At 55.4% G+C, this 56,767-nt stretch carries 45 protein-coding genes; 22 read left to right on the forward strand and 23 right to left on the reverse strand.

The window, feature by feature from the left end; all coding sequences use genetic code 11:
- The 3 genes from EPN93_05190 to EPN93_05200 form a co-directional block, all read right to left on the reverse strand.
- Positions 1 to 439, reverse strand: a 439-nt coding sequence (locus EPN93_05190) for a hypothetical protein (GenBank protein ID TAL37865.1), incomplete at its 3' end; no start/stop codon positions are given.
- Positions 440 to 462: 23 nt separating this feature from the next.
- Complete coding sequence (locus EPN93_05195; GenBank protein TAL37866.1) at positions 463 to 2,226, reverse strand: GAF domain-containing protein; 1,764 nt, start codon at positions 2,224 to 2,226, stop codon at positions 463 to 465.
- An 83-nt stretch (positions 2,227 to 2,309) separates the two neighbouring features.
- Positions 2,310 to 5,267: a hypothetical protein gene (locus tag EPN93_05200; protein TAL37867.1), complete on the reverse strand. Its 2,958-nt coding sequence runs from the start codon at positions 5,265 to 5,267 to the stop codon at positions 2,310 to 2,312.
- Positions 5,268 to 5,401: 134 nt separating this feature from the next.
- Here EPN93_05200 and EPN93_05205 point away from each other — a divergent pair, with 134 nt between their 5' ends.
- The 6 genes from EPN93_05205 (at position 5,402) to EPN93_05230 (ending at position 12,324) form a co-directional block, all read left to right on the forward strand.
- The gene (locus tag EPN93_05205) at positions 5,402 to 6,985 is read left to right on the forward strand and encodes an FAD-binding protein (GenBank protein TAL37868.1); all 1,584 of its coding nucleotides are present in this window, start codon (positions 5,402 to 5,404) and stop codon (positions 6,983 to 6,985) included.
- Between the two features lie 54 nt (positions 6,986 to 7,039).
- Positions 7,040 to 8,920, forward strand: a complete 1,881-nt coding sequence (locus EPN93_05210) for a hypothetical protein (GenBank protein TAL37869.1) — start codon at positions 7,040 to 7,042, stop codon at positions 8,918 to 8,920.
- A 90-nt stretch (positions 8,921 to 9,010) separates the two neighbouring features.
- Positions 9,011 to 9,982, forward strand: a complete 972-nt coding sequence (locus EPN93_05215) for a hypothetical protein (protein TAL37870.1) — start codon at positions 9,011 to 9,013, stop codon at positions 9,980 to 9,982.
- Positions 9,979 to 11,004 (forward strand): flagellar motor switch protein FliM, encoded by a 1,026-nt coding sequence (gene fliM, locus EPN93_05220; GenBank protein TAL37871.1) that lies wholly within the window; start codon positions 9,979 to 9,981, stop codon positions 11,002 to 11,004. The genes EPN93_05215 and fliM overlap by 4 nt, the downstream gene beginning before the upstream one ends.
- Before the next feature lie 343 nt (positions 11,005 to 11,347).
- The gene (locus tag EPN93_05225) at positions 11,348 to 11,563 is read left to right on the forward strand and encodes a hypothetical protein (GenBank protein TAL37872.1); all 216 of its coding nucleotides are present in this window, start codon (positions 11,348 to 11,350) and stop codon (positions 11,561 to 11,563) included.
- Positions 11,564 to 11,580: 17 nt separating this feature from the next.
- Positions 11,581 to 12,324 carry a hypothetical protein gene (locus EPN93_05230; protein TAL37873.1) on the forward strand — a complete coding sequence of 248 codons (744 nt, stop codon included), beginning with the start codon at positions 11,581 to 11,583 and terminating at the stop codon, positions 12,322 to 12,324.
- Between the two features lie 201 nt (positions 12,325 to 12,525).
- On the opposite strand, the gene EPN93_05235 is transcribed toward EPN93_05230, so the two are convergent.
- Positions 12,526 to 15,312, reverse strand: coding sequence for a response regulator (locus EPN93_05235; protein TAL37874.1), 2,787 nt, complete (start codon positions 15,310 to 15,312; stop codon positions 12,526 to 12,528).
- Positions 15,313 to 15,512: 200 nt separating this feature from the next.
- Between EPN93_05235 and EPN93_05240 the strand changes: the two genes are divergently transcribed.
- Entirely contained in the window at positions 15,513 to 16,400 is an 888-nt protein-coding gene (locus tag EPN93_05240; protein TAL37875.1) for a DUF1566 domain-containing protein, read from the forward strand.
- A 461-nt stretch (positions 16,401 to 16,861) separates the two neighbouring features.
- Entirely contained in the window at positions 16,862 to 17,335 is a 474-nt protein-coding gene (locus EPN93_05245) for an SRPBCC domain-containing protein (GenBank protein TAL37876.1), read from the forward strand.
- 145 nt (positions 17,336 to 17,480) lie between these two features.
- Here the strand turns inward: EPN93_05245 and EPN93_05250 are convergent, their stop codons facing one another.
- Both EPN93_05250 and EPN93_05255 read right to left on the reverse strand, forming a co-directional pair.
- Positions 17,481 to 18,494, reverse strand: a complete 1,014-nt coding sequence (locus tag EPN93_05250; protein TAL37877.1) for a M23 family metallopeptidase — start codon at positions 18,492 to 18,494, stop codon at positions 17,481 to 17,483.
- A gap of 342 nt (positions 18,495 to 18,836) precedes the next feature.
- Positions 18,837 to 21,167 carry a hypothetical protein gene (locus EPN93_05255; protein TAL37878.1) on the reverse strand — a complete coding sequence of 777 codons (2,331 nt, stop codon included), beginning with the start codon at positions 21,165 to 21,167 and terminating at the stop codon, positions 18,837 to 18,839.
- A gap of 469 nt (positions 21,168 to 21,636) precedes the next feature.
- Here EPN93_05255 and EPN93_05260 point away from each other — a divergent pair, with 469 nt between their 5' ends.
- Both EPN93_05260 and EPN93_05265 read left to right on the forward strand, forming a co-directional pair.
- Positions 21,637 to 22,482, forward strand: a complete 846-nt coding sequence (locus EPN93_05260; protein ID TAL37879.1) for a flagellin — start codon at positions 21,637 to 21,639, stop codon at positions 22,480 to 22,482.
- A 210-nt stretch (positions 22,483 to 22,692) separates the two neighbouring features.
- The gene (locus EPN93_05265; GenBank protein TAL37880.1) at positions 22,693 to 23,544 is read left to right on the forward strand and encodes a flagellin; all 852 of its coding nucleotides are present in this window, start codon (positions 22,693 to 22,695) and stop codon (positions 23,542 to 23,544) included.
- Positions 23,545 to 23,637: 93 nt separating this feature from the next.
- Here the strand turns inward: EPN93_05265 and EPN93_05270 are convergent, their stop codons facing one another.
- The 7 genes from EPN93_05270 to EPN93_05300 form a co-directional block, all read right to left on the reverse strand.
- Positions 23,638 to 24,270, reverse strand: coding sequence for a hypothetical protein (locus tag EPN93_05270; protein TAL37881.1), 633 nt, complete (start codon positions 24,268 to 24,270; stop codon positions 23,638 to 23,640).
- 158 nt (positions 24,271 to 24,428) lie between these two features.
- Complete coding sequence (locus tag EPN93_05275) at positions 24,429 to 24,728, reverse strand: hypothetical protein (protein ID TAL37882.1); 300 nt, start codon at positions 24,726 to 24,728, stop codon at positions 24,429 to 24,431.
- A 32-nt stretch (positions 24,729 to 24,760) separates the two neighbouring features.
- A complete protein-coding gene (locus tag EPN93_05280; protein ID TAL37883.1) occupies positions 24,761 to 26,443 on the reverse strand; it encodes a DEAD/DEAH box helicase in 1,683 nt (560 codons plus the stop codon).
- Between the two features lie 2 nt (positions 26,444 to 26,445).
- Positions 26,446 to 26,886, reverse strand: coding sequence for a hypothetical protein (locus EPN93_05285; GenBank protein ID TAL37884.1), 441 nt, complete (start codon positions 26,884 to 26,886; stop codon positions 26,446 to 26,448).
- A gap of 128 nt (positions 26,887 to 27,014) precedes the next feature.
- Positions 27,015 to 28,604, reverse strand: coding sequence for a hypothetical protein (locus EPN93_05290; protein ID TAL37885.1), 1,590 nt, complete (start codon positions 28,602 to 28,604; stop codon positions 27,015 to 27,017).
- Positions 28,583 to 29,914 (reverse strand): hypothetical protein, encoded by a 1,332-nt coding sequence (locus EPN93_05295; GenBank protein TAL37886.1) that lies wholly within the window; start codon positions 29,912 to 29,914, stop codon positions 28,583 to 28,585. The genes EPN93_05290 and EPN93_05295 overlap by 22 nt, the downstream gene beginning before the upstream one ends.
- Positions 29,911 to 30,909 (reverse strand): hypothetical protein, encoded by a 999-nt coding sequence (locus EPN93_05300; protein ID TAL37887.1) that lies wholly within the window; start codon positions 30,907 to 30,909, stop codon positions 29,911 to 29,913. The genes EPN93_05295 and EPN93_05300 overlap by 4 nt, the downstream gene beginning before the upstream one ends.
- Before the next feature lie 200 nt (positions 30,910 to 31,109).
- On the opposite strand from EPN93_05300, the gene EPN93_05305 reads away from it, so the two are divergent.
- The gene (locus EPN93_05305; protein TAL37888.1) at positions 31,110 to 31,745 is read left to right on the forward strand and encodes a CPBP family intramembrane metalloprotease; all 636 of its coding nucleotides are present in this window, start codon (positions 31,110 to 31,112) and stop codon (positions 31,743 to 31,745) included.
- Between the two features lie 27 nt (positions 31,746 to 31,772).
- Here the strand turns inward: EPN93_05305 and EPN93_05310 are convergent, their stop codons facing one another.
- Positions 31,773 to 32,675, reverse strand: a complete 903-nt coding sequence (locus EPN93_05310; protein ID TAL37889.1) for a nitroreductase — start codon at positions 32,673 to 32,675, stop codon at positions 31,773 to 31,775.
- A gap of 165 nt (positions 32,676 to 32,840) precedes the next feature.
- Between EPN93_05310 and EPN93_05315 the strand changes: the two genes are divergently transcribed.
- The 4 genes from EPN93_05315 (at position 32,841) to EPN93_05330 (ending at position 37,265) form a co-directional block, all read left to right on the forward strand.
- Positions 32,841 to 33,962: a hypothetical protein gene (locus EPN93_05315; protein TAL37890.1), complete on the forward strand. Its 1,122-nt coding sequence runs from the start codon at positions 32,841 to 32,843 to the stop codon at positions 33,960 to 33,962.
- A gap of 91 nt (positions 33,963 to 34,053) precedes the next feature.
- On the forward strand, positions 34,054 to 35,229 hold the full coding sequence (locus EPN93_05320) for an acetyl-CoA C-acetyltransferase (protein ID TAL37891.1): 1,176 nt from the start codon (positions 34,054 to 34,056) through the stop codon (positions 35,227 to 35,229).
- A 141-nt stretch (positions 35,230 to 35,370) separates the two neighbouring features.
- Positions 35,371 to 36,438 (forward strand): selenide, water dikinase SelD, encoded by a 1,068-nt coding sequence (gene selD, locus EPN93_05325; protein ID TAL37892.1) that lies wholly within the window; start codon positions 35,371 to 35,373, stop codon positions 36,436 to 36,438.
- Between the two features lie 65 nt (positions 36,439 to 36,503).
- Positions 36,504 to 37,265, forward strand: a complete 762-nt coding sequence (locus EPN93_05330; GenBank protein TAL37893.1) for a dihydroorotate dehydrogenase electron transfer subunit — start codon at positions 36,504 to 36,506, stop codon at positions 37,263 to 37,265.
- A gap of 36 nt (positions 37,266 to 37,301) precedes the next feature.
- On the opposite strand, the gene EPN93_05335 is transcribed toward EPN93_05330, so the two are convergent.
- Entirely contained in the window at positions 37,302 to 39,845 is a 2,544-nt protein-coding gene (locus EPN93_05335) for a PBP1A family penicillin-binding protein (GenBank protein TAL37894.1), read from the reverse strand.
- 335 nt (positions 39,846 to 40,180) lie between these two features.
- Between EPN93_05335 and EPN93_05340 the strand changes: the two genes are divergently transcribed.
- A complete protein-coding gene (locus EPN93_05340) occupies positions 40,181 to 41,029 on the forward strand; it encodes a flagellin (GenBank protein TAL37895.1) in 849 nt (282 codons plus the stop codon).
- A gap of 104 nt (positions 41,030 to 41,133) precedes the next feature.
- Here the strand turns inward: EPN93_05340 and EPN93_05345 are convergent, their stop codons facing one another.
- Positions 41,134 to 42,078, reverse strand: coding sequence for a hypothetical protein (locus EPN93_05345; GenBank protein ID TAL37896.1), 945 nt, complete (start codon positions 42,076 to 42,078; stop codon positions 41,134 to 41,136).
- Between the two features lie 482 nt (positions 42,079 to 42,560).
- Here EPN93_05345 and EPN93_05350 point away from each other — a divergent pair, with 482 nt between their 5' ends.
- Positions 42,561 to 44,009: a hypothetical protein gene (locus tag EPN93_05350; GenBank protein ID TAL37897.1), complete on the forward strand. Its 1,449-nt coding sequence runs from the start codon at positions 42,561 to 42,563 to the stop codon at positions 44,007 to 44,009.
- Entirely contained in the window at positions 43,910 to 45,535 is a 1,626-nt protein-coding gene (locus EPN93_05355; protein ID TAL37898.1) for a hypothetical protein, read from the forward strand. Before EPN93_05350 ends, EPN93_05355 begins: the two co-directional genes overlap by 100 nt.
- Positions 45,536 to 45,542: 7 nt before the next feature.
- Here the strand turns inward: EPN93_05355 and EPN93_05360 are convergent, their stop codons facing one another.
- Both EPN93_05360 and EPN93_05365 read right to left on the reverse strand, forming a co-directional pair.
- Positions 45,543 to 46,337 (reverse strand): alpha/beta hydrolase, encoded by a 795-nt coding sequence (locus tag EPN93_05360; GenBank protein TAL37899.1) that lies wholly within the window; start codon positions 46,335 to 46,337, stop codon positions 45,543 to 45,545.
- A gap of 301 nt (positions 46,338 to 46,638) precedes the next feature.
- Entirely contained in the window at positions 46,639 to 47,607 is a 969-nt protein-coding gene (locus tag EPN93_05365; GenBank protein ID TAL37900.1) for an alpha/beta hydrolase, read from the reverse strand.
- Positions 47,608 to 47,734: 127 nt separating this feature from the next.
- Here EPN93_05365 and EPN93_05370 point away from each other — a divergent pair, with 127 nt between their 5' ends.
- Positions 47,735 to 48,739: a potassium channel protein gene (locus EPN93_05370; GenBank protein TAL37901.1), complete on the forward strand. Its 1,005-nt coding sequence runs from the start codon at positions 47,735 to 47,737 to the stop codon at positions 48,737 to 48,739.
- Between the two features lie 3 nt (positions 48,740 to 48,742).
- Here EPN93_05370 and EPN93_05375 read toward each other — a convergent pair whose 3' ends face one another.
- The 5 genes from EPN93_05375 to EPN93_05395 all read right to left on the reverse strand — a co-directional run bounded on the left by EPN93_05375 (position 48,743) and on the right by EPN93_05395 (position 54,566).
- Complete coding sequence (locus EPN93_05375) at positions 48,743 to 50,617, reverse strand: response regulator (GenBank protein ID TAL37902.1); 1,875 nt, start codon at positions 50,615 to 50,617, stop codon at positions 48,743 to 48,745.
- A 69-nt stretch (positions 50,618 to 50,686) separates the two neighbouring features.
- On the reverse strand, positions 50,687 to 52,090 hold the full coding sequence (locus EPN93_05380) for a hypothetical protein (GenBank protein ID TAL37903.1): 1,404 nt from the start codon (positions 52,088 to 52,090) through the stop codon (positions 50,687 to 50,689).
- A 31-nt stretch (positions 52,091 to 52,121) separates the two neighbouring features.
- Positions 52,122 to 52,691: a hypothetical protein gene (locus tag EPN93_05385; protein TAL37904.1), complete on the reverse strand. Its 570-nt coding sequence runs from the start codon at positions 52,689 to 52,691 to the stop codon at positions 52,122 to 52,124.
- Positions 52,692 to 52,846: 155 nt separating this feature from the next.
- On the reverse strand, positions 52,847 to 53,875 hold the full coding sequence (gene mnmH / locus EPN93_05390; GenBank protein ID TAL37905.1) for a tRNA 2-selenouridine(34) synthase MnmH: 1,029 nt from the start codon (positions 53,873 to 53,875) through the stop codon (positions 52,847 to 52,849).
- A 22-nt stretch (positions 53,876 to 53,897) separates the two neighbouring features.
- Positions 53,898 to 54,566 (reverse strand): hypothetical protein, encoded by a 669-nt coding sequence (locus tag EPN93_05395; GenBank protein TAL37906.1) that lies wholly within the window; start codon positions 54,564 to 54,566, stop codon positions 53,898 to 53,900.
- Between the two features lie 195 nt (positions 54,567 to 54,761).
- Between EPN93_05395 and EPN93_05400 the strand changes: the two genes are divergently transcribed.
- The 3 genes from EPN93_05400 to EPN93_05410 form a co-directional block, all read left to right on the forward strand.
- Positions 54,762 to 55,721 (forward strand): hypothetical protein, encoded by a 960-nt coding sequence (locus EPN93_05400; protein ID TAL37907.1) that lies wholly within the window; start codon positions 54,762 to 54,764, stop codon positions 55,719 to 55,721.
- A gap of 2 nt (positions 55,722 to 55,723) precedes the next feature.
- Complete coding sequence (locus tag EPN93_05405; protein TAL37908.1) at positions 55,724 to 56,374, forward strand: anti-sigma factor antagonist; 651 nt, start codon at positions 55,724 to 55,726, stop codon at positions 56,372 to 56,374.
- A gap of 191 nt (positions 56,375 to 56,565) precedes the next feature.
- Positions 56,566 to 56,767, forward strand: a 202-nt coding sequence (locus EPN93_05410) for a hypothetical protein (GenBank protein TAL37909.1), incomplete at its 3' end; no start/stop codon positions are given.

The raw sequence follows: 56,767 nt of genomic DNA on the forward strand, positions 1-56,767 counted from the left end.
CATAGATCGGGATATTGAGCACGAAAAACCCGATGAGTATCCCGGTAAGCGTCATGAGCACCGTCGACACGATATGGATGGTCCGGTCGAGCACCACGGAGGCGAGGCCTATCCTGAAGGGAATGATGTCCTTGACATAGATGGCGCGCAGGGCCTCCCCGGCAAACGTGGCGATGGCGTTCACGGAGGACGTGGAATCCCCTGCGATACGCGCGAGCAGCAGTTTAGGGTAATGCGAGCGATCGAGCGGATGGTTGATGAGTATCCGCCAGGCGTAGGTCATGAAGATATTATTGAAAAGGAAGATCGCGACGATGATCCAGAAATTCCATCCCATTTCGATGATGTCGCTCAGGGTTTTTTCCACGCCGAAGCTGTAAAAAAGCAGGAGGAGTATCGCAATGCCCACGACGACGAATATTGTTCGGTAATGCTTCATTTTCAGACCAGCCGCTCCGGAAATTAAAACTTGAAAAAGAGAATGGTAAAATCATCCATGAAATCGCTGTGTAGTGACTTCTCGCTCAGCTTTTCTTCCAGCAGGCCGATAAGCTCCACGGGGGATTTTTCAAAATTGCCGAGGGCGATTTCGATGAGCCTTTCCTCGCCCTCGTCGATGTCACGGTCGCCCAGGTATTCGAGGACGCCGTCGGTGAACAAAATGAGCATATCGCCCGGCTCGAAGAGTATGATGCGCTCCTCGAACGCCGACTCCGCGGCAATGCCGAGGGCCTTGCCGCGCGCGTTCAGTTTCACGATTTCCCTGGTTTTATTCCGGATAAGGAGCGGCGGATTGTGGCCCGCGCATCCGTAGTTTATGATGCTGTTATGGGTATCCACCAGCATGTAGAAGAGCGTCACGAACATGCCGTGCTCCGAGTCCTCGCGCACGTACTTGTTGGAATGCGCAAGGAGCGTCGCGGGCTGGTTGTTGATGCGCATCTCGGCCCTCACGATGTTGCGCGCCGACCCCATGAACAGCGCGGCAGGAATACCCTTTCCCGAGACGTCGCCGATAAGCACCGCGTACTTGTTTTCGTCTATGCGGGAAAAATCGTAGAAGTCGCCGCCAACCTCCTTCGCGGGCTTGTTGAACGCGGCCATCCGGTGCGTCCTGAAAGATTTCGGAATGGCGGGAAGGATCTTTCTCTGAATCTCCGCGGCGATGTCGATCTCCTGCTCGAGCCGGCGCTGCGCCTCGATGTTATTCAGATACTCGATGTTCCTGTACGCGTCGGCGACGTGATTGGCGATGGTCGTGATCACCCTGAGGTTTATCGAATCGAAAATCGAACTGTCTTTCCTGTCCGTGATGCTCAGGACCCCGATAGTCTGGTTGTTGTGCCTCACCGGCGCCGCGATGAAGGATTTCGTCCGGTAGGTCCGGGTGGGATCCACCGGAAGAAAGGGGAAATCCTTTGCCCTGTCCACGACGATGAGCGGGTCCCCGGTTTTGTACACGTACCCTGCGACGGAGTCGTCAATATCGATTTGTGTGCCCGGGGTGATTGTTTCGGGCAGGCCGTAGCTTGCGATGAGGACGAGCTTTTTCCGCTCCTGGTCGTAGAGCATGAGGGAGCTTCGCTCCGAGGACAAAGCCTTCGAAATCGACGACATGATGTTGTTGAGCACATTATGGTCGAATTTGAGGACCGAGAGCGTTTGCGAAATCTCGTAAAGGGCGGTAAGCTCGTCGATACGGCTGGTGAGCTCGTCCACGAGGCTCCTGTAATTAAGCGCTATGGCGGCCTGGTCGGCGATATAGGTAAGCAGCCGCTGGTCGGTTTCGTCGAAGCCTTGACGGCCGATCGCGTTCACCGCCTCGAGCACGCCGACGAGCTTCCCCATGACCATCATCGGGACGCACACCAGGTTCTTGGTGTGAAACTCCGATTTGCTGTCGATCTCTTTGAAAAACCTCGGGTCATTCTGCGCGTCCGTCACTATGAGCGGCTTGCCGGTATCAGCGACGATGCCCACGATGCCCTTTCCCCGGGGCACCTTCTGATCCTTGATGACCTCGCGCTTATCGCCGTGCACCACGAGGAAGACGAGATCGCCCGTAGCCCCGTCGGCCAGGAGGAGTGAGGAGCCCTCGGCGTTGACTATCTCCTTTCCCGTTTCAAGAATCACATTCAGCAGGGTTGAAAGCTCCATGCTGGAATTGATTTTCTGGTTGATAAAACTGATCTTCGCGAGGCTGAGTGTCTTGCGATCATTTTCCATATGCAATTCCCTGATCCATAGCCATAGGGATCCCTCTAATATCGTGCGCAGGCCATGGTGCCGTTAACTACTTTTTATGGATATCACTTCTTGATGACGATCGTGAAATCCCTGACGGTTTCCGGCTTGGCCGTGACCGGGGTCTGCTTGCCGTTGGTGAGCTCCTTTACCCGCTCCGAGAGGTACAGGTCGAGCTGGTTTATGGTAATCTTGTTTTTCCCCACGTAATCGGCCTTGCCCGAGAGACCCTCAAGCAGCGCCTTGGTAAAGGCTCCGTTTCCCCACTTTTCGCTCTCCAGGGAATACTGTTTCCCCGACGAGGAGCAGAATACGATCGCGCCGTTCTCCGCCGATGAAAGCTCGTTCAGGGCCTGGGTAAGATCGATGTCGCCCCCCCGGCGTGCCACGGTCATGTTTCCCGAGTGGCACGTGTCCATGAAATATATCACCTTTCCCGCGATCGCCGCGACGGTGCGGGAAATTTCCTCGGTGGGAAGCCCGGTCCGTTTCAGTTTTTCGACGATCACGTCCGCGGGGAGGAAATAGAGGTGGCCGTTGTTGTCGTTCATCCCGTGACCGGCGATAAAGATCATCGCGACGTCCTTCGAGGTGGTCTCGGTCTGTATCCATTCGAGGCCTTCGAGTATGCTGTCGCGCGTGGCCTTTTCGTCGGTGATGAGGTTTGTCACGACGTCACGGTAAAGGGCGCCCTTCTGTTTCGCCATGAGCTCGGTGAAATCCTTTGCGTCCTTGGAGGGGTAGCGCAGGCGCAGATTCTCATCGTTGTAATTAGACACGCCGATCGCGAGGATGTAGAGCTTGGGCTTGATGAGGAATTCATCGTCGCCGGAGGTGGTGACCCGTCCGTAGATGATGCGCACCGTAGCGGGCTCGCTGTATCCCATCGAGTTTTTTGCGAGAATGGAGATTTCGCACTCCCCCTCGGGGATGGTGATCTTCAGGGTATGGGGCTCTCCCGCCTTGGAGCGCGGGCGGATCATGATCCCGCGCACGTCCTCGCCCGAGGGGCGCCCGTTCACCAGGGTTCGAATTTCGGTCACCGGATCGTTTTCCGGGGTTTTAATGAGCACCTGGATCTGGACCAGCGCGCTCGTCATCGTGGCGCCGTTTTCCGGCGAGAGTATCGTCACGGTGGGCGGAAGCGACTGTAGAATGTTTTTACGTCCCGTGTCCGTAATCCCCCGGGACTCTCCGGATTTTTGCAGCGCAAGATCGACGTCCAGCAGGTCGAGGATATAGGTGCCTATGTCCGGCCTGTAGGTGGTGCTTGCGAAGCGCCCGGCAGGATAAAAGCTTGCCGTGCGGTCGGTCCCCTCGTTCACGTGCCAGCCGATGAGGTCCTGGCCGCCCGGCGAACTGTCGTAATGTCCGGAGGGGGTCCAGAGCACCCATCGCTTTCCGTCATTCGTGACGAAGAGGGCCAGGAGCTCCCTGCCGTCCGAAAGCCGGTGCCAGCGGACCGTTCCGTCGCTGTAGGTCGCGGCGAACACCTCCCTGCCGTCGGCGATGTTAACCGACCACACGGTCCCGGGTGCCGTAATCTTCCATTTCTGGGTCCCGTTCGCGTCAAGCCCGTAGATGCTGTAGTCGGCGCTGAACACGATCGTGCCGCCGTCGCTGGATATATCCGCGCTGATGCAGCGCTCGTACTTTTCCAGGAACGAGAGTTGAGTGCCGTTTAGCCGCGGCGCGGTGGAATTCAGCCAGTCGGTGATGGTGATTCCCCCCCGCGATGTTACCGACGCGGGGAAATTGGCCTGCTTTTCGAGGAGCTGGCGCTCGCGCAGCGAAAAGGTATATGCAGCGCCGGAGTAGGGAGCGAATCCTATGGTAAACCCGTCATCGGAAATCTTCAGCTTGCTCTTGTCGTTGTCGGCGAAGCTGAAAACCTCGCTCGACTTGTAATAGAGCTGTTTTCCGTCCCGGTCGAACCGGCCGAAATCCGGGTAATACCCGGAAAACACGAAGCTGTCGTCGGTGAGCGTCTTGATGTCCCAGCAGGTATTCAGGCATAGCGGGAAGTCCTTGAATTTGCCCTTCCCCTCTTTTTCCCAGCGGCGCATGTGGCTCCACCACTTTCCGTTGACGTAGATCATGTAATAGCCGCCCGCGTAGAGCTGCTTTCCGTCTTTGGACCAGCATACCGTGTTAAGGAAATTCTTCCCGTTGTCGACGCCGGCAATATCGGGCTCATAAAGCAGTTCCAGGCTCGAGGCGTCAAAGACCTGCACGCGCGGGGAATCCTGGTAGCCCAGCGCGATCTTTTTCCCGTCGGGGCTGAACGCGAGCCCGTAGGGCTTCTTCCCGCCCTGCACCAGGACATCCTTCTGGAGCTGGAACGAGGAATCGTACAGGCGCAGGTGACCGTCGAAAGAACTGGTCACGAGGTTGCCCTTTTTATCGAATGCGGCGCAGTGGCTCTGGTCGGAATAGCCAGTAAGCGACGCGGTCACCGTCCAGTTCGCGGTGCTGATTATCTTCGCGCCGTTCCTGCCCATGGTCGCGGCGAGGAATTTTCCGTCCGGGGAGAATTCCAGATCGTAGACCACGCTGTCCAGTCCCGTGACCCGCGCGACCATCTCGCCGCTCGAGGTGTTGAAGATATATACTGAGCACTGCGCGTGCCAATCCCAGCCCGTCCATCCAGAGGCCGCGACGAACCGGCCGTCTTTTGAGATCGCGCTGCTGTACACGCGGCCCTCGTTGCCCTTGTCGATGGGGGGGCGAAGGGTCTTCAGGTATTCACCTGTCTTCGCGTTCCATACCATGACGCTCTTGTCGTCGGACGCCGTGACAAGGTAATAACCCTGCGTGTCCATATCGATGCGCCATATGCTCGACGTGTGCATTTTGGTATTGAGCTTCAAGATGGGCTCGGAGGACGGTTCACCCGCGACCGCCGTTCCCGCATACACCATCGAAAAAATCATCATAAAAACCAGAAGCAGGCGTTTCATAGATACCCCCTTGACAAGTTCTGGAAATCGGGTCGCACACACCAGTGTGCTACTAAATAGCATAGTCGAGAGCCGCGAGGCAAATCCCCGGAAGGAAAAAAGGGTTGCCGTGCGCCCTTCAATGGGCGCTGAGTAGATAACTCTACGGCGCGCGCGGCCGTTTGTCCATTCTTTTCTTCCCAGGGGGTTCACCAATCATGATACTCGTATTCGACAATATCCTCCTTCCGCCGGGAGATCCCGAGAGCGCGCTCGGTGAAGCCCTGCGCCGGAAATTCCAGATATCGTATGCCGTCTCGCCCAGGATCACGCGCAAATCGCTGGATGCCAGGGACAAGTCGCGCATCGCCTATCGATACCGCGTGGAATGCGAGGTTCCCGACGACGATGCCCAAAGGCTCCTCGGGCACGAGGGGGTAGCGCATGCGACGCAGGAACCCCTGCCGGCCGTCCCAAGGCTCCACAGGCCGTTGCGCGTAATAATCGTGGGATCGGGACCTGCGGGACTATTCTGCGGGCTCCGTCTCCTTGCCGCGGGGGCGCAGGTTACCATCCTCGAGCGGGGAAAACCGGTCGAGGAACGGATGCACGATATTAATGCGCTCAGGTCCCACGGAACGCTCGATCCGGAAAGCAACGTGCTTTTCGGCGAGGGAGGCGCGGGGACCTGTTCGGACGGCAAGCTCACCACGCGCACCCGCCGGCCCGAGGCCGCGTGGATATTCGAAACGCTTGTCGCCCACGGGGCCCCGGAATCGATCCTGTACGAACAGAAGCCCCACCTGGGGACGGACCGTCTGGTTAAAATACTAAAGAGCATCCGCGCCGGGATTACCGGGCTTGGTGGCGCGCTCGTCTTCCGCGAACGCGTGATCGACATCGTGACGGAGGGAGCCGTCGCGAAAGGCGTCGTCGGGACGCACGGGGGCGAGATCAAAGCCGATAGCGTGGTTCTTGCGACGGGGCATTCGGCCCGTGACACGCTGTACATGCTCCAGGGGAAAGGCGTCCGCATGGAGAAAAAAGGATTCGCCGTGGGGCTTCGCGCGGAGCACCCGGCAGAGCTTATAAATTTCATCCAGTACGGAAAGGCCGCGCGCGCGGGGACGCTCCCGCCGGCCGACTACCAACTTGCGTATAACGACAGGGAAACCGGGATCGGCGTGTACACGTTCTGCATGTGCCCCGGCGGCGAAATCATCAACTCCTCCTCGGAGGACGGATTGCTCTGCACGAACGGGATGAGCGGTTCCGCGCGAAGCGGAGGGTATTCCAACGCGGCCGTGGTCGTAGCGGTGTCGGCGGAGGCATTGGGGGCCGATGCGCTCTCAGGCGTCGAGTTCCAGCGGGAGATCGAACGGAACGCCTTTGAAGCCGGGCGGGGCGGTTACCGCGCCCCCGCGCAGCGCCTCACGTCGTTTCTCGAATCCAGGCTCGACGAATCCCTTCCCCGTTCTTCGTACAATCCCGGTGTCACGCCCGCGAACCTGCGCACGCTTTTCCCCGGGTGGATTTCGCGCGAAATAGAGGCGGGGCTGAAAAGCTTCAATGCGCGCATGAAGGGCTACATCACCCGGGAGGCGCTTCTTATCGGCGCGGAAACCCGGACCTCGTCCCCGGTGCGCATCGTGCGGGGAGACGATTTCCAGTCCCTGTCTCACCGGGGACTTTACCCCGCGGGCGAGGGCGCCGGCTACGCGGGGGGGATCGTGAGCTCCGCGGTCGACGGCGTTCGAACGGCCGACGCCATTTGCAGAAATTGCGGGGAAGATTTGAATTGAACTTTAAGGCGCCGGATGCATACTACGCTATCAATCTTACCGGGGTGAGATCATATGGAGCCGATACGCTGCACGCTTAAATCTGCGCTCAAAAGCGAGGGCAGGGACGTCTTTCCCCGCCCGGAATTCATCCGGAGCCCCTCGTTCATCCTGAACGGGGAATGGCTGCTCTGCCCGGACAGAAGCGGGATGGGCATGCTCAAGCAGTGGTTCGACAGGGAGTTTGCAGTGAGGCTTTTCGGCGGAACCGCCGTCGAGGGCGTTACCCCGGTAAAGGTAAGGGTTCCCTTTTCCCTGGAATCGGAGATAAACCAGGAGGCGCTCGCACCGCGCGGGCTCACGCCCGCGGGCATCATGAAAACCGGGCGCTTCTGGTATTTCAGGCATTTCAAGCGTCCCCAGGGACTGGGCACCGGCCTCCTGAAATTCGGCGCCGTGGACTACCGGGCGAGCGTCTGGTTGAACGGCGAGCTCCTGGGTTCTCACGAGGGCGGGTACACGCCCTTCTCGTTCCCGGTCGAACGATTTCAGGAAGACAATATACTCGCGGTGATGGTCGAGGATTCGCTTTCGATGAGCCAGGTCCGCGGCAAGCAGACATTCCTGAAAAAACCGTTCATGGTATGGTACCCGGGCTGTACCGGGATATGGCAGGACGTGTGGATCGAACCCGTCGGCGCGGTGCACATCGAATCGTTCTGGTGCAGGCGCGACGGGAACAGGAACGTGATTTTTTTCGCGGGCATCAGGGGAACCGGCTCGGCGGTCCATGGAAGCGTGCGCGCGATATGCCGGGTCTATCAGGCCCAGGTGTATGGTAAGGACCGCACCCCGGATAAAAAGGCGCGGTATGAGCAGCTGGAAATATCGGCGCTCGATCCAATGGGTGCCGGGCACGTCGAGTTCGAGATCCCGGAGAAGGTGTTCGAAAAATGGAGCGTGGAATACCCCGCGCTGCACCCGGTTGAGATCATCCTGACCACGGGGACCAGCGAATATGACAGGATATATCTCCTGTTCGGGGCCAGGTCCATCGAGGCCGCGGGCGGTGAAATTTTCCTGAATAAGAAGAAACTCTACCAGACGCTTTTACTGAACCAGGGATACTACCCGCGGGGACATTACACGCCGGTCAACCGTGCGGAATTCCGCGCCGACGTACAGCTCATGAAGTCGGCGGGCTTCAACGGGTGCAGGCTTCACCAGAAGCTCGAACATCCCGCGTTCCTTTACTGGGCCGATATGCTGGGTTTCCTGGTATGGGAGGAAATGCCGTCCTATTACTGGCCGTCCCGGAAAAACCTGCGCTCCCTCGAGATGCAGCTCAGGGAGGCGATGCAGCGGGACGCGCTGCACCCGAGCGTGATCACCCTCGTTCTCTACAACGAGAGCTGGGGAATTTACAATATATTCGGCTCCCGCGCGGCGCGCGACGAGATCGTGGAATTGTATTCCCGCTGCAGGGAACAGTACCCCGGCTATCTCATCATCGACAACAGCGGCTTTCACCACATGAAGACCGACGTTATGGATATTCATCACTATATCCCACGCATGGATGAAACGGGGCGCTTTTATGAGCTTCTTGCCAAAGGGGTGCGCGTGGCGTCGCTCTGGCCCAATTTCCTGAAAATGCTCATGGGCAAGGAGAACATCCAGACCCCCTGCCTGAAGGGATGCGCGGATGCGGAATCGCCGCTTGTAATCAGCGAGTTTGGGGGATACGGGTTCGGCATGTACGCACACGAGGAGCTTCCGCTAGAGGAATTCCTCAAGAAACACCTGCAGCTCATCGCCGCGCATCACGAGATCAAGGGCCTGTGCTACACGCAGTTCACCGATACCTTCCAGGAAAAAAACGGGCTGTTCACGATCGAGCGCAAGCCCAAGCTTCCGAATCTCCGGGAGGTTATCTCGCGGGGGATGCGCAGATAAGGCTCCCGGCAGGGCCATATTTTTCATCAGGGTAGGGGGTCTTTCTGCCGATATAATATCAGAGAATTGTATACAGGGCACGCAGTGCGCATGAAGATAAAAAAGCTCATCATGTTCGTCATCATTATGGCTGGAATCCCCGCCTGGGAATCGATAGTACATGCGGTCAGGGTGGAGGACCCGGTCGAACGATCACCGTTCCGGGTGACGATCGGCATGGACAGGTTCGTCTTTACCGAGGACGAGCCCGTCACGGTGAACATCGTCATCCGAAATAACTCGGACAAGAAGGAAAGCTTCCGCGTGTACGACACGAGCGGCCACACGAACGCGTACACCACCTTCCAGCCCGTAGTGATGGATTCGGGGGGAAGGGAAGCGGAAACCACGGTTCCCCATCGCCTGATGAACCGGAATTTCGACGAGGTGGTGCGCGACCTCGATCCGCGCGAATTGACCCTTATGCCCAACGAGACGATGGTGCACACCATCAACCTGAAGACGCTGTACTCGCTCGACATGGACATCGAATATCGGGTAAAGGGATACTTTTACCCCGACGCCCGCGACCAGGCAGTCCTGATGAGCGAGAACACCCTCACGTTCAAAATTGTGCGCTCCCCGGGCCGGGAGCGAAAGAGCGTGATCGCGGGCATTAAGCGCGAGCTCGCGCCCTCCGAGGTCGTGGTGCTGCTTCTGAGCGCCGAGCGGGAGAACAATTGGAACAATTTCTTCAAATACCTGAGGGCCGAAAAGTTTATCAACGCCTATCCCCAGTTCGTACAGATGTATACGAACGCGGACGAAATGGAAAAGTTGAAAATCATCGAGGATTTTAATAAATTTCTCATGCGGCCGCGGACCGATTACATCAAGGAATTCCGCGTGCTCAGGGAATCCATCGAGGACGATAAAAGCGCCGCGTACGTGGATGTGCAGGTCAAGAGGTATGCCCCCAGGAAGCCTATTTCATACACGTACCGATATACGCTTGAAAAATTCAGGGATTTCTGGCTTTGTACGGATATAGAGGCGACGGTGAACAAGGGTGAGTCCAGATGACCGAAATACTTTCGCAGGACGAAATTGATGCGCTATTGACCGCGATTTCCACCGGAGAGGTGGACACGACGGACTACAGCGCCGCAAAGGAGCAGCGGAAGGTCAAGATTTACGACTTCCGGCGTCCCGACAAGTTTTCCAAGGACCAGATTCGTACGCTCCAGATGATGCACGAGACCTTCGCGCGCCTCACTACCACCGCGCTCTCGGCGCAGCTGCGCGCCCTCGTGTCCGTGCACGTGGCCTCGGTGGACCAGCTCACCTACGAGGAATTCATCCGGTCGATTCCCAACCCGACGACCCTGGCCGTCATCAACATGGACCCCCTCAAGGGATCCGCCGTGCTCGAGATCGACCCGTCCATCACCTTTACCATCATCGACAAACTTTTCGGCGGACTGGGCGAATCGGCGAAGATAAGCCGCGAGCTCACCGATATCGAGCTTTCGGTCATGGAGGGGATCATCGTCCGCATCCTGGGGAACCTTCGCGAGGCGTGGTCGAACGTGATAGACCTGCGTCCCCGGCTGGGAAACATCGAAACGAACCCGCAGTTCGCCCAGATTGTACCCCCGAACGACATGGTCGTGCTCATCACGCTCGAAACCAAGGTGGGCGAGGTCGAGGGAATGACGAACCTTTGTATTCCGTATATCACCATCGAGCCCGTCATTTCCAAGCTTTCAGCACAGTACTGGTATTCGAGCATACGCAAGGGCGCTACCGACGAAAATATGACGATCATCCAGGGACGTCTGGAATCCGTTGAGCTTCCCATTTCCGCCGAAATAGGGGAGGTCGAGGTCACCATGCAGGAGGTAATGAACCTTACGGTGGGCGACGTCGTCAAGCTTCCCGACACCAAGATCAGCTCGGACATGGTGCTCAGGATAAGCGGGCGGAAAAAATTCAAGTGCCGGCCGGGGGTGGTGGGCACACGCCTCGCGGTGCAGATCGGCGAACACATCGAAGAGGTGCCGGACGAGCTTCTCATCAGCAAGCGCAGCGAAGAGGACATGTAGAAGAATTCCACGCAATGAATAATAAAAACCCCGCCATGGTGCGGGGTTTTTATTATGGATGACCCTTCTAATCTTCTCGATTATTGTTGACTATTCATCACCATTATGCAGAATCTGTGGAACGGTCGATGGCCGTTTTGCCCAGGCTTTTAAAAAAAGCTCGATTCAGGACGTTCGCAAATTCTAAGCCCTCTGCCCGGAGGCTTTTTGACGGGGAAGGGCAGCTTCTTTGAGGAGCACACTTCCGAGGAACACGGTTATGTCGGGACACTATCACCGTGGCGAGGACGCAAATTCCTATGTATAAATAGCAAAGAATATATTTGGCATTGAAACGACAGGAATGCATTTTTCAGAAAGATATGTTGAAGCTGGGAAAATCGTTTTTCCAGGGACCATGATAGGGCGCAGCGGTGCTACTGGAGTTTATTCAACTGGACCTCATTACCATGAACAGATAATTAATCCTTTCACTAATGAGGCTTATAATCCTAGAACAAAGAGCTGGATTAAAATTCCGAGGTGCGTTGATCCCGAGAATGGATCTGTGGTCTACTGATGGAGGAGGAAATTAGAATGAAATTAAGCAAAATGGGAATCGTTGCATGTGTATTGATTCTTATTGGAAGTTGCAATAATAAACAAACAAAAGTTACTTTTAAAGGTGGTATTGTTATTAACGATAACGTTGCATTATATAGAGATACCAGCGGCAGTATGCCAGTAGAAATGTTGAAGTATATGGATAAAATTGAAGTAATGGATGAGGAGATTGTTAATAATTTAATCCAAGTAAAAGTAATAAACGGAAATATTGGTTGGGTAAAAGTAGATGAGGTTTCATATCTAACAAAAGAGTGGATACGGTACACAAAACTAGAAGAAATCGTGTTTTATATACCAAATAATATTAATTATCAGTCAATGGGTGGAGAAAAGCGCAAAATAAATAAAATCAATACTCTTGAGAAGGAGTACAAATTCATCAGCAGAGAAAACACGATTGGAATATTATTCTTAAATGAAGATTATGCGAATCGCTTGAAAATTGAAGAAGAAGGGAAATCCCCATCCATGAAAGCTCTCGGGGCGGAGAGGGACTACGACGAATTTATTTCATACAATCATAATAACATAGAATCATACTATAAAGCTGGTAAAATTCCTGAAGGGAATCCTTATTACTCGCTAATTATAAAAAGAAATAATGGAAAAACAATTATATTTCACATACATGTTAATTTCGATATGAACGATTCACAGGTTAAAACGAGAATCGATATAGCAAAAAAGATACTTTTCTCTATTTCAATGAAATAAAATTTAAGCCCTCTGCCCGGAAGCTTTTTGACGGGGAAGGGCAGCTTCTTTGAGGAGCACACTTCCGAGAAGCTGGTTTATGGCCGGGAGCTTTAACCAGGAAGAGGCCGGAAATTCCTAGATCATAATTCCTATATAGAAAAATGCGGCGTCACTCTGCGACCGGTGTGTCTGGCGAGGGGAGACGCCCCACTTGTATAATCACTCCTTACCTTCCAGGTATTTTTTTAGATTAGGCATCAATGCCCTGCTCACAATAAGACGCGTATCGTCAGCATCATTTAGGAATGCCTCGTAGCGGCCGCTGTCGATATGTGTTACCCTGGCCAGGTATGCAGTGTTTATTATGCACTGTCTGTGTATCCTTACGAATGTGCGCGGGAGCCTGCGCTCCATATATTTCAGCATCATATTGACCTCCTCATCGCTGCCGGTTTTGTGGATTACAGTCTTTTTCCCCGATGAGGAAAGGTATACAATGTCCCTGTATGGTATGATGCAGCTTGTCCCCCTCTCTCTTAACATGAGGCCGGGCTCTTCGGGAAGAAGCGCATTCTTCAGTTTCAGTATGTTCTCTATGCGGAGTGAGAGCTCCTCCATGTTGAATGGTTTTATTATGTAATCGTTTGCTCCTGCTTCAAAGCCCCTGTTGATATCATCGAGCTGTGATTTCGCGGTTATCAGTATGACCGGGAGCTCTCCTCGTGACCGGTTCATCCGTATGCTCTTTAGAACGTCATATCCGGAAATGACGGGCATCATCACATCAAGGAGAACCAGGTCGAATTTTATATCACCCTGCAGTTTTTCAAGGGCAGCCCTGCCCTCAGTCTCTGTATATATGCAGTAGTTCAGGCCGGAAAGAAAATCGTTAAGTATCTTCACAGAGACAGGGTCATCATCGACGACAAGAATGGTCGGTCCTGTTTTTTGCCCGATGTCAGCATGTTCAAAACCGGAATCAGATGAAACTGCGGCCCGGAGTCCTGTAATTGTGCCGTGTAGCATGTGTTCATGTCCCGGGCGTGTATTATCCTGTAACGCGTTAGTAGTAGCCACAGGAAGTGTAAAGGTAAAGGTCGAACCTTTCCCCGGTTCGGATTTCACGCTGATGGTGCCTCCGTGTAGTTCCACAAGTTTTTTTGTAATTGCAAGACCAAGGCCCGTGCCGCCCCTGGAACGGGATATTGAATCTCCCAACTGTTCGAACGCATTGAAAATGCGTTCAAAATCTTCAGGCCCGATGCCGTTACCGGTATCGCTTACGGATATCTCTGCCATGCCTTCACTGTTGACCAGGGAAGAAGCTTCGATAACACCGAATGACGTGAACTTGAGCGCGTTCCCCACAAGGTTGGTCAATATTTGGCGTATTCGTACCTCGTCTGCAGATACGGCCGCGAAGTCTATCGGGATGCTGTTGCGCAATTCAATGGCCTTACCCTCGGTCACGGGCTGGAGAAGCGAGAACACGGAGGATACAGTTCCGCGCAGTTCAACCGGTACTGTACTGATAGCCAGACTGCCGGACCTTATGCTGGAAAAGTCCAGTATGTCGTTTACCAGTGACATAAGCCTTCTTCCGCTACCGGAGATGAGCGAAATGTTCTCCCTGGTCTTCGTACCGAGCTTTTCAGTTCTGTTTTTAAGCATGAGCTCCGAGAGTCCCACAATTCCATGAAGCGGCGTTTTAAGTTCATGGGATGTATTGGCAAGGAACTCATCCTTCAGCCTTTCGGATTTTTCAAGGCTTTCTATAGCCAGGGCCTGGGCCGCAATCCTATCCTTCTCCATCCTCCTTATCCGGAGGCTTATGGCGTACGATATGATAAAAGCGGACGTGATCGAGAAAACCGGCCGGGCATATTCGGTAAACATGTTAAACGGCACAAGGTCGATCCTCACAAGGGTATTTGAAAAATTGCTCACCATATTGAGCAGATAAATGATAACAAAGTAAACCGCGATATCGTATCCCTGGACAAGCCTTATTACCGCGACCGCTACCATTATCAGGTTGGCGGTTATTGTCAGCAGGAAGAAAATGTTCCAGGCCAGTTTGGGAGGAAGCAGGATAGCCGCAAAAGCCAGAAGCATAATGATGCAGATAAACGCATAGAATAACCTTGCTGCAGCGGGCAGATCCTCCCGGAGGTTCAGCAGGCTGATTGAAAAGACCGTAGCCAATGTGACAGCTATTGACGATAAAAGCATGATAATGACAGTGCGTACCTGTTCCCCCGCGGGAAGAACAAAGAAATACTGAAGCCCTTCGTTCAGAACGTAATAGAGTATCTGGGAGATTATGAACAGCGTGAAATATAGATAGTCCCTGTCCCTTACTGCTGTGTAAAGAAACAGGTGGTAGAAGAGTATTAAAAACATTATGCCGGTAAAAGCGCCTCTGAGTATGAAGTCCAGCTCCATTTCGCTGAATACTTTTTTTTCAGATAAAATGGAAAGCGGTATGATGATTACCCCGTCGGATTCAATACGCATATAAACCGGGACAGTTTCACCGGGATGCGCGGCCAGCCTGAATAAATATGATTTATAGGGGACCTCTCTTGAACTTGCAGGATAAAACGCGCCTGTTTCAGTTTTCCTGTAGCCTCCTTTCGTTTCCGGTATATATGCGGTTACGGACGATATGTTAGGCCATCCATATTTTATAAACCAGGTACTCCCCCGATTGTCTGTCTCGGGGAAAGTGACCCTGAACCTTACCCAGTAGATGGACCTTGAGAACCGGAAATTGAGCATGGACCTTTCCGAAGGTATGAACATTGAAGAGTAGCCAGGTGAACTCACAGTGGAATAATCCAGCCTGCCGCTTTTGTCTTCAAGGATTTCCAGGTTGAGGCCTATGGGGTAAACTTCGTTTATACCGTCAATAACTACGGGAAGCGCCCTGTTGTTGGAATAAAGTGGTGCGGCTGCAAGCAGGATCGCAGCATAAATATATAAATATAACGGGTTCTTTTTCATATTAGAGCTTTCATTTCTTAAGAATATTATATATCAGATCTTGCAAGCATGAAAATTTCTTATAAAAAGACGTTTCACTTGCTGTTCATTCCTTCTCAGTGTATGTCCATTCCGCCCGGGCTTGAATTCTGAAGGTTCCCTGTTTTATAGTAATAAAATATCATATGAAGAAATTATGGGAATGAATCTAAAGAGGAGCAATGCAGAAAATGAAAAAATTATTTTATTTTATCATGCTGAGTTTATTACTGACCGCCATGTCCGGCGGCTGCGCCGGGGGAGACAGCGGCGGCGAAACGGACGATGATACATCAGTTATATTTTCCGGTGTAACACAGGTAGGCGGAACATCCGGCACTGCTGACACAACAAGCTTGACTTTGACATTTAGTGTTGACCCTGCAACATTGACAGAGGACGACATTACCGTTACCGGTGCAGCAAAGGGGACTTTAACGGGTACAGGAATAACAAGAACACTTGCGATTTCCGGCATAACCGTAGCCGATGGAGCGACAGTTTCTGTTGAAGTTATAAGCCCCGCAGGTTTTGTAATGTCAGGATCACCCCGGACGGCGGTTGTGTGCAGATTACTGACTATCGGAATGGATTATCTTGGAGGGAAGATCGCGTATTTCTTCGTGTCAGGCGACACTGGGTATGTTCCAGGTGAAACTCACGGCCTCATCGCTGCTGCATCTGATCAGGCAAGTAATCTCGAATGGGCTTTAGCTCAAGACAAGATCGGGACAACTAACACGGATATAGGTACAGGCCTTACCAATACAGAAGCAATTGTAGATCAGAATGATCCGTCACATTCAGGACTTACTACCTATGCAGCAGGGTTATGTGCAGCATATAACGGAGGAGGTTATACAGACTGGTATCTGCCGTCAAGATACGAGCTTGAGAAAATATTCGCCAGTAAAGATCTTGTGGGCGGTTATGCTGTGAACAGCTATTGGAGTTCGACGGAGTGCCTCGCCGGGGACGGCGCGTATGGCCGGCAATTTTGGGGAGGTGGCATAGCGTTTATCTTATTTAAGTACGACAGGATCCATGTCCGGGCTGTCCGGAATTTTTAACCATTTAACCTATACAGAGCATTCAATCTAAACTCTCTGGTGTTTATCGCAGCTTCCTTTATAGAAAACATCCCTACTGCTGTCGCAGCAGGGATGGTGCTTGTTCTAAATCGTGCATGGTTACGCTTTTGGCACACCCCTTGCGAAAAATAGCAAGAGTTGTGTCAATCAGCAAGCTGAAACTGCACAACTGGAATTCCTTAAATTTTAAGCCCTCTGCCCGGAGGCTTTTTGACGGGGAAGGGCAGCTTCTTTGAGGAGCACACTTCGAGAAACTGGCAAATGTCCGGGAGCTTTAATCAGGAATAGGCCGGAAAGAAATCATAATTACAAAATCCGATAAAAATTCAGCAGGGTCTATACATAATAGTTGTCTTTGAATTGTTATATTAGTATTTTTTAAAATTCTGTAAGTTAAAAAGCGGGGGACGGATGCAAGTATTCAGGCAATCCACCCGCACATGCGGAGGATCAATATGATAAATCTGCATTTTACGGTCACGATTAACGCGCCAAGGGAAAAAGTATGGGACACCGTTATCGGGCCCGAAACATACAAGGCGTGGACCAGCGCGTTCGCGGAAGGCTCATATTACGATGGTTCGTGGGAAACAGGATCAAAGATCAGGTTCCTTGGTCCAGGCGGCGAAGGAGGAATGAGCTCCGAGATCGCCGAAAACCGGAAACATGAATTCCTCTCGATCAGGCATCTCGGAATAATTAAAGACGGCATTGAGGATTTCACGAGCCCCGAGGCGAAGGCATGGACCCCGGCAGACGAGAATTACACCTTTACAGCCGGCGACTGTGTCACCCACATGGACGTCGACGTCAGTGTGCCTCCGGAATACGAAAAAATGTTTGGGGAGATGTGGCCCAAAGCGCTCAGGAGCCTAAAGGACATCTGCGAGGGAAGGGCGCACGCGGCTGCGTGAATCGGCCGAACAGTCCCCTCGATTAAGAGCTCAGGCAACGAAAGTCGTTCTTGGGAGGTGTGAACAGTCGGTGTGAGTTCAAGTTGCCGGGCGTCCGGCGCTGAAAGAGGGAAAGCTTGAGCCGTCGTATCATGATCATATTTAATTACTGGGCGATCTTGTTGAGGTATGGCGCGGGATCCACGAACTCGGTCCCTATTTTAATCTGGTAGAGGCACAGCGGCCTGGTCGCCTTGCCCGTGCGTCCCACGTAGGCGACGATTTCGCCCTTTCCCACCATCTGTTCGACGTTCACCGATACACGCTGGCAATGCGAATACACCGTTTCGAAGCCGTACTTGTGCGATACGGACACGGAAAGCCCCAGAACCGGATCCCACCAGATGTTTTCTATTTTTCCCGGCGCCGTTGCGCGTATCTCCGCGCCGGGGAAGCCGGCGATCTCCACCCCCTGGGAAAACTCCTTCCTGAACGTATAGGGGGACACGCGGTCTCCGAATTTCGATATAATGTAACCGTCGACCGGCCACAGCGACGGGGTGTGTTCGATGATCTTTTTGCGCGCCTCCAGGAAGGTCTTGACCTTCTTTAAAACTTCCCTGGTCGTTTTAAGCTCCTTGTCCATCTCCTCGATGTTGAGGACCTCGATGGGGGGCGATTCCTCGTCGGAGGTTACGTTTTCGCCGTCGGGATTGGGAACCCCGCCCTTGGCCCACAGGGAATCGACATTGCTCCCGGGGGTGAGGGAATACAGGTGTGTGATTTCCGGTTTCAGCTTCTGAAAAATATCGTAGAGTACATTGATCTCGCCTTTGAAGCGGCCGATCTGTTCCTTGGAGTTTGTGCCGTACATCTTGAGCTTCGATATCTCCTTCACCGTGGAGGTATGATTCACTATAATGATGGATGTTATAACGATGGTGATTATGAGCGCCGTCGTGAAGGAGAATATGGCGAAAATCGAGATATGAAAATTGACGATTTTTTTCTCGGAATGAGGGATGAACATCACGGTGATCCGCTCCCGGCCTTTTTTGACCATGAGCGCCCACTGCAATTTCATGCGTTCTGAAAGATCGCCGAAATGATCCGAAAAGAAATCCCGGAGGTTCTTCTGCAGATCGTTCAGATTGGATTCTTTAAAAGGATTTAAGCCCATGAACTCCAGCTACCGCCTTGAAACGTGCTCCCGGATGGACCTGCTTCGTGCAGCCAACCGATCGCTATCGGGTAATAATTACCTTCCACGGTCCCCGCGCTCGCATAGATGCTCCCGGCGGGAGTTCTATCTATAAAAACTGACAAATACTCATCCTCGTATACTATATTTATCGGACAAAAAGTGTCAAGATTAATTGTTGTTTTTGAATAATCAAAGTCGGATATTGGGGCTGCGAGCGCCTTTTTGTGGTCATTATTTATGATTCTTGATATATAAATTAATACATATGTCAACCCACTTTCCTAGAAGGATCGTACCTTATCGGAACGAAAACCCCATTTAACTTGTGTATCGGCTCATGATATTTTGAAGCTGGACTGCCTGACGGTGCAGCGAAGCGACCGATTCGGTTATGGCTTGTGAGGAACCCGCAAGTTCCTGGATCGAATCGCTGATATGTGAAACGGTATTAAGGATTTCGGCGCTTGTGGATTTCTGCTCTCCTGTCGCGAGCGCGATCTGTTCCGAAACGCTGTAAATGTCGCTCACCTCTGCGCGCACCAGGTCGCTTCCGCTGATTTGATCGCGCGTGAGTCCCGCGATCTGATCGATTAATCCGGCCGCCCCCTCTATATTTTTTATCATTCCGGTAATCACTACAGCGGTGTTCTTGACGAGCCCCGCGCCCGTCTCTATATCGCCGCGCACAGCTTTAATAAGACCTTCGATCTCCTTGGTGCTTGCCGCTGTCGCTTCCGCGAGCTTGGAAATTTCCTGCGCGACTATCGCGAATCCCCGCCCCTGTTCTCCCGCGCGTGCCGCTTCTATCGAAGCGTTGAGCGAAAGGAGATTAATCTGGTCCGATATATCGTTGATGATGGCGACGATATCGACTATCCTTTTCGAGCTTTCGGAAATCTGGTTGATACTCTGGATGGAAGTCTTGAGCATGCTTTCGGTGTTGTGTGCCTCCTGGACGGTCTCGCGTCCCTTCCGGGTCGCGTTCAATGAATTGTCATTCACCACGTGAATCGTGTTCGAGAGCGATTCCATGGCAGTGTTCGTCAGGTTGACCTTTTCGGCCTGTTTCCTGGTTGAGCCTGCGACATTATCGATGCTGGCGGTGAGTTCCTCATACACGGAACTCGTTTCCTCTATCGCGGCCGCCTGGTTCCTGGATTCCAGGTCCACTTTGGCACTCACCTCAGACAGGACGATAGTGCTGTTGTTGAGCTCATCGCTGATAGACCTGATGGATTCCATGAGGGTGCGGAAGTTGACAATCATGTTGTTGACCGCCTCGATGAGCTCGTCCATCTCGTTACGAATGGATTTTTTATACACCTCACACGTGCTGCATAACTCCAGTTTGCCTGATTGCTCAATAGTTCTCCCGTCGTCACACAGCGTTCCCTCGATTCGCCAACATGCCTTGTTGCGAGAGTCGTGCGCGGGACAGTCTTCGCGGGTGCAGTTTTTCTCCTCGACGCATTTTACGTAGTGGGGCTGCGGAATGAAGGTGCTGAGGTTCCCGTTGCTTATCATAACGGCGGTGTCGATGATTTTTCTGAAGGGTCCGGTAAGCCGCTTAGCGAGGATTCTGCTGCTGAATACAAGGACCACCGCGAAACCGATCAGCAGCGCCAGCGAAAGGTAAAGTAGTCGATTGATAGGAGCCAGAATATCGCGGTAGGTTACCGCGGCCACAATATGCCAGTCCCATTTATCGAAGGTAGTGAAGCTCGCGATTTTCTTCTCTTCTGAAGAACCTTCTTCGAAGGAATAAATTATCGTTCCTTCCTTCCGGTCGATGATATCCCGGATGAAAAGCTGCCCGGTTTGAGAGTCCTTGATATCGTACATGCTCTTCCCGCGGAGGCTCGGATGCGCGATCGCTTGCCCCGTGGAATTAATCACATAGATGTACCCGCTCGCGCCTATCCTGTTTTTTGCAATCATATCGAAGACGGCGGTTTTAGGTGCGGGTATTCCGATATACCACGCCCCGATAACGGCTCCGTTGGCGGCGCGTATAGGCTCATAGCAGGTAATCTTCCATTTATTGACAACGATTGCCCTTCCCCTGTAGGTTTTACCTTCCATGATCGTCTTGAAAACGATGGAACTGGACGGGATGTAGGTCAGGATCGCGCGTCCACCCGTTTCGGATTTTACATTAGTGGAAACGCGTATCAGCTTGTCTTCGTGGAGCTGGAATATGGTCGCAGTGGCTTCGGGATTACCGATTCGGTCTACGATCTGGTCTACGATAGCGGTGTTTTTCAAAAAGACCGTAGCGCCGGATTTCATCTCGGGCAGGTCAACCTGACTTTCCTCCAGACTGTCCTGGTTCGTGATCTTTGCCGTGGTTTTCTGGGGGCTCAGCAGGATGTTCCGATACTCAGCAAGCACCGCCCTGGCAGCGCCGGACGATCGATCGATATCCTGTTGAAGACGCGCATCCACTTCCTCGCTTTGAATTTCGCATACCCGTACAATGTTTTGAACGGCATTTTTCATATCCTCTTCCGCAAGGGAAAGGATAGCCTGTCTCGATGTGACGTAGAAAAGGATGATGGATAATAAAAGCGGGATTATCGCAGATAGAAGTATGAAAAAATTTATGCGCTCGCGAAGTCCTTTTATCCGGAATTTAAAAAGGGTAGCCATGGTCAAATCTCCTTCGCAGAAATTTAATGGTGATTCAGGTCATGCGACGCTTCCCTTCCGCAGTTTTTATATGGCACATCTGTCTCCACGCCATGGAGATTATGACACAATTGCCAGATTGTGTAAATTACATCAATAACAAATCTGCAATTTAAATCGACCAGGGTGATTATTTACAAGGATGTAAAAAAGAGCTTATCGGGCAAAGGGATAAAAGTTTTTGCTCATGGAAAATTGCCAAATGCCGATTTGAGCAATGAGGGGAATTATGCAAAAAATGTCGAAATGGGTCTAAACTGGTTAAAATAGAGCCATATTATTATATATACGGATATATTCCAGAATATCAGCCTAAAATCGCCTTCAATTCCGTCTCATCTCTCACCGACTAATAATCTGTAAGGGAAAAATCCCAAGCACGGTGGCACGGAGGTCGCCGGAGTCGCAGTCTTGATTCATGGAGGAATCAATGATCATCAACCACAACCTTTCTGCAGTCAATGCACATCGTGTGCTCAAGTTCAAGCACTGGGAAGTGGACAGGAACATGGAGATGCTCTCCTCCGGCATGAGGATAAACCGGGCCGGGGACGACGCCTCCGGACTTGCAGTTTCCGAGAAGATGCGCTCGCAAATCATGGGATTACGCCAGGCCGAACGGAACACGGAAGACGGCATGTCGATGATCCAAACCGCCGAAGGTTATCTCCAGCAGGTTTCCGACATCATTCAACGCATGAGGGTTCTCGCCGTCCAGTCATCAAACGGTATTTATACCATGGAAGACAGGCAGCTTATCCAGGTGGAGGTTTCCCAGCTGGTCGATGAGGTGGACCGGATAGCCTCGCAGGCGGAGTTCAACAAGATGAAGCTCCTGCAGGGAGATTTCGGGCGGGGAAGCCATACGGGGTCAATGTGGTTTCACGTGGGTCCCAACATGCACCAGCGGGTTCGGGTCTATATCCAGACGATGACGGCCTTCGCGCTCAAGCTCAAGGACTTCACCGGCGAGCCGGTGACGCTTTCGACCGCAGAGTACTCCAATAGGAATATCGGCGTGTTCGACAATGCGCTCAAGCTGATTTCAAAACAGCGGGCAAATCTCGGTGCGTATTACAATCGCCTGGAACATACGGCGAAGGGTCTCATGAACGCGTATGAAAACATTCAGGCCTCCGAAAGCCGCATTCGTGACGCGGACATGGCGGAGGTCATGGTCGATTTTACGAAGAATCAGATACTTGTTCAGAGTGGTACCGCGATGCTGGCTCAGTCGAATGCCAGGATGCAGGGCATTCTCCAGCTATTGCGTTAGGGAGATAGATCGTATTCCCCCGCCGGTTTGCCCCGGCGGCGGGAAGGTTCTTTGAAAACTGATGGGAGCGGCTGTAAGCATCGTGTTCCGATGTTCGGGACAGGATGGTTGCAGCGGCAACTGGTATTCCCAGAAAACATAGACGGTGCAACCTGGTATCAATGCCTGATAGGGAGATTAGGCATAACACAAAACAAAGGAGTGTAGTTTATGATTATCAATCACAACATGAGTGCGATCAATGCCAATAAGGTGTTGAAGTTCAAGCACTGGGACGTGGACGCCTCGATGCAGAAACTGTCTTCCGGTCTTCGCATAAACCGTTCGGGCGACGATGCCTCCGGTCTTGCGGTATCCGAGAAGATGAGAACCCAGATCCAGGGTCTCCGCCAGGCCGAGCGCAATACCGAAGACGGTATGTCGTTCGTCCAGACCGCGGAAGGCTACCTGGACCAGACTGCGTCAATCCTGCAGCGTGTTCGCGTGCTGTCGGTCCAGTCTTCGAATGGTATTTATACCTCGGAAGACAGGCAGCTCATGCAGGTCGAGGTTTCCGCCCTTGTAGACGAAATCGACAGGATCGCGTCACAGGCGGAGTTCAACAAATTCAAGCTCCTCCTCGGGGAGTTCTCCAAGACCAACCCGAAGGCGAGCATGTGGTTCCACATGGGTCCCAATATGCACCAGCGGGAGAGGGTGTATATCGGAACTATGACCTCGGTGGGACTCAAACTGAAAGAGCAGACCGGTGCATTCCGGGCGAACCTGAGCACGGCGGACAACGCCAACAGGACGATCGGCGTCATCGACAGCGCTCTTCAGAAGGTTTCCAAACAGCGTGCGGACCTTGGCGCGTATTACAATCGCATGGAAAGCGCATCCAAGGGCCTCATGACCGCGTACGAAAACATCCAGGCGTCGGAAAGCCGGATAAGGGACGCGGACATGGCGGAGACCATGGTGAACTTCACGAAGGACTCGATTCTTGTCCAGAGTGGTACGGCGATGCTTGCTCAGGCCAATATGAAATCAAGGACTGTTCTTCAGCTTCTTGGTGGATGACAAATAAAAACGGGCCTACTAACAGAAGGGAATACCCAACAAAAAAACCCGCTCGAAAGAGCGGGTTTTTCATTTTAGGGATACTGCCCGGAATTAGTATTCCGACTGCGTCGCCCTGTATCCTATGCCGACATAAAGGGTCACGTCGTAATTGGATTTTATCTTGTCACCAGTGTCTTTATCCTTAAACTGGTTGTTTGTGAGATTGTATCCGAACCTGCCTTCCAGATCGAAGAAGACGCCATCCCACGGGCTTACCATGTAGTAGCCGAGAATTCCGTCCACCCAGAGGTCGATTTTTTTATCCGCTTTTTCTCCTCCCGCAGGGACCTTAGAGGAAATCAGGTATTTTCCCTCAACACCTGCGCCTACATAAAGACCACCAAGAGCAGCAAATTTTGCTGAAAACTGGGGGGAAAGGAATTGGTTAATGTATTTATCCTCTCCGGTTACCGTTGAACCAAAATCGTCCCCCTGCATCCTTTTCCATTCAAGCCCGAAACCGAGCCAGAAATTATCGAAATTTAAATTATATTCACCGGCTACCGCAAAACCGGTCCAGTCGTATGTTTCCGAGCCCGCTACATCATATTCAAAAGTGTAAACCGGAACATATCCCAGCTTCAGGAAAACGATATCCGTCGTGAGCGTCTGCGCGCTTGCACCATATGAAAAAGCGAATACCGCAACGAGAGCCGCAAGGATAACGAAAAACTTGCTTTTCATTAAAATCCTCCTCATCCGTGTAGTAGTGTTTATACCGAAGGTAAGCTAATTGTTAGAGAATATATAACGAAGTTGAGAAAGAAGCAAGTTTTTTCCGGTGTGGTCTAGTGCATGAACTCTCTGGAAGGGAAAGATAATAAGAAAAAGAATACCGGGCTTCAGGCGAGCGCGTCAAAAAAGGTTCCCGGCGCGTACACGGTTCCTCTTTTGTCCATGGATGTGCCGGAGGCGGTGTATTCGGACTGGCGCGAGCGCTCCAGGTCCTCGAACAGGCGAAGATGCTCCTCGGGTGTCGGCTTGATGTAGGTGATGTTGGACTGGGTCCGTTTTGCAATGCCCTGGACGCGCGTCACGCTGCCGTTATCGTACACCGGCCAGATGAAGGTTTTGTCGACCGCCCCGGCCCCGGATTTGGGCGCCAGGAACGAGATCTCGGAAATGCCCGTGGATATCCTCATGCCTTGAATATCGGCACGGCAGGCGAAAATCTTTAGGCGGGAAAGCGCTCCCCGAACATCTGTTCGTTCAGAATCACGTAGACGTAACCCTGCTCCGTGAGAAAGAGCTGGCGGTTATGGGCGAACTTTTCTTCGACGCTGTTCGCCGATATTATCGTGTAAAAATAGGCGCGGTTTTCCCCTTTCTTGGGGCGCAGTATCCTGCCGAGCCTCTGCGCCTCCTCCTGACGGGAACCGAATGTCCCGGAGACCTGGATGGCGATGTTCGCGTCGGGTAGATCGATGGAAAAATTGGCGACCTTGGACACGATGAGGGTCTTGATCTCGCCGCGCTTGAACTGGCCGTACAGCGCCTCCCGCTCCGATACGGGCGTCGCCCCCGTGATGAGCGGGAACTTGAATATGCGAGCGAGCTCTTCGAGCTGTGAAATGTACTGGCCTATGATGAGCACGCTCGCTCCCTTGTGATGCGTGAGGATGCGCTTCGCGAACTCCACCTTGCGTTCGTTCTCGGAGGCGATGCGGAACCGCTCGCGGTCCCTGGCGATGGAATACTGGTAGCGCAGGTGTTCCGGGAGCTCCACGCGGAGTTCCGTGCAGAGCGCCTCGGCGATCCAGCATGACTTCTCGAGTATCTTCCACGGCATGTCGAATTTCTTGGGACCTATAAGGCTGAAGACGTCCGCCTCCATGCCGTCTTCCCGGATGAGCGTCGCGGTGAGCCCCAGCCTGCGCTTGGATTGGATTTCCGAGGTCATGCGGAAGACGGGCGCCGGGAGAAGGTGAACCTCGTCGTAAATGATGAGTCCCCAGTTCTTTTCCCGGAAGAGATTGAAGTGCACGAAATCCTCGTTTTTTTTCTTCCGGTAGGTGAGGATATTGTATGTCGCGACTGTGATCGGCCGAATCTCCTTCTTTTCGCCGGAAAACTCGCCTATCTGCTCGGGCTGCAGGTGAGTTTTATCCATGAGCTCTTCGCGCCACTGGCGCAGGGCGACGGTGTTCGTGACGAGAATGAGCGTCTCGGTCTGCAGCCGTGCCATCACCCCGATGCCCACGATGGTTTTTCCCGCGCCGCAGGGAAGCACGACGACCCCGCTTCCCCCCTCCGGCCCGCCGCCTCGGTAAAATGCGTTGATCGCGCTCACCTGGTAGTCCCGTATGGCAAACGGCTGGGCGTGCTGCGAGGTGTCGCGCAGGCCGATATCGCAGCGGTCGCCCTCCTCGTAACCGGCAAGGTCCTCCACGGGGAATCCGAGCTTGATGAGGGACTGCTTCACGTGACCGCGAAGGTTAGGCTTCACCACCAGTGAGGCGTCGTCGCCGGCGCGCTCGATGAACGGCTGTATTCTCTTTTCCCGTACGATTTCGGCGAGGAGCATCGGGTCTTTCGACCTGAGGACGAGGGAATCGCCCTCACGTACGAGCTTGATGAGGCCGTAGCGGCGCATCTGCTCCTTCACCGTAACCAGCACGATCTCCGGGATGTCGTAACGGGAATACTGTTTGAGCGATCCGATTATCTGTTCGGCGTCCAGGCCGGCGGCCGCAGCGTTCCACAGGGAGAGCGGGGTGACGCGATACGTGTGAATGTGTTCGGGACTCTTCTCCAGCTCGGCGAAGGGAAGCACCGCGTCGCGCGCGGTCTCGTAATCCGGGTTGTCCACCTCGAGGAGAATGGTGTTGTCGCTTTGAACTATGATGGGTTTTGTCATGGTTATAACGCGCGAGCCAATTCCAGCTTTTCTATGCGTGCAAATTCCCGTTCGATGCGCCTCCGCAGGAGCGGCTCGATAAGGAAGGAGATGATCATTGCGAAACCGAACCTGAAGCGTATGGTGACTGATACGGAAATATCGGTCCCCCCCTGAGAATCCGAGAGCTCGTAAATGCACAGGTACTCGCGGAATTCCCCCTTGACCTGCTTCAACTCGCAATATTTTTCCAGCCTGGTTGCGCAGGATAGACGCGCCCTGAATGAAAGAAAAAGCGGCAAGCCTATGGTCGCGTCCGCGATCTGGAGACCTGATTCGCTGCGTACGAGGGAAAGCTCCCTGATGTCTTTTTTCAGCGCTCTAAGCTTGACGATATCGTCAAGCCTGCTGAATATTCCCGCCAACGGAAACGGCAGGGTTCGCTGAATTTCAATTTTTATCATTTAACGGTGACCGGGAAACGACGGGAATGCCTGCCCCGATTCCGCAGTTTTCCCTGTATTCACGGTGAGGGATAAGTATGGGGATTCGCGCCATTTTGTCAAATCAATTGTTCGGCATCCCCCAGGGACTAAAAAGACGCCTGCCCGGAGATATCCAGGGTATGTCGGACAGGCTCACCGGCGGATAGAAGGTGAAAAGTCCGGATGGAAAATCGCGCACCGGCGCACGATGCGCTGATGCGGGCCGCGATGACATGCGCACTCCGTTTGAGCATAGTTCCGGGAATGCTCGCGTGCTCCGGGGGCGCGATTACGGCGTAGAGGGAATTGCCCGCAGAGACAAGCGCGCGGCAGTAGGCTGCGGTGGCGTTGATTTTTCCAAATTCCGTCCCCAGGGAGGTCGAAACCAGTTTCGACGTTCGGGCCCCCGATCGGGACTGGACAACCGTCCCCAGGGCGGCTGCCAGCCTGTCAAAGGCCTTGAATTTCAGGCGTGCGTTCAGCTGGCGCTTTCGGGAGGTCTCGCCGTTTCCCGTCACGGTGAGTACGCGATACGAGAGCTGCGATCCGTCGATGGAGGAGCGTTGCGCCCGGAGAAAAAGTTCTTCCTTGACGCTTAAAGGCAAAGCATCGTCCCGGGAATCGGGCTTCAGTTTTTTTTCGGATGAAAGCGAGGTGCCCGCGCTGAAAACCCCGCACGGAAGCGCGCAGTCGAAAAACCAGGCCCTCTCCGGGAACTGCTCGCCGATCGACGCGCCATAGGGGGCGTAGTACTCCGGAGCGGTATATTTTCTGATTAGTGTGCCCTCAAGGCGCGGACCCTGGAAGGTAAATCCGCACAGGTACGCATACCCGGTCAGGGTGCGTAGAGGGCCGTCGTCGTTTTCCCGGTCCACGAAACTCACGGCGGGTTCGAAAAAAAGACCCAGGGAGTCCTCGCGGTACTCGACGAACAGCTCGGAGTTGGAAACCGAACGGGTTCCGGGGCGCCCCGGTGAACCGCTTTCCCTGTCCCAGAGCAGGCTTCCGCCCTGGGGCCTGCTCATCCTGGTCAGGAGCGATGACGCCTGCACCCGGAGCGAACCGCCCATGACCGCGGAGAAGCCGAATCCGATATTTTCGAGGCAGACAGGTTCCGACTTGGCGGCGGTGCGATTCGAGGATCGCACGGTGTCGATCCCGGCATCCGTGCCCCCGGAGAAATAGCCGTCCGCGTCCAGGAATCTTGTCGCCGATGAAAAAAAGGAATCGAATCGGGCGTGCAATTCGGCATCGCCGGTATCCACGCTTACCGCCGCCCCGTAAAACGCGTATTGCGGGTTACCGCTTGTCACGCCAGAAAACGTATCCCGTTCTGTAGAGGAGACGCGCCGTGAAAGATCATCGGGATTGAAGGGGGAGCGTCTCCCGAGGACAAGCCCCCCGCCGAAGCGGGCGGTGTAATGGCCGACCATGAGACGACCACCGCTTACCGCGTCGTTCAATGCCAGAAACCAGGTATAGTCGCAGTGTTCCGCGCCCGCGGAACGGACGAGAGCCGCGTTGAAGGAGCTTTTCTCGCTGAAAAGAAGCCCCGTTTTCAGCCGGTAGAATTCCGATACCGATTCGTCGTAGTCGACGGCATCGCGGCGGTACTCCGCCTGGAGGGATACCTCCTGCGCAGGCGCAGGCCCCCCGGCGGCGAGCAGCAGCGCGATTAAGGCAAGAGCGTGCCGCATCGATCCTTGATCTGTTCGCGGGTTTCTTCGGAGATCTCCTCCATGCGGTCCACCGCGCGCAAAAATTCTTCACGGGGAATGCCGCGCGCCATCTCGGCAAGACGCAGCGCAGTGGCCGCGGGAACCTCACTTTCGAGCAGACAGTTGAAGAGCCGGCGCACCCCGGCCTGCCGCGTGGCCTCGGCTTCCTGGTGCGTGCGCTTGAAGAAGGTACGGGCTCGTTTTTCGCCGTCGGCGCCCGTTTCATGATCCGGGACAAGGCCGTACACGTGCGCGAGCAGGGAATCGAGCACCCGACCCGATGCGCCCATCTGGACCATCGCTTTACGGCTTACGGGTCCGATAATCCCGCGGTACTTCACGATGCGCGCGGCGAGTTCCGGGCTCGTCAGTGGAACCGTTCCGAGCTCCTCCGGCGTGCAGGTGACGATATTGATCCGGGCGCGGGATCCCTTTTCCAGGGAATGCGCAATTGGTGACAGATAATGCATGTGTTCGAATCCGGGATCGCCGGAGGCGAACGTAAGGCTGACAACATGCGTGGTGCCCAGGTAGGCGTGAAATGCCGCGCCATACGATACGAGCAGCCCGCTCAGGGAGAGCGTCGCCGCGAAGGCGAAGCTCGAGGTTTCGCGTGAATACCCCGCCCTGAAGCTGAGCGAGCGCATGAGGTTTGCTGTCAGCGCGAGGCTGTTGATACTGGAAAACCTTGTGTGCGTGAGGTTCCAGGAAATGCTGGCACCGGGGGCGGGCTTGAGCGAAAGCCCGGCACTCCAGGAAGGATAGGCAATTTCAACGTGATCCCTATTAGCGAGCGAGGATATATTGTCCTGAACGAATGCCAGGGTGAGCCAGGTACAGGGTACGACGATTAGTCCCGCGTCGAAATCGGTGAATCGCTCCGAAAGGGAGTAATCCGCGGTGTGGATGGTGAGGAACGATTCACGAACGCGCACTCCCGCGCCCATCCAGGAAAATGGCCGGCAGGACGCGGAAAATCCCGCGCTGTCTTCCCTGTATTCAGGGATACCGAAGGTGGCGAAATCGAGCGTGAACCCGGCGGCCGCGTCCTTCCACGTAAGCGAGGCGCCGCCGGAGCTCAATCGTTCGAGCATGTAAGGTTTCGCGTAAAAGGAAGTGAACCCCCAGCCGGACGGGAACGCCCCGTATGCGGGGTTGTAGGGATGCGGAAATGTCCACTCATCGGCGGCGGCGACGGGGTAGGGGAACAGCACCGCCGGGTACAGGGGGGCGCGCTCGAACGCGAGCAGTTGGCCCGTGATTGCCGCATACAGGACGAGCGCGGTCATCTATACCTGCTTATGATTAGGTAAACGGTTTTCGATTCAGTTTTACGTATACGTGCCCCCGTGCATTCGATGGAGCCGATATAGAGCCCCGTACACGCGCTTCGGCCGCGGCCTCGCAGGTCCCATGCGAGGGTGAACGCCCCGGGGGAGACGCTCTTGTGGAGCGGTGATTCGTACACCAGCAGACCCGTCGTCGTGAAAATCCTGAGATGAATACTGCATGGCTCGTACAGGAAGACAGGGATATTTAAACAGGATGATCCGCGCCGGGACGGGAGGGCGGTGAATGTCGTCCGTGATACCGTGAAAAGACGCGCCGTCCGCGTACCGGCATTCGCGAACATATTGGGCCTTCCGGGAGTCTGGAACGGTGAGATCGAAAAGTCCTCTTTTGAATTGGTATCCGCGCCGGGAATACGCGCCAGGCACTGGTGCGGGGCAAGTCCCTGGTTGGGAAGGGGAACAGTGCTTTCACCCACGCTGCCCTGGCCCAGCTTCCACTGGCCTGCCGATGCAGCGTCCCGCACATAAGATTCCATGACCGCGTTGTACGCCTCGTCCATGATCGAATACGCCATGAAATCGACGATGCCGCCGTTCGACGGGCTGTCATCGGTGTCGATCGCAAGGACGCAGTCGGTGTTCCAGAGGCTCCCCGAATAATTGTTGCAATAGACGTCGATGGCGCCGTTTCCGTTCGTGTCGCCGGTAAAATCGGTCTCGTCGGGGGTGGCGGGGGCGGTGAGATGAACCACGGCGAACCGATCGTCGTACGGGGTCTGCGGCCTGTCGGCGGCGTAGAGGGTTATCGGGTGCGTGCCGAGCGGCTCGTTCACGCCGTAGTACATGGTGACGTACAGGCCGGAAATATCCATGGATTCGCCGCGTGCCCCGTCCAGGTACAGTTCGACCCAGTCGCCGCCGGATGTTCCGCACGCGACCTCGTTGATAACGAGCCCCGCGGCGGCCTGTGAGGCGCACGCGGCGACTGCCATAAGTGATATCAGCCCCCTGAAAAAACAGCGCATTCATGTCTCCCGATTCGTGTATCTGACCTGAATACGATCGGGGGGCCGAAATAATGAATATTTTTGAATCCGGGTACGATTCGAGGCCGGAGGCGGGATTGCAGGACGGAAAGCGGGTCGAAAAATTATTCCTTGACCGGAGCATTATGATGCCCTAGACAAATGATATGGTAAAGCTGGACAACCGTTATCCGGCACCCAGGCCGCCATTATCGAGACTATTCGCGCTCGCCTGCGTCCTTGTTCTCGGGTACCTCGGGTTCACGAGGCATTACGTGTCCTTCGCGTACCAGTACGCGCTGTTCGGGCTGGCGGGGCTTTTAATCTGTGTCGCGTTCGACAGTGATCTGCTTACCGCCCGCCGGCTCCTGGGTTACGAGCGTCCCTTCCGGAAAAGACACGTGCTCCCCGCGGTTACGGCAGGGGCGTGCGTCGTGATCGCGGTGGTGACGAGGCTTTTTTACGCGCATTCTCCGCTCTACCTCTGGTACCGGCAGTCCTCGATCTCGCCGGTGGAATATTTCATTGTCATCGTGCTGCTCGTTACCGTGATCGAGGAGATCGTGTTCAGGGGATTCGTCCAGCGCAACCTGTCGGACCTTGTCGGCTCGATGGCGGGATTCGTGATGGCGTCGATCCTGTATGGGTTCTATTTTCTTCTTTCGGGAAATGGTGGCGCGACCGTTATCTTCGCCCTTGTAGGCGCATTCACGGGTTTTATTTACATGAAAAGCGGTTCCGTCTGGCTTGCCGCGGCGCTTCGCGCGCCGGTCATGATCCTCGTGTATATTGCGAGCTTTTAAGCCCGCCTTTTCGCCGGAAAAATCCCGTCAATCCTTCAAGTGCACCGCGTGAGGCTTTCTCAGGGAAAGATTGTAAAATTCGACATCCGGGTATCCGAATGCGACTGCCGCGTGCACGCGGTGCGCATCGGGGATGCCCAGGTATCGGCGCAATTTTCCCGAGGTATTGATGGCCTCCGACGCGTACCCGATAAAGCAGCTTCCCAGGGCGAGCGCATGCGCGAGCAGCGTCATGTTGTAAGAGGCGTACTGGGCGTCGAAATGTGGCATGCTCCCCTCCCCGTCACTGTGCACGAGGATGAGCGCGGCCGCCCCGTAGAAGAGCGGGTCTTTCCCCTGGTTCGATTCCACGAGCCTCCTCGCAACGCTTTCGTAGTTGTTCCGATAATACCGTACGAGTTTCATGCCCAGGAAGGGAACGGCGCCCCACCGCACGAGGGGATTTCTCACCAGGGCGTTCAACCCGGCGAAGAAATTGCCGATTTCCTGCGCGAGCCCGTAGACGCGCTCCCTGGTCGGGAGCACCGTATACTGCCAGTTTTGCGTGTTGCTGCCCGAGGGCGCGGTGATCGCGAATTCGACGAGATCGAGAAGCGTGCGCTGTGGAACAGGCTTGTCCATGAAGCGCCTGGTGCTCCTGCGGGAGCGCGCGAAGTTGACCAGGAGACCCGGTTCGATCTTTCCCGGCTTCACCACCCGCTCTTTGTAGGGGAATGATTTGTAAACCGGCTTCCTGAGCGCACCCTGGAAATCTATCGCGCCGAATTTGCAGACGTCGTGGCAATGCGCGCAGAGTATGCATTCCTCCCCTGTCGTCCCGACTCCGCCGGCCGCCATGGCAAGCACGCCCCTGGGGCATACCTTGACGCAGCGCCCGCACCGCGTGCATTTTTCCGTAATTATATCGGGACCGAATGTCCGAAGTGCCATGGAAGTATTCCCCCTGTTTCAAGAGTTCAAGCTGCGCCTGAATGACGCTCAGTGAAGATGAGCCGCCGGGGAGCCGGGATGTCAAGCCTTTCGCCCTGCGAAAATCGCCGAAAAAAGCCTCGACAGAACGGTACCCTGTTTTATCAATAGCCAGGAAGCGGGAATATGCGCGGAAAAGAAAAACTGATCCCGGGAAGCGAAATCGAGGCCTTCGCGCGACGATGCGCCGAGGATTTCCGTTCGTGCGAGGACCCGGTCCGGGCCCTGGAACTGCTCGCGGAGCGCGCGGAGAGCGAGTTGGGCGAATACCTGAGCACCTCCATGATCGCGGACCCGGATGAAATATCCATGGCGTTCGTGGAGCTCCTGGACCAGGTAATATTCCAGGCCGGGGAGCGCCGCGTCCGCGGGAGCGAGCCGGGCGAGGAGTATGTGCTGCAAGATCTCTATTCGAGGGCCGAGATTTTCCTGGACGCCTACGAGGGCGCCGAGGTTTACAGGAAAAACCTCGCCGGACGGATCCTGCTCCACGACGACACCCTCGTCATCCAGAGCCTGCGGCTCCGCGATCTCGTGCCTTTTCTTATCAGCGAATTTTTCGAGCAGCCGCACCTGAGAATCGCCATCATGCGCGCACTGGTCTATTTCCCCAACGAGGAGCTGCTCAACTTCTTTTACGAGGTGTCGCGCAACGAGTACGATCCGGAGCTGAAGATCCTCGCGCTCATTGGCCTGAAGCGCAACGAATCGGTGTTCTACGGGTGGAAGAGGCTGGCGGAATCGAACGGCGAATGGTACCGCGGTCTTGTGGCGCACGCGTCCTCGTGCGAAGGAAACTGCGCGCACCCCGACGAGGAAGGGGACGACCCCCACCTGTTATTGTATCAGACCATATGCCTCGAGCTGTCGCTTGCCGGCGGGGCGGACGCGATGAAATTCCGCCGATTCTACGGGGTGCTCAACGGGATCGCGCGCCAGAATTTCGAAACCTATCCCTACCGGAGCACGATACTGGATTCCCTTTCCCGGACGCTCAACCGCGTGGGCGGCGAGGCGCTCATGGAATTCCTGTCCGCGGGCGGCGAGATGAAATCGTTCATTCACCTGCTTGACTGCGTGCCGGTCGAGGTGTTCGACAGGGTATTGCCCGTAATCGAGTCGATGGAGGACAGGTTCGCCTCGATCCTTGGACGCATGGCCGAGCGCGGGGAACTGCGCATGGATTATGCCGCATCGCGCCTGACCGCGCACCTCCTGCCCGCCGGGCTTACGGGGCGCGTGGTCTGATACCCGGGTATTAATGCTTTACAAATAATGTTGCCGTATAATCATGATCCCGTAAATTTGGACTGGAATCCAGCATTGAAGGAGAGCGCATATGAGAGAGGTGGTGATCGCTTCCGCTGCAAGAACGCCGGTGGGCGCTTTTGGGGGCACCCTGAAGGATATAGCCGCGGTCAAACTGGGCACGCTTGTGGTGAAGGAGGCTTTGAAGAGGGCGAAGATAGAGGCCGGCCAGGTCGATAACCTGGTGATGGGAAACGTTCTCCAGGCGGCGCTGGGACAGAACCCGGCACGCCAGGTGCTTATACATGCGGGCATCCCCCAGGAGGTTCCCGCAATGACCATTAACAAGGTGTGCGCATCCGGACTCAGGTCCGTGTCGCTCGCGGCGCAGATGATCAAGGCCGGGGATGCCGACGTCGTGGTCGCCGGGGGTTTCGAGAACATGAGCGCGGCCCCCTACGTGCTCCCGAACGCGCGCTGGGGATACCGGATGGGTGAGGCTCCCTTCGTGGACGTCATGATCAAGGACGGCCTGTGGGACGCGTTCAACCAGTACCACATGGGGATCACCGCGGAAAACGTCGCCGAGCGCTGGAAGCTCACCCGCGAGGAACTGGACCGGTTCTCGTGCGAAAGCCAGCAGAAGGCGGAGAACGCCGTCAAGTCCGGCCGCTTCAAGGACGAGATCATAGGCGTGGAAATATCCTCGAAAAAAGGGACCGTCGTATTCGATACCGACGAGTATCCCAAGTTCGGAACGACCATGGAGACGCTTGCGAAATTAAAGCCGGCCTTTAAGTCGACCGGCGTGGTCACGGCGGGAAACGCATCGGGCATTAACGACGGCGCGGGCGCCATCATCGTCATGTCGGCCGACAAGGCGAAGCAGTTGGGCGTTACGCCGCTCGCGCGGATCGCGTCCTATGCGTCGGCGGGAGTCGATCCGGCGATCATGGGAACGGGACCCATTCCCGCGAGCCGGAAGGCCCTTGAAAAGGCCGGATGGAAGCCGTCCGATCTCGACCTCGTGGAGGCGAACGAGGCGTTTGCGTCGCAGGCGATCGTGGTGAACCGCGAGCTTGGCTGGGACACGACGAAGGTGAACGTGAACGGCGGCGCGATCGCGATTGGCCATCCCATAGGAGCATCGGGCGCGCGCATTTTCATCACCCTGCTGCATGAGATGAAGAAGCGCGGCGCGAAGAAGGGCCTCGCGACGCTGTGTATCGGCGGCGGCCAGGGATGCGCGATCTGCATCGAGATGTAGGCTCCCCGCGCCCCCTGAAGGGGCAAGGATTCGATTGAAAGAAGGAAAGCCCCGTTCGAGAGAGCGGGGCTTTGCATATGCGTATCGGCCCCCGGCGAATAAAAACCTTGCAAAAACCCGCGCTCAGGCTAGATTAACGACATGGAAGATGTGTGTAAAATAACGCCGCTGGATACCCAGCGCCTGACGGAATCCGTCAAGGGAGCCGGGTGAGCGTCCAAGATCGGGCCGGCGGAGCTGGCCCAGGTGATGAAGGGGCTCGATATTCGCTACGACCGCAACGTGATCGTCGGCTTCGATCATAACGACGACGCGGGGGTCTACCGCCTCACCGACGAGATCGCGCTCATCCAGACGCTCGATTTTTTCACGCCCATCGTGGACGACCCGTTCGTATTCGGCCAGATCGCGGCCGCGAACGGGCTGTCCGACGTATATGCCATGGGCGGGAAACCGCTGACCGCGCTGAACATCCTCTGTTTCCCCACGCGAAAATTCAGCATGAAGGTGATGGGCAGGGTGCTCGAAGGCGGGCTCGATATGCTCAGGAAGGCGGGTGTCCAGCTCCTGGGCGGCCACAGCGTGGACGACGACGAGCTTAAGTACGGCGTATCGGTGACGGGCGTCGTGCACCCGGAGCGGGTTCTCACGAACAGGGGGCTGCGGGACGGTGACGCGCTCGTGCTCACGAAGCCGCTGGGGACGGGGATTATCGGCACCGTGATAAAGGGCATGCCCGTGGAACCGGGCGAGATGGACGCGTTCGTTTCGTCGATGACGGCCCTGAACGCACGGGCCGCGGAGATCGCGCGGGATTTCGAAATCCACGCCTGTACGGACGTCACGGGTTTCGGGCTCGCGGGGCATCTTCTCGAGATGTGCGGCGACGACGGCGTCGAGGTTTCGATAGACGCGTCCGCGCTGCCGCTCCTTCCCGGCGCGGCGAAATACGCGGATATGGGGATGATACCGGGCGGCCTTTACCGGAACCGCGATTTCGCGGGGGAGAGGGTGTCCATCGGCAAGACGGTGCCGCGCGCGGTCGCCGACCTCGTGTTCGACCCCCAGACCTCGGGCGGCCTCATGCTCGCGCTGCCGGCTGATGAAGCAGAATCGCTGGCCCGCGCGCTCGTGGCGGGAGGCGTGCCGGACGCGCGCGTGATTGGACGGGTCGCAAAGGCCCCGAAGCAAAGGGTTATTATCGCATAGGGATTGCATCGATTATTCCCGGCCGGGTGAAGCACCCGGCCGCGGCACACTACAAGGCGGATACAATGACACGATTGATAAAAGAGCCCCGTGAGGTCTCGAAGGGGCATATGGAACTGGCGTTCGAATGGGAAGGCGAGGAGCCGCACCCCGGCCAGTTTGTAAATGTGAAGGTGGATGCGGGAAGCGACCCGCTTCTGCGGAGGCCGTTTTCCGTGTACGATTACGAAAACGGTATTCTCCGGATAGTGGTCAAACGCGTGGGGCGCGGAACGAACCGCATGGCCCTCTATGCCGCGGACGAAATGGTCGATATACTGGGTCCGCTGGGGAAGGGCTTTTCCGTCCCGGAGGACGCCCGCGTGCTCCTCGTGGGGGGCGGCGTGGGGAATGCCCCGCTGTTTTTTCTCGCCCGTGAGCTCCGGGAGGCCGGATCGCGTGTGACGTGCGTGTACGGCATGCGCTCGGCCGAATATGTCTACTGCGCCGGCGAGTACCGGGACGCCTGCGAGGAATTCATAATTGCCACCGACGACGGGAGCGAGGGAACGAAGGGCACCGTCGCCGACGTGATGCCGGGATTGCTAGACCGTACACAGTACGACGCGATATGCGCCTGCGGGCCGCTGCGGATGTTGGAGGCGGTCACCGGGATCGCGGTCGAACGCGCGGTCCCCATCGAGGTTTCGCTCGAAAACTATTTCGGCTGCGGTGTGGGGCTGTGCGTGGGATGTACCGTGGAAACCACTTCCGGGAACAGGCGCGCCTGCGTGGACGGGCCGGTCATGGATGGGAGCGCGATCGTGTGGAGTTCGCTCGAAAAATGAGGCGCGTATCGCGCCGGGGAGAGTATCGGCGCCCGATTATTCCAGCAAATCCTTCCCGATGTTGTTCATGATGGGCTTGTCGTCTTTCCTCTGCTGAAGATTTTCCAGCACCGCGCCCTTGCGGCTCCCGGAGATGTTTTCGCTGGGGCTGCGCAGGAGCACCTTCGCGTTTCTCCCGCCGTCCTTGCAGACCTTGCATTTCTCGGTGGGTTCGCTTCCGGGAATGAATACCTCCGAGACCGTATTTCTGCATTCCGCGGAGAGCGCCATGCCGGACAGGGCGCACACCTCCTTCTTGCTTAGACCCCCGTACACCGGGAAATCGGACGCCGGGGTGTCCTTCATCGCCGACCTCATGTACTCGCCCCACAGGGGCGCGACCACGCCGCCGCCGGTCTGGTTGAGACCCAGTGAAAGCCCCATCTTGTCGTAGCCCATCCAGATGCCCGTGGTGAGCTGGGGCGTAAACCCGACGAACCACGCATCCTTCCAGTTGTTGGTGGTGCCGGTTTTTCCGGCGACGGGCCTGCCTATGTTGGCGGACCCCCCGGTGCCCCCGGTTATCACCGATTGCATCATGCTGATCATGATTTGCGCGGTCTCGGGGCGGATAATCTGGATGGTGCCTTCCTTCGCTTTTTCCTCGATCTGCTTCTTCACATCCTGCTCGTAATTCTCCAGCGTGTTTCCCTTGCGGTCGGTGATGTACCTGATGCTGAAGGGAATCACATCGCGCCCGCCGTTGGCGATGATGCCGAACGCGCGGGTTATTTCATACGGGCTCACCTCGATGGAACCGAGCGCGATGGAGAGGTCCCTGCGGATGCGGCGCTTGGCCTCGTCGTCGTTCAGCTTGAGGAGCTTCTGGTAATAGTTCGCAACGCGCGATATGCCGATCGTGTCGGCGATGCGGATGGAGACGACGTTCACCGAAAGCGCGAGCGCCTTCCTTAAGCGGATCATACCGGTATAGTCGCCCTCGTAGTTCTCGGGAATCCAGTCGCTGCCGTCCGTCTCGATGAAGACGAGGGGCGAATCGAGCACGCCGGTCGCGGGGGTGAACTTCTTCGATTCCATGGCTGCCGTGTACAGGAGCGGCTTGATCGATGAGCCCGGCTGCCGGTACGACTGCATGACACGGTTAAGCTGGTTTATGGATGTGAACTCGCTTCCGCCTACCAGGGCCTCGATATATCCGTTCCTGTGGTCGATCGAGACGAGGCATCCCTCGACCTTTTGGAATTCCTTGTCTTCGCTATAATCCTTGCGGTATTCGTCCAGCACCTCTCCCAGGCGGTCAGTCCCGGAGATGTAATTCAGCATGTCGGTTTCATCGATCACCTGGTCGCGAAGCGCGTCGTTGAGACGCGCCACGTCCAGCGAGCCCGTGCGCCGCATGGGATTGACCGGGAAGAAGTGCGAAAAGATATCCACGAGCTCGGTAAAGTTGTCCTGGATAAAATCGTCGCGCTTGAGCATGAGGTTGTTCGAGATGGAGGTCTGTCGTTCCAGGGCGTTTTTCAGGAGCTTCTGGGCGGCCATCTGCTTATGCACATCCAGGGTGGTGTACACGTTCAGTCCGTCCTCGAACACCTTCTCCTCGCCGTATTTCTTGATGAGGGTGCGCCGGATATACTCGGTGAACCAGGGGGCCTTGTCGATGCGGTTGGACATCGCGTTTATCGTGGGTGGCAACTCGTTGATGACGTAGAGATAATCCGGCCAGAAGGAGAGGTAGGCCTTTTCCGCCTCGGGTATCGTGATGAATCCCATCTCGACCATCCTTGCAAGCACGATCTTGTGCCTCTCGAGCGCGCGCTCGGGATAACGGATGGGAGAATAGGTATTGGGGGACGAGGGCAGCGTCGCCAGGAGCGCGCATTCGGCAAGGGAGAGCCTGCCCACATCCTTGTTGAAGAAGAACTCGGCCGCGGATTCCACCCCGTAGGTGCCGTGGCCCAGGAATATCTGGTTCAGGTACAGCTCCATGATCTCGTCTTTCGAGTAAAATACCTCCATCATGAGCGCGATAATGGCTTCCTTGATTTTCCTGAATATGGTGCGCTCGCCCGAGGTGAGAAGGATCTTGGAAACCTGCTGCGTGATGGTGCTCCCGCCCTGCCGTATCCTTCCTGAGAAGATATTGATGAAGAACGCGCGCACGATGCCCTTGATATTGATCCCGTGGTGGTCGTAAAACTCGTTGTCCTCCATGGAGATGAACGCCTGGACGAGATACGGCGACATCTTCTTGAGGGGCATAACCTCTCGCTTCTGCTTGAAGAGCTCGGCGACCAGGACGTTGTTCTTGTCGAAAATCTTCGTGGGGACATTGGGCTGGAAAGAGGCGATCGAACGGACCTTGAAGAAATCGACGACTACGATCACCATGAACGCGATTATGATGCCCGCGACGATTCCCGTGGCCACGGCCCTTCTCTCCCTGATGGTGAAGAGGGCTGAGGATACGAGATTTTTCACAATTCCTACCAAGCGCGGCTCGGCGCCGGAGGACCCGAAACGCCGCGCGGGGGCGGGTCTTTTCAACCGCGAAGAGGGAGCGGAATATTTGCGTACCATGGGATTGATAATCCTGAGAAAATAAAAATGAAATTGGCGATACCTTGTGCGCTCACAGGGGATGAACCGAAAAACCTGTTGAACCACGCCAATACAGTCAGTTATCAGCGCAAAATACAACAAAAAGAATCGCAGGGACAAAATTTTTATAAAATGGCGAAATTAATAGTTAATGGGGCCTGGGGAGCCATATCGTAATATAAATGCTATAAATCAACCACAATAGCCTTAAATCGTTATTAACTAGAATCGAAAATTGGACGACCAAGAGAGTGATAATTCCGCTCTCATTCCGGCTATCAAGGACGATAGCTTGAAATTTCAAGGAGGAAAACATGATTATTAACCACAACGCCAGCGCTATATTCGCTCACAGGACGTTGAAGTTTCATGACTGGAGCATGACGAAGGATATAGAAAAGCTGTCCTCGGGCATGAGAATCAACCGCGCGGGGGATGACGCTTCAGGCCTGGCCGTTTCCGAAAAGATGCGCTCACAGATACAGGGCTTACGACAGGCGGAGCGCAACACCGAGGACGGCATGTCCATGATCCAGACCGCTGAAGGTTACCTGCAGGAAGTGCACGACATTCTTCAGCGCATACGGGTACTCGCCGTCCAGTCGGCAAACGGCATTTACACCCCCGAAGACCGCCAGCAGATCCAGGTTGAAATTTCGGAGCTTGTGGACGAGGTCGACCGCATCGCGTCGCAGGCCGAGTACAACAAGATGAAGCTCCTGACCGGGGCTTTTGCGAGGCTCCACCCCACGGCGTCCATGTGGTTTCACATGGGTCCCAATATGCACCAGCGCGAACGGGTTTTCGTGGAGACCATGACCACCGCGGCGCTTGGACTGCGCAATCCCACGGTGCTCACCTTCATTTCGATTTCCACTCCCGGGAAAGCGAATGCGGTGATCGGGATCGCGGACGAGGCGCTCAGGAGCATCTCGAAGCAACGCGCGGACCTTGGCGCCTATTTCAACCGGCTGGATCACGCGGCGAAGGGCCTCATGAACGCGTACGAAAACGTGCAGGCGTCGGAAAGCCGCATTCGCGACACCGACATGGCCGAGCAGATGTCCTCCTTCGTGAGATACCAGATTCTCACCCAGGCGGCCACGGCAATGCTCGCGCAGGCCAATACGAAGTCGCAGTCCGTACTTCAGCTCCTCAAATAAGACTGAGCCAGCATCGCAGTACCACTATGGAAAGCCGGGTCCTCCCACCCGGCTTTTGCATTTCTAAGAGCAGGTTTTTTGCGGCCCTCAGAAGATTCACCATATCATTGCGTCACCGTGCTTTTTACTTTGTCCTTCGGCAACTCCACCGTCCCCTGGGGCGTAATGATTTTAATGCTGATACCGCGGCTGATGATTGCGCCCTTATATACTTTCCCGGAGTAAAGCGTCACCACGTCGATCCTGCCGTATTTGGTCCGGATTGATTCCATGCTCATGAGATCAAGCTCCTCGATCTCCCTGTCGATCGTATCGAGCGCGGGCAGGAATGAGCGGCCCTTCTCTTCCAGCACCTCCGGCGTGATGGTCTGCGTGTTTCCAATGTAGCCAATCGCTTCGGCCTTGCTCAATACAAGCGACTCGGTCCTGGCAAGATCGCGCAGTGTAATCCCCCCGAGGACATCCGCGGCCTTTCCAATAACCACCTGTTCCGCTTTTCCGGAGGCGATATCGGTCACCTCCACACTGCCCCTGGAGACGCCGATCGAGCTCGCCGCGCCGCCATACGAAACACTGAAGACCGTTCCCCGCACCGAGGCGACGGAGGTGGGGGTCTTCACCAGGTAGTTCCCCGACTTGCCGAGTTTGTCTATCTTTGAGATCACCGTCCCCCCGGTCAGGTACAATTCGCAGGTCCCCGACTCGAAGAGCGAGACAGCTTCGAGGGTGCTTTCCGGCAATACCTGCACAATCCCGCGATCGCCGATCTGTATGGAGATGTGGGACTGCGGTCCCGTAGTAATGATATCACCCTTCCGGATAATTTGTGCCACCCTTGCCGGGACGGGCCCCTCCCCCGGGGTCTTCACCTGCACGTCCCCCACGGCCAGTACCACCACCGGGGTGGAGTCGCCGTTTCTACTGCATGAAATCGCCAATAAAAGCGCCAGGAAACACGGCAGCATGCTTTGTGTCCTTCTCATCTGCGTTACCTCTTCAAAATGTAAAATAATTGATTGGGTGCGGCCTTTCTGTTCCTTGTAATCCATATCAATAAGTTGAATAAGAACGAAAAAAGGACAAATTTTTTGTCCGATATCGCCCCCTTGAACCACTTATCCGGTGGTTCCCATGCCCGGAATCGCTGAAAGCAGGAATCTCTTTATTGACGTGTATGAGCGTTATTATGCGTTCCTTGAGACCCTAGAAAAAAATGTGATTTCCGCGAACAGTTCATTCCCCGGGAAGCACATCTTGTTCTTTGCTTGTTGACATATTCGTAACATCAATTTATTCTTTGATGGGTGGAAGCCCCGCATACAGGGCTTTTATGATAAATATCAGGGTATGCGGCGATTTTCCAGCGTAAGGGGAGTTTTCCATCGATATCCAGGTTTCCCGGGCAAAATAATTTGTCCGTTTTTCACGTCAAGATCGACTTATACGCAACGGACAGCGGAGCGCCGCGCCGTGCGAGGGAACAGCATGAGAAATATGCTCTTTATAACAAAGACCGAGGGGTTGGTGTAACATGCAGGGTACTGTGATAAGAACGCTGCTGCGTTCCTGTTCATGCTGCTTCATTGCGCTCATTATCGTCATCGCCGCCGCGGGCACGAGCAGCCTGCGGGCCGAGCACGTTTTCCTGAAGGACGGGCGCATCGTAAGCGGCGCCATCGTCAAGGACGCCCCCCAGTCCATCACCGTGAAGACAACCGAGGGAAAGACCGACACCATCGCGCGCGAAGACATCCTGCGCATTCTTTACACGGAGCTCTCCATGGGCAAGATCCACGTGCAGATGCGCGACGGCAGGAACTTCGAGGCCTTCATCGTGGACGAGGACCAGAAGTCATACATCTTCCGCAAGGTGCTCCTGAGCCCCGAGGAGATGACGGTGAACCGGAGCGAGGTCCTCTTCATCTCCGAGCGCAACCCCTCCGGGCTCAAGGGGGAGCCTGAAGCGGATAGAATCGAGCTCGCGTGGTATCCGCCGTACAACCCGGTGAAGCATTATCTCGTGTATTTCAAGGAACAGGGAGAGCAGGAGTACCGTGAGCCCCTGAAGAGCAAGGGCACATCCCTCACATTAAAGAACCTCAAGAGCAACACCACCTACGTCGTCAAGACCACGGCCGTTGACGACGCCGGCGAGGAGTCCCTCCCCTCCAACGAGCTCACCGTGACCACGAAGAACATTCCGCCGGAAGAGCCGGGAAAGGTCACGCTGACGAAGCGCCCCTCCGGGGATGGAAAGAATCCGACCGCCATCCTCCAGTGGGAGCCGGCACGGGACCCTGACGGGACCGTGAAAGAGTACCGTATCTACAAGGATACGAAGGAAGGTCCCCGTGAGATAGGAAAATCCGGGGAGCCCTTCTACGAACTTCCTGCGGGAATGGGCTCATGGCGTCTTTACCTTCGTGCGGTGGACGACCACGACGACGAGAGCCCCGACCGGATCGTGTATCTGTACTCCCGGCTGCATCTGCGCGCCGGCGCGGGTCTGGGCTTTCCTTACGCGACGCTGGGCGAGCTTGTGGAACAGGGTACGGGACCTACGGCAGGAATATTTCGTACCGGCTTTCTTCTTGAGAATCTGGCATTTGGTGCAGACCTGGGGTACTTCTATTGGAAGAGCGGCGATTCGCTCTTCTCGTCCATGCACATGGCGCCCCTGACCGCCTGGGCCGGATGGCGCTTTGTGTTCCTGGAGAAATACACGCTCATGCCGGCCGCCCACTGTGGCATGGCGTTCATGTACTCCAGATACAGAAGTATGGGGACGAGCGGACTTGATCCGCTGGAAGAGCGGAACAAGTCCGGGGCCGAGTTTCTTGCGGGGGGTTCCGTCACGCTTGAATATGCGTTCACCCCGGAATGGTTCCTGTACCTGAAAACGGACTACACGGCGATCATCGAGAAGTCCGGGCCCCAGCCCTGGCTGGGCGTAAGCCTTGGCGCGGGTATGAACCTGTGAATCCGCGCGGACGCGGCATGCACGTTCGGGAGGCGACAATGAAACGATTTATGATTATCATGATGCTCTCGCTGGCGGTGTTCCTGCACTGCACCGATTACATTTCCGGCATCAAGGACGAGCTTGACCTGGCCCGAAGGGTCTGGTTCCAGGATGCCTACCTCAAAGCCTCGAACGTGGATGCGGGTGATAAGTTCGGTGTTATAGTCGCGGTAAGCGGGGATACGATGGTAGTGGGCACGCCCTGGGAATCCAGCAACCAGACCGGGATCACGAATATAGACGGAAGCGCGGCCACGGATAATGGTGCACTTGAATCTGGCGCGGCATATGTGTATAAAAAGGACGGTTCCGGGAACTGGATACAGGACGCCTACATCAAAGCATCGAACGCTGGGGCGAGTGATTGGTTTGGCGTTTCAGTCGCGGTGAGCGGGGATACCATCGTGGTGGGCGCATCCGGAGAAGATGGTTCCGGCGCGGCATATGTGTTTAAGAAAAACAGTTCAGGAGACTGGATAGAAGATGATCTCCTTAAAGCCTCGAATGCGGAATCGGGTGATAATTTCGGCCATTCAGTCGCGGTGAGCGGGGATACGATCGTGGTGGGTGCATACGGAGAAGACAGCGGCCAGATCACGATCGACAATAGTGACAATCAACCCACGAGCGTGAATAATTTGGCAAGTGATTCCGGCGCTGCGTATGTGTATAAAAAGGACGGTTCCGGGAACTGGATCCAGGATGCCTACCTCAAAGCCTCGAACGCAGAATTGAGTGATCATTTCGGCTATTCAGTTGCTATAAGCGGGGATACCATCGTAGTGGGCGCAACAGGAGAAGCTGGTTCCGGCGCGGCATATGTGTTTAAGAAAAACAGTTCAGGAGACTGGATCGAAGATGATCTCCTCAAAGCCTCGAACGCTGAAGCGAGTGATAATTTTGGCATTTCGGTCGCGGTGAGCGGAGATACCATAGTCGTGGGCGCATACGCTGAAGACAGCGATCGGACGTTTATTACCAATGATGACGAGCTCGCGAGCACGGATAATTCGGCAGGTGATTCCGGCGCTGCATATGTGTTTAAGAGGGATGGTTCCGGGAACTGGATCCAGGATGCCTGCCTCAAAGCCTCCAACGCTAGAGCGAGTGATGGGTTTGGCGATTCAGTCGCGGTGAGCGGGGATATTATTGTGGTGGGGGCACACTCGGAAAAAAGCGGCCAGACCACCATCACGAATACAGACGGGCTCGCAAGCACGGTATTTACGTCGCCTGATTACGGTGCGGCATATGTGTTTAAGAAGGACGGTTCCGGGAACTGGTTCCAGGATGCCTACCTCAAGGCCTCGAATGCGGGTGGGGGTGATTTCTTTGGCTATGTCGCGGTGAGCGGGGATACGATCGTGGTGGGCGCAATCGGGGAAGACAGCGGCCAGACCACGATCATGAATACAGATGGAAGCGCGAACGCGGATGATTCGGCGGTTGAATCAGGCGCGGCATATGTGTTTACCTTGAAATAAGGGATTGTTACCTCTGCCCGCTCAGTTTCGCGACCAATCGCCCGACCGCCGCGAGGTAATCCTTCATTCCGTAATAAAAAATCGTGTTGTGGTCCGCCCGCGATATGGTGTACATCTCCTTGTCCGGCGAGGGCGACGCCTGGAAAAGCTCAACGCCGTCCGCGTAGGGTATGATATGATCCCGTTCCGCATGGATGATGAGGGTGGGCCCGGGGTACCCCTTGATCTTTTCCGCGTTCCTGAAAACCGGGTCGTTCCGGATTCCAAGGGCCTGCGTGTTCACGCCCAGGAGCCTTAGCAGCGGCACCGCGTTGGCGAACCCGCTCTCGATGATGAGCCCCTTGATCTCGCCGGGATTCGCGGAGGCGATCTCGAGGGCCGACGCGCTTCCCAGCGAACGGCCCATGATCACGAGGGGGCCGATAAACCCGTTCTGACGCGCATAGCTTTTAATAAACGTGAACGCAACGAGCGCGTCCTTCATCATGGACGATACCGAGGGTTTTCCGCCGGAGCGGCCGTACCCGCGGTAATCAACCGGGATGAAGTTGATTCCCATCTGCACGAAGAGCGGTCCAAGGTCGGCGTAATCCTCGACGATCTCACCGTTCCCGTGAAAAAATATGAATAGCGGCGCGTCCTGACGCGCCGCGTAGAACCTGCACCCTATGGAAACGGATCCCTCCACGGGGATAAGCAGGTCCGTGTATCCCCCGCCACGGGAATCGCCGGTTTCAGGGCGCGGATGAAAAAGTATTGAAGTAATCGAGGGATGATCGAATGCGGAATAATCGGCGCTCATGATGGACCTCCGGTCGGATAGCAGTAGCGGCACCGCAAAAATGGCGCAGATACACACCCGGGCGCATCGCCGCGCGATTCCGCGTACCCGGGTGCGGGTTAATGATGCCGAATACAGTGCCATTGGTTACGAGAATCGTACGCCATCCTGAAAAAGTTTTCAAGTAAATCATCGCACAGCGGAGAAACACCTGGCGGAGGCGGCACGGCAAAGCGGGACCGGTGTATCGGCCCCCCTTCTTTATTTTTCCCGAGCGCGCAAATAAAAAAGGCTGCCATATTCGGGCAGCCTTCGTGCGGTACTATTTGCGCGCTTTGCTTTTCTTTTTTGCCGGCGCCGGCTTCTTTTTCGCCTTCGCCTTAGGGGCAGCGGCCTTTTTCGCCTTGACGGGTTTGGCTTTCGCCGCGGGCTTCACCTTCACCATGTGGGCGAGTATCCACGAGGAAACAATGCCGATCACCCTGGATTTTTGCGGCTCGGCCTCGTTCATCGTCTCGTGGTAAAGGTCGGGGAAGATATGCAGCGTCTTCGCGCCGCGCGGGGTCGACGCTTTTCCATAGACCACCTCGCTTCCCCGGTAGTCCACGATCTTGTCCTCCTTGCCGTGGAACACGAGCAGGGGCATGGAAAGCTCCGCTGCGCGATCGAGGCATTCGGCGCCCGTGCCCATGAATTCCGTGAAGAATCGCGCGGACGCGAGGTTGTGCACGAGCGGATCGTTGACGTAGGCATCGATCACCTTCTGGTCGTGCGACAGGTCGTTCGCGTCCAGGCCGTTGGGCATCTGGAGCGCGGGGATATACTTTGAGAAAAATTTACCGAGGGTCTCTTTCCATTGCGGAATCGCCGCGGCGATCTTCAATCCGGCCGACGAAAGCACGAGGGCGTCCATGTCATCCGGATAGGTGAGGGCGTACTTGCAGGCGATGAGCCCGCCCATGCTGTGTCCCATGAGCATGAGGGGAAGGTTTTTCCCTTCATCGTGGACCATGGTGACGAAGGTTTTCAGGTCGTAGATGAAATCGCCGATTGCATCGATGTGTCCGCGCTTGCCGGCCGATTTGCCGTGGCCGCGATGATCGAGCGCGTATACCGAAATGTTCTTCCCGTCGAGAGCCTCGATAATGTTCATGTACCTGCCGGAGTGCTCGCCCAGGCCGTGGGCGAGTACGAGTATTCCCTTGGGTTTTGGAGCTGTCCAGGTCTGAAAAAATATTTCAAGGCCTCCCTTCCCCACAAAAGCACCTGTTATATGTTTAAAATTCTTCATCCGATTACCTCATTTGGAATGTAGTATGCTGATCTAATGTTTTTCTCACGGCGGCGGTTAAAAATCAATTACTTTCTAGGGCCTGTTCCCTTCCGATTAAAAATATTTGACACAAGCCCCGTCAGCTATGATCGTTTGGGATATGGACCTTAAGCGCGTTCGCCAGTCGCTGCTTCTCCTGGCCGGGATCATCACGTTCGGTACCTTCGGGTATCATTTTATCGTGGGGATGAGCCTGTTCGATTCGTTTTACATGACCGTAATCACCATCAGCACTGTCGGCTTTTCCGAAATCGCCCCCCTGGGGACCGCGGGTCGGATACTCACCGTGATCATCATTATCACCGGTACGGCGACACTGGCGTACACGGTCGGAAATATCGTAAAAATGTTCGTCGAGGGGGAGCTCTCAAAGACATTCGGGAGGCGCAAGGTGGAAAAACAGATCGCAAACCTGAGCGAGCATTACATAATATGCGGATACGGGCGCATCGGGAGCCTTATCTGCAGGGAGCTCAAATCGCAGGGTATCGATTTCGTGGTGATCGAAAATAACCTGCAGGCGATACAGTCGCTTGAGAAGGATCGGTACTATTATGTGGCCATGGACGCGACCTCGGAGGAGGCGCTGTTCAAGGCCGGGATCGAGCGCGCGAAGGGAATCGTGACCGCGGTGGAGTCGGACGCCGACAATGTCTATATCACCCTGACGGCGAAGGGTATCCGTCCGGATATTTACATATTATCCCGCTCCTCCGACGAAAAATCGGAGACGAAGCTGAAAAAGGCCGGGGCGACCAGGGTGGTAACCCCGTACCTGATTGGCGGCAAGAGGATGGCGCAAGTGCTCATTCGCCCCACCGTGGTCGACTTCGTCGATATCGCGCTCATGGACAAGCGCCTGGGGCTTTCCATGGAGGAATTCAGGATCAGGGAGGCGTCCGGACTCGTGGGTAAAAACCTGGTGGAGAGCAACCTCCGAAAGGATTACGGGGTTATAATCGTAGCCATAAGCAAAACGGACGGGGACATGATTTTCAATCCGCAGCCCCAGGAAGTGCTCAGGAGCGGGGACATCATCGTACTTCTGGGGAAAAGGGAAGACCTCATGAGGATGAACATAGACCTCTAGGGATCAGCGATCCCTGCTTTTCATCACTTTCGAAATTTCCCGAATGAGATCATCCAGTTTAAACGGCTTCGCAAGGAACAAGTCTACCACGTTTTTGTAGGCCTTGAGATCGGTCAGCATCCACCCCGAAAGCAGTACCGTGGTCACCTTCTCGTCTATCTCCTTGACGCGCGCGGCAAGCTCGATGCCGCTTATGCCCGGTATCCCGTAATCCGTAACAACCAGGTGAAAGGTGCCCTTGCGGAAGACCTCGAGCGCTTCCTCCCCGGATTCGCACAGGACCACCCGGTTGCCCATCGAATCGAAGAGCTCCTCGAGAATGTCCCTGAGGGCCTTTTCGTCCTCTACCACGAGTATGTCCAGGTCGCGCAGTTTGAACGATTCCTGTTCGGGCTCCCTGGGTCCCTTTCCGATGAGAAGCGAGGGGGGCAGGGCGGCCTTGATGCTGTAGGAGGTATTCGATTCCTCCTCGATGATCTTGATATTGAGTTTCTCGGCGATACGCCTTATGTCGACGTCGGCGAACGGCGCCATGGGCGCCTGTTCCGGCGCTTCCTGGTCGCGCCGCTCCTTTTCCACCAGCGCTATGATCGAGGGCGAACCGTTGTCTTTTAGAATTATATTTATGGTTCCCTCGGTGCGGATGAACGAGGAAACGCGGAAAATCATGGTTACGAGGATTTCCTTGAGCAGCCTTGTGTCCGTACGGATGTTGTAAAGACAGAAGTACCGCCGTTCGATCCGTATCTTCCTGCGCTTTTCCTGCTCTTCAACCTTGAAATGAATCTTCGCGAATTCCAGGGAATCCTCGATGACGTCGATAACGTCTTCAACCTGCTGTTCATCGAGCTTCTCTCCCCCCATAAAATCCTGGATGCGCCGGATTTGCTTTACGCTGTCGATAGAGGCATTCTCGATCACCTTGAGTCCATCGAGTACTGCGTCCTTTTCCGTGATCTGGAGCAGAAGCTGGGTTTTCGTAAGCACAACGTTTATCATGTTGTTGAAGGAGTGGAGAAGGCCCTTCATGAGATCGCCTACTATCTGGATATGGCTGAGCGCGCTCAGCCGCTCCTCCATTTCCCGGAACCGGGAGATATCCTCGAGGATCATGTCGACGACCTGGATTTCCTTGTTAAGCACCACGGGAAAAATGACGGCGTTCACCCAGCGGGGGGCGTGGTCCTGGGGAATGACCTTGATCTCGCCCAGCCGTTTGAAGGGGATGATGCCGTTAAAGATATCCGCCACGGCCTTGCGGATTCGCTCGAAATCGTACAGCGATACCGCCTTGAACAGCACGTTTCGGTGGTCCTGGAGATCGCCCAGGCCAAGTCCAAAGAAGCCCTCGAATGAAACGCTCGCGTTCACAATGCTTCCCTGGCGGTCGAAGCGGATAATGGGGAAGGGGGCGTACTCGAAAAAATGCATGCCGGTCGCCGCATCCTCATGTTCCAGGAGCATTGCCGTATTGTGATCGAAAGACTGAAGCCTGTCGTCGTTCTGGGGCTTGATGAATACCAGGATCGACGATACGGAGCCGTCCTGGAACATGGGAAACAGGTAAATCTCCATGGGGATCTTTTTCCCATCGGAGCCCTTCATGATGGCGAATACCTGGCGCTCGACGCCCTTGAGCGCGCGCATGTATGCCATCGCTATTCGTTTTCGATACTCCGCCGAGAAGGGGTGGGTGAAGTCCAGGGTGATGATCTGGCCCGATTTTTCGAAAAGGTCGGTGAATGGCTTATTGGTAAAGAGCATTTCCCCGGAGAGGCCTATGATGCACGCCGGATGGCTGAGTGCATCGAGCAACCGGTATGATGTGACAACGGGAGAGCCCTGCTCTCCCGTTGTGTGATGGCTATTTTGATCCATTACAAAAGCCGGAAATTCCGCATAGGCGATTAACTTGGACTATTGCATCACCGGCGGCCTTTCTGGCAACTAGAAAAGGGTGCGATAATTGAAAAAGGTTTTAGCCCCTTTCTTGATCTCTATGTCGCCCTCTTTTGCCCCGATAACCTCATTTCCCGCGTCGTCGAGAAACCTGATCTTTATCGTGTACTTGCCCTCTTTCAGGAACAGCCTTCCCAGCTGTAGATTCGCCGGCAGGGTATGCCAGCACCTCAGGTCAGGCTTGATGTTCGCCATGAGACCCGCGCCCACCCCGGCACCCACGACCGTCCCGATGAGGCCCGCGACGCCGCTAGTTTTCTTTAACTGCTCGGCGGCCTTCTTGGCCACTAATCCGGCCACGATCGCCGCTACGGCCTTGGTGACGACACCCGCCGCTACCTTGAAGTACATCTTGGTGTAATCGTCCTCCATGTTCTTCAATGCCGTGTCCTCGATGTTTTCCAGCATATAGGTGCGCGCGATGTCCTTCCCGTCGACGTTGATCATGAGAAAGCTCACCTTGTTGGAACGCTTTTGGAACTTGGGAATGGGATTTTCCGCCAGTTTCAGCGAGGCGAGCACCGCTGCGGCCGTCACCCCCTGCTGCAGCGTGAGCCCGTTCAGGGAAATCCGTATGCCGTCCGCCATCGCCTTGTCGGACAACAGGCTGCCGCGCGAGGCCTTGATGGCGCCCTGCCCGGACTCGTAGATCATGATAAGCTCGCCCGCGTCTTCCGGCATCTCGTCCTGTTTGCCGTACTGGGCCTGGTACTGGGCGTAATCATCCATGTAGTCGATCTTTTTCGCCATGCGCTGAAGGTCGCGGTACACAAGCGCGAGCCGCGGATCGAGCTGCACAATCTGCTTGTACTCGATATACGCGAATTCCTGGTCGTTCTTGTCGTTATCCTTGTCGCCGATAAGCTCGAAGGCGATCGCGGTCAGATATTTCGCCATCAGGTTCTGCTTGTAGGCCCGGCCCGAAAGCACCTGGATTTCCGCGAGCAGGTCGTTAACCTTTTTAAACTCGACACGCGCCGAATCGGCGTCCTTCAACATGAGAAAATTGATTCCAAGGTACATGTGAACGAGCACCACCTCGAAATCCTCGCCGCGGTAGTTGGTGACCGTATCGTTCAGGAACAGGGAAAGCGCTTCCTTGCTTATGCTCTTGGCGATCCTTTCAGAAAGGGCCGATGCCGCGAGCAGGACCTTGTTGCTGTTCGGATAATCGCCGGCCGCATGAAGCATAAGCCCGCACTCCATCATGAAGAGGAGCTGGTCTTTCCCCTCTTTATTCACCTCGGGGAGCAGCGACTTGGCGGCATCCTTGTACTTGCCGAAGTAGAAGCTTTCCTCGGACTTCTTGATCATCTTGTCGTAGGAAGTCGTGCACCCGATGCCCAGCATGAACACGCATGCGGCGACGACTGCCAGTATCTTTCGTGTCATATCATCCGTTCCTCAGTAGTTTATTGGAAAATCAGAAGGATATCTTGTCCTTGCTCGTTGCCTTCAGGAACTCCTTCTGGTCCTGCCATTCGATCACCTGGGTGGCGAGATTGTAAAGCTGCATGGTGACGACCAGGTACTGGAGCCGCTTGCCGTCCACGTTGCGAACGTTGTCGCGAATGTCGCCGGTGAGGTACAGGTTGGGGGATTTTAATTGCCCCGGGGTGACGCCGCTGTCCTCGAACATGCCGGTCATGTTTTTTTCCATCTGCTCGATCGCGTCCTTCGTGAGGTTGTCGTCGACGAACTTGATGCGCTTTTTGATGAGGTTCGTGGTGATTTCATTCGTGATCATGGCGGTATCGATATGTTCGGAGGTCTTGTTCTTGAACGACTTAACCTGTATGAATGCGGGCTGCTGCCATTCATCCTTGACAAACTTCACCATCGAGCCGACCATCTTGGATACGGTCGCCTTGACTTCCTTGGGCCCCCACTGCCCGGATCCCTTGTCCTCGGACGCCTTGCGGTACTGGGTTCCCCCCCCGCAGCTTACGAGCATGACTGCGAGCGCGATGCTGCAAATAGCGAGCTTTTTCATGGTGACACACTCCTTTTTATTCCATAGATTATCACGTGCCTTGCCTGGCACTGCTTGACGCACGGCTGGAAACTCATGCAATAATTAAGTACGGTCGAATGGAAATGTCAACAAACAAACGGGCAATTAAATAAATTAGAATATGTCTATGCAAATTAATTTAATGGGCGGAGGTATTCCCGTATCGCGGCGTCCGTTTCGCGTACCGCGTCCTCCGGTACCCGGTTTTCAACCCGGGCGATAAAGCTCTTCCGGTCCAGGCTGTATTTGTAAAGCGGATCGTAGTATTTTTCGAGCACCATCGCCGTGAATTCCGCGAGGCGGCCGGCCTCAAAGAAAGAGCGAAGCTGAGCGGCATTATTATGGCCGATACGGGTCTCGAGCGTTTGGATAATGCCCAGTATCTCCCCGCAGTCCAGCCCGCGCGAATATTCTTCCATGAGGATTTCCACGCGCCGTTCGAGGCTCGCGGTTATAAGGATCGCGGGAGCGTGTCCGATATACTCTACGATCCGCCCGGGAACATGAAGGTCGCCTATCTTGCGCGATTCGCCCTCGATAACCGCGCACCCCGCGGCGGCGAGTTCGTCCACCCTGCGCACGAGCAGGCTCTCGAACGTCTTCTGCGAGTTCGCGGTGAGCCCTATACCCCCGAACAGGGAGCTTCGGTGCCCGGCGAAATACTCAAGGTCGATTCCATACCCAAGCGCGCGTACTATGAGGGTTTTGCCCGTGCCCGTGAGCCCGTGCAGGGCGAATACCGGCGGAACTATATCCAGGGATTCGACCCGGGAGCGCACCCAATTTCTGTAACCCTTGTATCCGCCCGTAAGTTTTCTGACGGGTATTCCAAGCGAGTCAAGCAGAGAGACGAGCGAGCTGGAACGCATGCCGCCCCGGAAGCAGTAGATGACGATATCCCTGTTTTTCATCCGGGTTATCTCTTCCACAATGGAAGAGAGCTTTTCCCCGACGATTTGCGTCCCCTTGAGTATGGCCTTTTCCTGCCCGTGGATCCTGTACATTGTTCCTATCTCCGCGCGTTCGCCGTCGTCGAGCACGGGGATGTTAACGGCGCCGGGGATGTGATCCAGACCGTACTCGACCGGGGCGCGGACATCGACAAACGCCGGGTCGGGGAGCAGGAGCGCGTCGGGGTAGGTGATTTCAGGTCTCAGGTTCATGGGCGTGCGCCAAGGCTGGCTGTTAACGCGGGGACGGCATGCGCACCGTAACGCTTCCGCCGGTGTAAAGTTCCCGCACCGCCTGGAACACGACGTCCATATAGATCTTCATGGGTGACTGGAACAGGAGCGGATGAAAGTCCTTCCGTGAAACGAGCCTTTTCGCGAATCTGCCCGCGGAAAACCCCTCGATTTCAAAACTGAAATCCCCGGTCATGAGCGCTTCGGCGCTTCCGGCGGGGACCGCGAATATTCCTTCGACCTCGCCGTCGCGGAATACGTAACCGTCGAGCGTTCTGTTGTCGTGCAGCAGGTACACCCTTTGGAACTCGCGGTGGAAGAGGCCGTCCGCCCTTTCCTCGTAGCGGTAATAGCCAAGGTCGACCAGCTCGTCGTCGGGCGGGCGGATACCGACCTCCTCCCAGGACTCCTTCTGTATCTTGTTCTCGTTCTGCCCAAAGATCACATGCCCGCCCACGGTGATGTCCAGGCAGTCCGGGTAAAGTTCCTTGGTGCGGGCGCGATGCTGGAAGAGTATATCGGGCCCCCCGGCCGTCGTACGTACGATCCACATGTGCACGCCCTCGTGCGGGATGCCGGTCCTGTGCGCCGTTTTCCGGGCTACCGCGCGCCCGGTGGGGCGGGCGAGGTCCCAGTCCCATTCTTCTATCATTTCATCGTGCGGGTCCATGAATGCGCCTCCGGGGCTTTGGTGCCGATAAACTTCCCTGCCGTCATAACTATAGCACCATGCGCGCAAAAAAGGACCTGGCAATCACTATTTGGGCGCACACGGGTCTCACCGCGGGCGGATCGGCAAAAACATCTGTAAAAACAGGATGGACATTCCGATAATCATTATACAGACAGGTATGCGTAACAATTAATGGGTATTTCAAAGAAAAAACAGGGTTTTCCGTTCGGCATATTCTTTCTCATGTTTTTCTTTTTGATACTGCTTTCCGCGGCGATCTCGGGGGGGTATTTTTACCAGACCGTGAGCACAAGGACAGCGGAGATCGAGGAGAACGTGAAGAAATACTCGACCGCGATAGTCGAGGCGTTCGCCAACGTCGCCGGACTCAATTTCCCCATGAACAATTATGCCGAGCTGAAGAAGCTCTTCTCGGTGAGGCTCACGGATGCCGAAAACGAAGAGGCATTTTTCATCCTGGCGGACGGGAGGATCGTGGCGCACTCGAGCGCCGCTGCCGAGCAGCAGGTCGAGGGCAACGTCGCCAATGACGAGTTTCGCTACAACATGGAGCAGCTCCTTCAGCCCGTGAACCAGAATGCGCGCGAGGCGCAGTTTTACGATTACAATATCCAGGACCAGAAGGTCCCCTTCGACAGGCAGCTCCGGCAGTACATCAAGGAGTATCTCTACCCGGAGATAAACAGTCCCGGCTGGCTCGCCACCAGGGCGGTGTTCGTATGGGACAGGCCGGTGGGAACGGTAAACCTCATCATCTCCAAGCAGCCCATCTACACCCTCATCTTCGCGCAGTTTGAGGAATCGGTAATTATCGGCGCTGCGCTCGGGATTTTTTCCTTTATACTGTCGCTGTTCATCGCCTGCATCGTCTATTTCCGCTACCGGGGCTTCAGGGGAGAGCCGATCGCCGCCCAGCCGGTATTCGCGGAACAGATCGGGGCCTTGGCACATGCGGGGGCTGCTTTTCCCGGGGCCGGGGTACCGGGGGGCGCCTCCGGCGCGTCGGTTTCCCCTGCACTGGAAAGGGTCGTGACCTATTCGAGGCCGGGCCCGCCCCCGCTCCGACGCGAGGGGATGGGCGCCGCCGACAGGACCGTCATCAGGGATGCGATTCCCGTAAAAAAGAGGTAGCCATGCTTTTCATCCACCATACAGAGATTTCCGGCGGGAAGATCGTAATCATCGAGGTGAAGGGAGGGCTCGATTCCGTCACCAGCCCTGATTTCGAGGGATACATCGACCGGCTCATGGAAAAGGGCAAGTACTTCATTATCCTGGACGGACTGAACCTGAACTATGTGAGCTCCGAGGGGATCGGGGTGATGCTCTATATCCAGAAAAAGATCGCCGCGCAGAACGGGTTCTTCATCGTATGCGGCCTTTCGTCCGAGATCATGACCCTGTATCGCCTGCTCGGCTTCGAGCGGGTGATCATGCTCACCTTCACGAGGGATGAAGCGGTGCAGACGATGGAAAAGCAGCTCGAGATGAGGGGGATCCCCGAGAAGGGTTCCGCCCGGGAGAGAAGGCCCGTGGCGGTCCCCACTGCCGCGGCGCGCGCGACGGCGCCGGAAGCCCGCAGGGAGGCCCATGCCGAGGCGGGTCGCCCCGACACGCTCCCCGCGGACGGTTCCGAGGGCGCGGAGGTGGATTTCGACAACCCGCTCATCGTCGAGTGTACGGAATGCAAGGGGCTCATCCGGGTCCGGCGCAGCGGCGGATACCAGTGCCCCTACTGCACCACGCTGTTCACTGTGGAACGGGACCAGACGGTTATTTTTTAAGCTCGCGTTTAATACTACCGGGTATTTTCGGGGGTCCGATATCGGCGTACAGGCGCAGGGACGCCCGGGGCATTACCGGTACTGCCGCACCTGCAAAATAATTGAACCTCCGCAAGAAGATTATTGACTTTACACCGCCGCCCTTTAAACTTACAGCACCAATCGCCAGAAGAAGGGAAGAGGAGCCCCGTATGAAGGTCGTACACGTACTCAAACGGATCGAGCTGATCGACAACGATATCAAAGAGCTGCGCAAGATGGAAAAATCGCTGCAGCGGAACAAGACCTTCACGACACCCATCTATCTTTCGATCGAAAAGCAGATAAACATACTTCTCGGGGAGCGCGTCAAGCTGTTCGAGCTCCAGATCGCAAACCCTCCCGAATACATGG

Source organism: Spirochaetota bacterium, assembly GCA_004297825.1.
In the GTDB taxonomy this organism is placed as follows: Bacteria; Spirochaetota; UBA4802; order UBA4802; family UBA5368; genus FW300-bin19.

Coding starts and splice junctions, on each gene's coding strand:
- EPN93_05195 (TAL37866.1), bottom strand. CDS start 2,226: ATGGAAAATGATCGCAAGACACTCAGCCTCGCGAAGATCAGTTTTATC.
- EPN93_05200 (TAL37867.1), bottom strand. CDS start 5,267: ATGCTATTTAGTAGCACACTGGTGTGTGCGACCCGATTTCCAGAACTT.
- EPN93_05205 (TAL37868.1), top strand. CDS start 5,402: ATGATACTCGTATTCGACAATATCCTCCTTCCGCCGGGAGATCCCGAG.
- EPN93_05210 (TAL37869.1), top strand. CDS start 7,040: ATGGAGCCGATACGCTGCACGCTTAAATCTGCGCTCAAAAGCGAGGGC.
- EPN93_05215 (TAL37870.1), top strand. CDS start 9,011: ATGAAGATAAAAAAGCTCATCATGTTCGTCATCATTATGGCTGGAATC.
- fliM (TAL37871.1), top strand. CDS start 9,979: ATGACCGAAATACTTTCGCAGGACGAAATTGATGCGCTATTGACCGCG.
- EPN93_05225 (TAL37872.1), top strand. CDS start 11,348: ATGCATTTTTCAGAAAGATATGTTGAAGCTGGGAAAATCGTTTTTCCA.
- EPN93_05230 (TAL37873.1), top strand. CDS start 11,581: ATGAAATTAAGCAAAATGGGAATCGTTGCATGTGTATTGATTCTTATT.
- EPN93_05235 (TAL37874.1), bottom strand. CDS start 15,312: ATGAAAAAGAACCCGTTATATTTATATATTTATGCTGCGATCCTGCTT.
- EPN93_05240 (TAL37875.1), top strand. CDS start 15,513: ATGCAGAAAATGAAAAAATTATTTTATTTTATCATGCTGAGTTTATTA.
- EPN93_05245 (TAL37876.1), top strand. CDS start 16,862: ATGCGGAGGATCAATATGATAAATCTGCATTTTACGGTCACGATTAAC.
- EPN93_05250 (TAL37877.1), bottom strand. CDS start 18,494: ATGGGCTTAAATCCTTTTAAAGAATCCAATCTGAACGATCTGCAGAAG.
- EPN93_05255 (TAL37878.1), bottom strand. CDS start 21,167: ATGGCTACCCTTTTTAAATTCCGGATAAAAGGACTTCGCGAGCGCATA.
- EPN93_05260 (TAL37879.1), top strand. CDS start 21,637: ATGATCATCAACCACAACCTTTCTGCAGTCAATGCACATCGTGTGCTC.
- EPN93_05265 (TAL37880.1), top strand. CDS start 22,693: ATGATTATCAATCACAACATGAGTGCGATCAATGCCAATAAGGTGTTG.
- EPN93_05270 (TAL37881.1), bottom strand. CDS start 24,270: ATGAAAAGCAAGTTTTTCGTTATCCTTGCGGCTCTCGTTGCGGTATTC.
- EPN93_05275 (TAL37882.1), bottom strand. CDS start 24,728: ATGAGGATATCCACGGGCATTTCCGAGATCTCGTTCCTGGCGCCCAAA.
- EPN93_05280 (TAL37883.1), bottom strand. CDS start 26,443: ATGACAAAACCCATCATAGTTCAAAGCGACAACACCATTCTCCTCGAG.
- EPN93_05285 (TAL37884.1), bottom strand. CDS start 26,886: ATGATAAAAATTGAAATTCAGCGAACCCTGCCGTTTCCGTTGGCGGGA.
- EPN93_05290 (TAL37885.1), bottom strand. CDS start 28,604: ATGCGGCACGCTCTTGCCTTAATCGCGCTGCTGCTCGCCGCCGGGGGG.
- EPN93_05295 (TAL37886.1), bottom strand. CDS start 29,914: ATGACCGCGCTCGTCCTGTATGCGGCAATCACGGGCCAACTGCTCGCG.
- EPN93_05300 (TAL37887.1), bottom strand. CDS start 30,909: ATGGCAGTCGCCGCGTGCGCCTCACAGGCCGCCGCGGGGCTCGTTATC.
- EPN93_05305 (TAL37888.1), top strand. CDS start 31,110: ATGGTAAAGCTGGACAACCGTTATCCGGCACCCAGGCCGCCATTATCG.
- EPN93_05310 (TAL37889.1), bottom strand. CDS start 32,675: ATGGCACTTCGGACATTCGGTCCCGATATAATTACGGAAAAATGCACG.
- EPN93_05315 (TAL37890.1), top strand. CDS start 32,841: ATGCGCGGAAAAGAAAAACTGATCCCGGGAAGCGAAATCGAGGCCTTC.
- EPN93_05320 (TAL37891.1), top strand. CDS start 34,054: ATGAGAGAGGTGGTGATCGCTTCCGCTGCAAGAACGCCGGTGGGCGCT.
- EPN93_05330 (TAL37893.1), top strand. CDS start 36,504: ATGACACGATTGATAAAAGAGCCCCGTGAGGTCTCGAAGGGGCATATG.
- EPN93_05335 (TAL37894.1), bottom strand. CDS start 39,845: ATGGTACGCAAATATTCCGCTCCCTCTTCGCGGTTGAAAAGACCCGCC.
- EPN93_05340 (TAL37895.1), top strand. CDS start 40,181: ATGATTATTAACCACAACGCCAGCGCTATATTCGCTCACAGGACGTTG.
- EPN93_05345 (TAL37896.1), bottom strand. CDS start 42,078: ATGGATTACAAGGAACAGAAAGGCCGCACCCAATCAATTATTTTACAT.
- EPN93_05350 (TAL37897.1), top strand. CDS start 42,561: ATGCAGGGTACTGTGATAAGAACGCTGCTGCGTTCCTGTTCATGCTGC.
- EPN93_05355 (TAL37898.1), top strand. CDS start 43,910: ATGGTTCCTGTACCTGAAAACGGACTACACGGCGATCATCGAGAAGTC.
- EPN93_05360 (TAL37899.1), bottom strand. CDS start 46,337: ATGAGCGCCGATTATTCCGCATTCGATCATCCCTCGATTACTTCAATA.
- EPN93_05365 (TAL37900.1), bottom strand. CDS start 47,607: ATGAAGAATTTTAAACATATAACAGGTGCTTTTGTGGGGAAGGGAGGC.
- EPN93_05370 (TAL37901.1), top strand. CDS start 47,735: ATGATCGTTTGGGATATGGACCTTAAGCGCGTTCGCCAGTCGCTGCTT.
- EPN93_05375 (TAL37902.1), bottom strand. CDS start 50,617: ATGGATCAAAATAGCCATCACACAACGGGAGAGCAGGGCTCTCCCGTT.
- EPN93_05380 (TAL37903.1), bottom strand. CDS start 52,090: ATGACACGAAAGATACTGGCAGTCGTCGCCGCATGCGTGTTCATGCTG.
- EPN93_05385 (TAL37904.1), bottom strand. CDS start 52,691: ATGAAAAAGCTCGCTATTTGCAGCATCGCGCTCGCAGTCATGCTCGTA.
- mnmH (TAL37905.1), bottom strand. CDS start 53,875: ATGAACCTGAGACCTGAAATCACCTACCCCGACGCGCTCCTGCTCCCC.
- EPN93_05395 (TAL37906.1), bottom strand. CDS start 54,566: ATGGACCCGCACGATGAAATGATAGAAGAATGGGACTGGGACCTCGCC.
- EPN93_05400 (TAL37907.1), top strand. CDS start 54,762: ATGGGTATTTCAAAGAAAAAACAGGGTTTTCCGTTCGGCATATTCTTT.
- EPN93_05405 (TAL37908.1), top strand. CDS start 55,724: ATGCTTTTCATCCACCATACAGAGATTTCCGGCGGGAAGATCGTAATC.